This is a genomic window from Proteus faecis (assembly GCF_030286765.1).
GTDB lineage: Bacteria > Pseudomonadota > Gammaproteobacteria > Enterobacterales > Enterobacteriaceae > Proteus > Proteus faecis.
On record NZ_JASVWV010000010.1, the window covers coordinates 1 to 57,671 of the forward strand.

General features: G+C 40.5%; 46 protein-coding genes (1 of these 46 running past the window's edge). 8 read left to right on the plus strand and 38 right to left on the minus strand.

The annotated features are described in order from the left end of the window. Positions 1-257: 257 nt before the first annotated feature. The 13 genes from QSH13_RS12925 to QSH13_RS12985 all read right to left on the minus strand — a co-directional run bounded on the left by QSH13_RS12925 (position 258) and on the right by QSH13_RS12985 (position 18,732). A complete protein-coding gene (locus QSH13_RS12925; RefSeq protein ID WP_001764954.1) occupies positions 258-1,553 on the minus strand; it encodes an STY4528 family pathogenicity island replication protein in 1,296 nt (431 codons plus the stop codon). 127 nt (positions 1,554-1,680) lie between these two features. Further along, a complete protein-coding gene (locus tag QSH13_RS12930; protein ID WP_001764953.1) occupies positions 1,681-1,965 on the minus strand; it encodes a ParE family toxin-like protein in 285 nt (94 codons plus the stop codon). Then, a complete protein-coding gene (locus QSH13_RS12935) occupies positions 1,955-2,545 on the minus strand; it encodes a DUF2857 domain-containing protein (protein WP_001764952.1) in 591 nt (196 codons plus the stop codon). The genes QSH13_RS12930 and QSH13_RS12935 overlap by 11 nt, the downstream gene beginning before the upstream one ends. Then, the gene (locus tag QSH13_RS12940; protein WP_286039245.1) at positions 2,545-2,826 is read right to left on the minus strand and encodes a hypothetical protein; all 282 of its coding nucleotides are present in this window, start codon (positions 2,824-2,826) and stop codon (positions 2,545-2,547) included. Before QSH13_RS12940 ends, QSH13_RS12935 begins: the two co-directional genes overlap by 1 nt. Before the next feature lie 244 nt (positions 2,827-3,070). Continuing rightward, positions 3,071-4,720, minus strand: a complete 1,650-nt coding sequence (locus QSH13_RS12945) for a ParB family protein (protein WP_001764950.1) — start codon at positions 4,718-4,720, stop codon at positions 3,071-3,073. A gap of 14 nt (positions 4,721-4,734) precedes the next feature. Further along, a complete protein-coding gene (dnaB-PI, locus tag QSH13_RS12950; RefSeq protein ID WP_001764949.1) occupies positions 4,735-6,087 on the minus strand; it encodes an SPI-7-type island replicative DNA helicase in 1,353 nt (450 codons plus the stop codon). After that, complete coding sequence (locus QSH13_RS12955; RefSeq protein WP_001764948.1) at positions 6,080-6,421, minus strand: hypothetical protein; 342 nt, start codon at positions 6,419-6,421, stop codon at positions 6,080-6,082. The genes dnaB-PI and QSH13_RS12955 overlap by 8 nt, the downstream gene beginning before the upstream one ends. After that, entirely contained in the window at positions 6,418-7,290 is an 873-nt protein-coding gene (locus tag QSH13_RS12960) for a ParA family protein (protein ID WP_001764947.1), read from the minus strand. The genes QSH13_RS12955 and QSH13_RS12960 overlap by 4 nt, the downstream gene beginning before the upstream one ends. A gap of 304 nt (positions 7,291-7,594) precedes the next feature. Next, a complete protein-coding gene (locus QSH13_RS12965) occupies positions 7,595-8,854 on the minus strand; it encodes an HlyD family type I secretion periplasmic adaptor subunit (protein WP_109397860.1) in 1,260 nt (419 codons plus the stop codon). Between the two features lie 16 nt (positions 8,855-8,870). Beyond that, positions 8,871-11,036, minus strand: coding sequence for a type I secretion system permease/ATPase (locus tag QSH13_RS12970; protein WP_286039247.1), 2,166 nt, complete (start codon positions 11,034-11,036; stop codon positions 8,871-8,873). A gap of 24 nt (positions 11,037-11,060) precedes the next feature. After that, positions 11,061-12,314: a TolC family protein gene (locus tag QSH13_RS12975; protein ID WP_196544459.1), complete on the minus strand. Its 1,254-nt coding sequence runs from the start codon at positions 12,312-12,314 to the stop codon at positions 11,061-11,063. A 102-nt stretch (positions 12,315-12,416) separates the two neighbouring features. Beyond that, the gene (locus QSH13_RS12980) at positions 12,417-18,329 is read right to left on the minus strand and encodes a beta strand repeat-containing protein (RefSeq protein ID WP_286047523.1); all 5,913 of its coding nucleotides are present in this window, start codon (positions 18,327-18,329) and stop codon (positions 12,417-12,419) included. Between the two features lie 121 nt (positions 18,330-18,450). Further along, positions 18,451-18,732 (minus strand): helix-turn-helix domain-containing protein, encoded by a 282-nt coding sequence (locus QSH13_RS12985; protein WP_109398241.1) that lies wholly within the window; start codon positions 18,730-18,732, stop codon positions 18,451-18,453. A gap of 441 nt (positions 18,733-19,173) precedes the next feature. Between QSH13_RS12985 and QSH13_RS12990 the strand changes: the two genes are divergently transcribed. After that, positions 19,174-19,965, plus strand: coding sequence for a helix-turn-helix transcriptional regulator (locus QSH13_RS12990; RefSeq protein ID WP_109398242.1), 792 nt, complete (start codon positions 19,174-19,176; stop codon positions 19,963-19,965). Here the strand turns inward: QSH13_RS12990 and QSH13_RS12995 are convergent. Continuing rightward, positions 19,944-20,798 (minus strand): helix-turn-helix domain-containing protein, encoded by an 855-nt coding sequence (locus tag QSH13_RS12995; protein ID WP_109398243.1) that lies wholly within the window; start codon positions 20,796-20,798, stop codon positions 19,944-19,946. The two genes, QSH13_RS12990 and QSH13_RS12995, sit on opposite strands and share 22 nt — an antisense overlap. A gap of 937 nt (positions 20,799-21,735) precedes the next feature. On the opposite strand from QSH13_RS12995, the gene QSH13_RS13000 reads away from it, so the two are divergent. Further along, the gene (locus tag QSH13_RS13000) at positions 21,736-22,701 is read left to right on the plus strand and encodes a helix-turn-helix domain-containing protein (protein WP_109398244.1); all 966 of its coding nucleotides are present in this window, start codon (positions 21,736-21,738) and stop codon (positions 22,699-22,701) included. A gap of 73 nt (positions 22,702-22,774) precedes the next feature. On the opposite strand, the gene QSH13_RS13005 is transcribed toward QSH13_RS13000, so the two are convergent. The 16 genes from QSH13_RS13005 to QSH13_RS13080 all read right to left on the minus strand — a co-directional run bounded on the left by QSH13_RS13005 (position 22,775) and on the right by QSH13_RS13080 (position 40,232). Continuing rightward, positions 22,775-23,059, minus strand: a complete 285-nt coding sequence (locus QSH13_RS13005) for a ferredoxin family protein (RefSeq protein WP_060556296.1) — start codon at positions 23,057-23,059, stop codon at positions 22,775-22,777. Then, the gene (locus tag QSH13_RS13010) at positions 23,056-24,342 is read right to left on the minus strand and encodes an FAD-dependent oxidoreductase (RefSeq protein WP_286039249.1); all 1,287 of its coding nucleotides are present in this window, start codon (positions 24,340-24,342) and stop codon (positions 23,056-23,058) included. The genes QSH13_RS13005 and QSH13_RS13010 overlap by 4 nt, the downstream gene beginning before the upstream one ends. Before the next feature lie 63 nt (positions 24,343-24,405). Then, positions 24,406-25,347, minus strand: a complete 942-nt coding sequence (locus QSH13_RS13015; protein ID WP_109398247.1) for an FAD-binding protein — start codon at positions 25,345-25,347, stop codon at positions 24,406-24,408. Positions 25,348-25,358: 11 nt separating this feature from the next. Continuing rightward, positions 25,359-26,135, minus strand: coding sequence for a putative electron transfer flavoprotein FixA (gene fixA / locus QSH13_RS13020; RefSeq protein WP_109398248.1), 777 nt, complete (start codon positions 26,133-26,135; stop codon positions 25,359-25,361). A 53-nt stretch (positions 26,136-26,188) separates the two neighbouring features. Further along, on the minus strand, positions 26,189-27,328 hold the full coding sequence (locus QSH13_RS13025; protein WP_109398249.1) for an acyl-CoA dehydrogenase family protein: 1,140 nt from the start codon (positions 27,326-27,328) through the stop codon (positions 26,189-26,191). Between the two features lie 95 nt (positions 27,329-27,423). Further along, positions 27,424-28,743, minus strand: coding sequence for a GntP family permease (locus QSH13_RS13030; protein ID WP_109398250.1), 1,320 nt, complete (start codon positions 28,741-28,743; stop codon positions 27,424-27,426). Positions 28,744-28,823: 80 nt separating this feature from the next. Beyond that, positions 28,824-29,957, minus strand: a complete 1,134-nt coding sequence (locus QSH13_RS13035; RefSeq protein ID WP_109398251.1) for a 2-hydroxyacyl-CoA dehydratase subunit D — start codon at positions 29,955-29,957, stop codon at positions 28,824-28,826. Then, a complete protein-coding gene (locus QSH13_RS13040; RefSeq protein WP_023582973.1) occupies positions 29,957-31,198 on the minus strand; it encodes a 2-hydroxyacyl-CoA dehydratase subunit D in 1,242 nt (413 codons plus the stop codon). Before QSH13_RS13040 ends, QSH13_RS13035 begins: the two co-directional genes overlap by 1 nt. Beyond that, a complete protein-coding gene (locus QSH13_RS13045; RefSeq protein ID WP_286039250.1) occupies positions 31,195-32,022 on the minus strand; it encodes an acyl-CoA dehydratase activase in 828 nt (275 codons plus the stop codon). Before QSH13_RS13045 ends, QSH13_RS13040 begins: the two co-directional genes overlap by 4 nt. A gap of 36 nt (positions 32,023-32,058) precedes the next feature. Continuing rightward, complete coding sequence (locus tag QSH13_RS13050) at positions 32,059-33,294, minus strand: CaiB/BaiF CoA transferase family protein (RefSeq protein WP_109398253.1); 1,236 nt, start codon at positions 33,292-33,294, stop codon at positions 32,059-32,061. A gap of 66 nt (positions 33,295-33,360) precedes the next feature. After that, entirely contained in the window at positions 33,361-34,998 is a 1,638-nt protein-coding gene (locus QSH13_RS13055) for an AMP-binding protein (protein WP_109407017.1), read from the minus strand. A 470-nt stretch (positions 34,999-35,468) separates the two neighbouring features. Beyond that, positions 35,469-36,791 (minus strand): MFS transporter, encoded by a 1,323-nt coding sequence (locus QSH13_RS13060; RefSeq protein ID WP_109398255.1) that lies wholly within the window; start codon positions 36,789-36,791, stop codon positions 35,469-35,471. Positions 36,792-36,874: 83 nt separating this feature from the next. Further along, positions 36,875-37,162, minus strand: coding sequence for a ferredoxin-like protein FixX (fixX, locus tag QSH13_RS13065; protein WP_023582978.1), 288 nt, complete (start codon positions 37,160-37,162; stop codon positions 36,875-36,877). Further along, the gene (gene fixC / locus QSH13_RS13070; RefSeq protein WP_286039251.1) at positions 37,159-38,451 is read right to left on the minus strand and encodes an FAD-dependent oxidoreductase FixC; all 1,293 of its coding nucleotides are present in this window, start codon (positions 38,449-38,451) and stop codon (positions 37,159-37,161) included. Before fixC ends, fixX begins: the two co-directional genes overlap by 4 nt. A gap of 57 nt (positions 38,452-38,508) precedes the next feature. Continuing rightward, positions 38,509-39,447, minus strand: coding sequence for an FAD-binding protein (locus QSH13_RS13075; RefSeq protein WP_286039252.1), 939 nt, complete (start codon positions 39,445-39,447; stop codon positions 38,509-38,511). An 11-nt stretch (positions 39,448-39,458) separates the two neighbouring features. Then, complete coding sequence (locus tag QSH13_RS13080) at positions 39,459-40,232, minus strand: electron transfer flavoprotein FixA (RefSeq protein WP_109398258.1); 774 nt, start codon at positions 40,230-40,232, stop codon at positions 39,459-39,461. Positions 40,233-40,832: 600 nt separating this feature from the next. On the opposite strand from QSH13_RS13080, the gene caiT reads away from it, so the two are divergent. From caiT to caiE, 6 genes are all read left to right on the plus strand, one after another. Continuing rightward, on the plus strand, positions 40,833-42,347 hold the full coding sequence (gene caiT, locus QSH13_RS13085; protein ID WP_109398259.1) for an L-carnitine/gamma-butyrobetaine antiporter: 1,515 nt from the start codon (positions 40,833-40,835) through the stop codon (positions 42,345-42,347). A 41-nt stretch (positions 42,348-42,388) separates the two neighbouring features. Next, positions 42,389-43,531: a crotonobetainyl-CoA dehydrogenase gene (caiA, locus tag QSH13_RS13090; RefSeq protein WP_286039253.1), complete on the plus strand. Its 1,143-nt coding sequence runs from the start codon at positions 42,389-42,391 to the stop codon at positions 43,529-43,531. A gap of 69 nt (positions 43,532-43,600) precedes the next feature. Further along, positions 43,601-44,821 (plus strand): L-carnitine CoA-transferase, encoded by a 1,221-nt coding sequence (caiB, locus tag QSH13_RS13095; protein ID WP_109398260.1) that lies wholly within the window; start codon positions 43,601-43,603, stop codon positions 44,819-44,821. 74 nt (positions 44,822-44,895) lie between these two features. After that, positions 44,896-46,452 (plus strand): crotonobetaine/carnitine-CoA ligase, encoded by a 1,557-nt coding sequence (caiC, locus tag QSH13_RS13100; protein WP_286039254.1) that lies wholly within the window; start codon positions 44,896-44,898, stop codon positions 46,450-46,452. 76 nt (positions 46,453-46,528) lie between these two features. Then, the gene (gene caiD, locus QSH13_RS13105; RefSeq protein ID WP_100158918.1) at positions 46,529-47,314 is read left to right on the plus strand and encodes a crotonobetainyl-CoA hydratase; all 786 of its coding nucleotides are present in this window, start codon (positions 46,529-46,531) and stop codon (positions 47,312-47,314) included. A gap of 39 nt (positions 47,315-47,353) precedes the next feature. Beyond that, positions 47,354-47,947 (plus strand): carnitine operon protein CaiE, encoded by a 594-nt coding sequence (caiE, locus tag QSH13_RS13110; RefSeq protein WP_109398262.1) that lies wholly within the window; start codon positions 47,354-47,356, stop codon positions 47,945-47,947. Positions 47,948-48,020: 73 nt separating this feature from the next. On the opposite strand, the gene caiF is transcribed toward caiE, so the two are convergent. The 8 genes from caiF to QSH13_RS13150 form a co-directional block, all read right to left on the minus strand. Further along, complete coding sequence (gene caiF, locus QSH13_RS13115) at positions 48,021-48,413, minus strand: carnitine metabolism transcriptional regulator CaiF (RefSeq protein WP_109398263.1); 393 nt, start codon at positions 48,411-48,413, stop codon at positions 48,021-48,023. A 569-nt stretch (positions 48,414-48,982) separates the two neighbouring features. Next, positions 48,983-49,645: a fructose-6-phosphate aldolase gene (gene fsa, locus QSH13_RS13120; RefSeq protein WP_109398264.1), complete on the minus strand. Its 663-nt coding sequence runs from the start codon at positions 49,643-49,645 to the stop codon at positions 48,983-48,985. A gap of 280 nt (positions 49,646-49,925) precedes the next feature. Next, a complete protein-coding gene (locus QSH13_RS13125) occupies positions 49,926-50,549 on the minus strand; it encodes a lytic polysaccharide monooxygenase (protein WP_196544835.1) in 624 nt (207 codons plus the stop codon). 385 nt (positions 50,550-50,934) lie between these two features. Further along, the gene (locus QSH13_RS13130; protein ID WP_286039255.1) at positions 50,935-53,766 is read right to left on the minus strand and encodes an RHS repeat domain-containing protein; all 2,832 of its coding nucleotides are present in this window, start codon (positions 53,764-53,766) and stop codon (positions 50,935-50,937) included. A 184-nt stretch (positions 53,767-53,950) separates the two neighbouring features. Beyond that, on the minus strand, positions 53,951-56,857 hold the full coding sequence (locus QSH13_RS13135) for an RHS repeat-associated core domain-containing protein (protein WP_286039256.1): 2,907 nt from the start codon (positions 56,855-56,857) through the stop codon (positions 53,951-53,953). A gap of 4 nt (positions 56,858-56,861) precedes the next feature. After that, positions 56,862-57,194: an Rz1-like lysis system protein LysC gene (gene lysC / locus QSH13_RS13140; protein ID WP_249718257.1), complete on the minus strand. Its 333-nt coding sequence runs from the start codon at positions 57,192-57,194 to the stop codon at positions 56,862-56,864. Beyond that, the gene (locus QSH13_RS13145) at positions 57,085-57,441 is read right to left on the minus strand and encodes a hypothetical protein (RefSeq protein ID WP_196544833.1); all 357 of its coding nucleotides are present in this window, start codon (positions 57,439-57,441) and stop codon (positions 57,085-57,087) included. Before QSH13_RS13145 ends, lysC begins: the two co-directional genes overlap by 110 nt. Continuing rightward, positions 57,438-57,671, minus strand: the 3' portion of a protein-coding gene (locus QSH13_RS13150; protein WP_196544832.1) for a M15 family metallopeptidase. It continues 156 nt past the right edge of the window; only the last 234 of its 390 coding nucleotides appear in the window; the start codon falls outside the window, past its right edge; it ends in the stop codon at positions 57,438-57,440. Before QSH13_RS13150 ends, QSH13_RS13145 begins: the two co-directional genes overlap by 4 nt.

Consider the following 57,671-nt stretch of genomic DNA (forward strand, 5'->3'; position numbering starts at 1 on the left):
CTGTTTCCAGTGGAAACACTGATTAAGTTTTGAGCACTGTTTCCAGTGGAAACACTGATTAAGTTTTGAGCACTGTTTCCAGTGGAAACACCGGTTAAGTTTTGAGCACTGTTTCCAGTGGAAACACCGGTTAAGTTTTGAGCACTGTTTCCAGTGGAAACACTGATTAAGTTTTGAGCACTGTTTCCAGTGGAAACACTGATTAAGTTTTGAGCACTGTTTCCAGTGGAAACACGGGTGATTTATTGAATACGCCTTCATTGCTCATTGGATATCCCTATGAGAGTACGACGAAAACGCTGAAGGTACTGACGTGCAATATCAGGGGCAACCATCGCCCCCGGAGACGCCTTACTTCTCTCCGTTCTCTCCGGTTTGGTTTGCGTGTGTTGTGATACATCCGGAGTACCTGACATTTTCTGTAAAGACGCACTTTTCATCTCCGTTTCTGCCGGGGAAACGGGGTGATATCGCCCTTCACGGGCGGCCTTTAATAGCTGCAAGGCATACCCCACCGGATTACGCACACTCCCTGTCCTCACCCCCTGTGTCAGTTGCTGCACAATCGATATTGCGGCTTCTTCCGGCAACGCCTGTAACTGTTTTTCCAGCATCTGCCGGTCATTCTCATCAATCCGCTGACTCAGCCCCTGCGCCTGAGCATCCGCTAAATATTGCTCTTCCTGATCTACGTACGTATTTTTTATACTCTGTGTAAAAGAATTACGTACGTAACAGTTCGATTTTCGAACCCCTGAATCAGACTGGGTTTGTGTACTCAGTTCGATTTTCGTACCCGGTTTTTTTTCATCATTTTTTTCCCTGAGTTCGATTTTCGAACCCGGTGTTTTACACTGAGTTCGATTTTTTTTATGTTTCCCCGGATAAAGTTGTGCCGTCTGCCCATTGAGTATCCGGCGTTGCCTGTCTGCCAGCGCTTCCGGTGTCTGAAGACTTCCAAGTCGCTGCTCAATGAGTTGCATTCTGGTATGCTGATGTCGCATTGACGGCTCAGTTTTCAGGGCGGCCAGCGCAGCGCGGGCCACGCACCGCACACTCTTATTTTTGTGATAACAGCTTTTTTCCAGCACATCCATCCAGCGCGGATCTAATGTCTCTGCATCAAACGCATTCACCGGCTCATCATGTAACATATAGATATTTCCCCGGATACGCCCCCGTTTATCCCTGACCCGGTGGCATAAACTGAGCCAGCCCGTCAGCCTCAGCATTAACAGTGCCCTGCTGACCGTTTCCCGCGAGGCTTTATCGCTGTGGGGCGTGGCTAACTGGAGTTGTAAGTCATCATAAGTCGGAAATACGGCACCCTCATTTTGCTGAGCATGAAGGCGGATCATCATCCAGGCCAGTTTATCAACCGGTGAAAGTCGGGATTCCAGCAATAATTGCCGGGGGATGGCATCATGAACATTGCCGGCGTAAATCAATCCACTGCGCAGTGCCTTGCCGGGCTGGCTGTGTTGCCGGTGATGCAGTTGTTGCCGCATTTTTTCTAATGAAAACTGAATAATACTGTCCGGAGGAAATTGCATCTTATGCCCCACACAAAAATAATCTCATGCCTGAATACACTGATAGCTGTCTCCTCCGGCGCAAATACCACACCGTAAAGAGACAGTCTTAATATACTGAGGATCATGATGTTGAATATTCCGCACCTTACCGGCTAATCATCTTGTTATAACGTTCATGGCTCATCAGCTTCCAGCTTTGCCCGTTGTCCGTACTGAGCAGACGCCAGGAGCTACCAATATTAATTTTCAATACCGGGTAAACACCGCCCTTTTTTCCGCTGCATTTCACTTTTTTACTCAGTCGTTCTCCCGAAAAATAACGCAGCAATAACCCGTTTGCCTTCCGCTGAATATGCTCCGGAACAGGCGTGACACATTCCGGAAATATCCGGGCCGGTTGATGGTGACTGATAATCCGGTTATCCGACATAACCGTTTCTCCTGTCTGTGGCATTCAGTACACCGTCCCGGTGCCATGCCTGAACCGTATTCCACACCGTGGTCAGTGAGACATCCATTTTTTCAGCACAGGACACCATGATCTGAAGACAATCCGGATCATCCGGCTCCGGCATGCCCTCCTCTTTCCAGCGATACCATAATTCCGTTTGCTGCTCATCTGACAGTCGCTGTGAACGACCGGTATTTCCCCGGATCCCGGACAATCGCCGGCGGGCTGACACCTCCAGTGACGTCATACCAAAATACTGATTCAGCAAATCAATGGAAGCTCCCAGTTTCAGACAGCGTTCAATCATCTGATTCTGACGATGGACGTCTTTCGCCCGGGTCAGCAATAAACGCAAATTCTCCCGGTGGATCTGACAGGTAATAATGGAGACCGGACTGTGTGAGAGATAGTGCAAATCCTCAATGGTTAAACTGTTCAGCAACCGGATTTCATTGTCCGTCAGTCCCAGTGCCTCACAACGCCGCAGATTCCCGCTTTTGATTTCCATCACCAGCTCGGTCAGCAAATGATTTCCTGCCTGTGCTAATTGCGTCGCCATTACAACCCCCCTGTATTATTGAAAGCCTGCCAAAGTGTGACTATCCACTGTAACGCGTAATTCCGGTGCCATAACTCACGGGTTTTATTTGAAAACACAACGTCTGTTCCCGCTTTTCGTCTCATGGTGCGCATATATTTTCGCCACGCCCGGCGCCGGCTCTGATAATACCGGGACCATATAAATCCCAGTAATTCCGCAGACAATTCAGCCTGCCGGCCTTTACCGGTAAAACACACCTCAATATAAGGTTCTCCGGCATCCCCGTTTTTCCGTAACACATAACAGCACCGGCAGATTTCCGCACTGAACAACACGAACCGTCGCCAGTCCGCATCCTGATTTTCCGGGGGACGGACAGAAAATCGGGTAACCTTTCCATGGTTATATTTCCGGCATTCGCGCCTGAATAACCAGCAGATATCCGTCAGGCGCTGTATCACTTCCTGCTCATAACCGGTCTTTGCCCGCCCCCGGTTCAGGGGCAGATAACACGCCAGTGCTGCCGGTGATAAAGGCGTGCTTTTATTCCCATTCCTCTTCATCATTCACATCCGGATCAATCTCTCTTTGTCTGGCATACAGACAACGCAACAAGTACATCAGTTTCATCCATGTCATAAACTGGGTATCATTCAATACCGGTGGCATCCCGGATTGATTTCCGCCGGTCAGCAGGATTCTGAGAGCGTCCGGAATACCATCATGAGACCCGTTTGGTTCTGAGAAAACAGTCATCACACGTCCCAGCGCCGAATTCGCTGACAAGATGGCAAATCCCGGAGAATGTACCCCGGAGGCAGCCACAAAGGCGGAAGATAAATCCAGTTCATTCCCTAATTCAAACAAAGTACGATAAATCTGCGTCTGAAGATGTTCAATATCATCCAGATGTGAGGCCACCGGCCAGAGATCCTGACACGTCAGTGTAGCCGCAGAATAACCAGCGACCGGTACCTCTGCCGGTGTGGTACACTCTGCGTTATCCGGGACAGACATGACACCGGCGACGTCAGGATCAATACCGGCTTCGTCGGTATCCCCGCTCAGTACCGGTGCCCCACCGTATAAATCTGTCTGGATCTCCACAACCGGACGGGATTTTTTCTTTTCAACAACAGGGGATACCGAAGTCTCCTGACCTGAATCAGAAGACAGAGGCTCCGTTAACACATCCTCTGCCGAAAAATCGGAGGTAATACCGGTATGTCCGTTTTCTGAATGGGCCGTTGTTGTTTCATCCTCACTGTCCACCGGTACAGACCATTCCGGTTTTGTACTGCGCCGGCCTTTATTGACCTTCAATTCAAATACCCAGCGTTCATAATCCACACCATCAACAGAACACTCCCGCAGCAGCCGGCCAATCAGTTCATCCAGAAACACGTCATAATCAAAAACATCATGGTTATCTATTTCTGTGCATGTTCTTTCAAAACACCCCAGAAAGTCATGGACCGGGTCCGGACCGTCATGCTGAAAAAGTAACGAATCCGCCACCCGTTTTAATGTCGAGCGCACGGACAGTAATTGCTCAATTTGAGGTCTTCCCAGCCCGTCTTCCAGTAACCGGGGCATATAAGGTAATAACGCAGAAACGGTGTCTTCCATCTTGCTGATGTGCGATATGCTGACGGGTAATCCGTCCGCCGTCATGCGCTGGGCGAATGCCCGGAGTGATAATTTTTTCTCCAGCGATTCCTCATACAGAGAACGCGCCACACAAATCCCTTTTGCTTTTTCCAGAAACGTTAACTCCCCTCTGACTTCATTCTCCGCCAGATGGCCAATCAAACACTGCAAACGCCCCGGCCAGGGTTTAAATAACACATGGATACGGAAAAAACGCTCATCCTGTGTCTCCTGCCATAACTCAGAGAGGATCTGATAGCGCGTATTTCCGCCGTCACTGAAGATATAAATCTCACTTCCCGGTGCTTTGGTGACTTTTGGGACACTGTCCAGTCCACGTGCCCGAATGGAACTCTTGATTTCCTCATAACGCGGATTTCTGCCCTGACGAGGGTTATCCGGATTTGGCTGAAGTTGCTCAAGTGTTAATATCATCGGCATTTCAGACACCGGATTGACGTGAGCATTGCCGGATAACGGGGAGCTGACAGGATTTCCTCTGAGAAGCGCCTGACTGAGTTTATGCTGTAAATCTGTTTTCATGCTTCGTCTCTCCCTTAAAAATAATATCCCTGAGAAAAATCACTGAACCGGGTATACTCCCCGTTAAACTGCACTTTCACTGTGCCCAGTGGCCCCTGCCGTTGCTTACCGATGATAATTTCTGCCACACCTTTATCCGGTGAGTGTTCGTGATACACCTCATCGCGGTATAAAAATAAAACCAAATCCGCATCCTGCTCCAGTGAGCCGGAATCCCGTAAATCCCCGTTTGTCGGGCGCTTATCCACACGTTGCTCCAGTTGCCGGTTTAACTGGGAAAGGGCCACCACCGGACATCCCAGCTCTTTGGCCAGTGCTTTCAGACTGCGGGAGATTTCACTGATTTCCTGTGTCCGGTTTTCCTGTTCAGGACTGCGCATCAGCTGAAGGTAATCCACAATAATCAGCCCCGGCGTACCCACTTTACGGCGGTAACGCCGTGCACGGGCACGTAACAGGGAAGGCGTCATATTACTGGTATCATCAATCACCAGACGCTCACCCCATTCGGCAATCTGTGACATGGCGCCCCCAAGACATTCCCAGTCATTTTCTTCAAGAGATGCACTGCGGATAGCTGTCAGTGGAACATTTCCCAAATCACTGAGTAAGCGCTGCATGATTTGTTCCGCCGGCATTTCCAGACTGAAAAAAAAGACCGGTTTTTCTGCCAGACGCAGGGCATTCTGTGCAACAGTCAGCACCAGCGCCGTTTTTCCCATCGACGGCCGTGCGCCCAGTAACACCAAATCACCCGCCTGCAAACCACAGGTTTTTTCATCCAGTTCACGGAACCCCGTTGGCGTACCGGTTATCCCTTTTGCACTTAATGCCTCTTCCAGATGCTGAACAACATTATTTAAGATATCGAGCAACGACGGGGAATGCGCGGACAGCCCTTTTTCTGACAGCTGAAACAGCCGCTGTTCAGCCTGTTCACATAACGCCGGAATATTCGCCTGAGCCGCCACACTCTGGGTGGATAACATATTCCCCAGCATCATCAGACCCCGTGCGCGGCTTCGCTCCACCACAATTTCCGCATAGCGGACAATATTGGCCGCACTGGGGGTGTTTTTGGATAATTCAGCCAGATATGCAAAGCCCCCCACCTGCTCAAGCACGCCATCTTTTTCCAGTACATCACTGAGCGTGATTAAATCAATCGGGCTGTTTATCTGACACAGGGCGGCCATTTTCCGCCAGATTTCCTGATGCGCTCTGGAACAAAAATCCTCCGTCTGTAATAACGGTGCCACTTCATCCCAGCGATCATTATCCAGCATCAGCCCGCCCAGCACGCTCTGCTCCGCCTCCGGCGAGTACAGGGTTTCAGGTAATACCGCAGAAGAAGACTTTTTATGCATTGAAAAGCCCTCCGTTAATCCGAAATACCCTGTTCCCACCGTGTAAATAAATTATTTTTTTTGGAATATGAATTGTTGGTGTCGGACGAACAGTCGTCAGAGATAAACTCCCTGTGACTGCCCGACTATTTTCGGACCGGTAAGTTTGGCGACCCCGGTCTGAACGTACAGGCAGCCTGTTTTTATCCATAACACATTTAAAGGAACATTTATGAATACAAAAAATCAACTGCCGTCCGACATTGATTACATTGGCCTTTTTGACAACAATACCGATACGGGTGAAGCCCGTTTTGAGCGGTGCGTGCCCCCTTTCCGACACAGGACTATTCATGGACGAACCTCCCGTTTCAGCACATCATCAAAACGGGTTTTCCATTCCGGAAACAGCTCTGAAACAAGATGATGCATAATGACTGCGGCTGCCGGTGTTTTACGTTGAGTCCGGTATTCCAGACGATGCACCGGTTGTCCCTGTGCATGGCCATTTTTAAATATTTCCAGTTTGGGAACAGCGGTTTTCAGTAACGAAAGAGAAATCGACTCCGCAAAGGGGTACGCTTTTTGGTCAATAATCTGAGTTAATTCAGTCAGTGTTGCACGATCTAACACCGTATCTTCTACACAATTAGCAAGAATATGTATTGCCGGCAGGGGGATTCCGTAAGCCGTCAGAGGCACCAGTCCGCCGATTAATCCCAGTGTTCCCCGTAAAAATTCACGTGTATCCGGCAAAATAGGTTTGATTATCCCGACAGCGTAATCTGTGGCAGCTAACAGAATGGTTTCCAGCATCACCGACGCCGCGCCTTTTGAATCAATAATAATCACATCGTAAGAAGCGAATAACGGATGTTGCAGAATATTACGTAGACGCATTCTGCCATCAGGCGCATGTAATATAGCCGCCGGGAGGCGATCATGCGGATCGTTAGAAATGATAATGTCCAGATTAGGGATAACAGAGCGTGATATGATAGTATCTGGCAGGGAGAGATCGGTCAGTTGCATTAACAACTCAAACAAGCCGTTTGGCGCTTCGTATTCGAGTTTAAACAGACTGCTGGCAGTCGGCTGGGAATGATCACCGTCGATCAACAGGGTTTTCAACCCGGCATCAGCACAAAAACCCGCGATATTACCGGCTTTGGTTGACTTTCCAGCTCCGCCTTTTGTTGATATAATTGGAACAATTCTGGTCATTTTTCTCACTCAGCATATTCTGGGTGAGAAGTCAAAAAAAATAATTACATTAGTGAATTACATCAAGCTTTTTAACTAGGGGATTGAAAATCCCCGTGTCCTTGGTTCGATTCCGAGTTCGGGCACCATCTTTAGAAAAACCAGCCTTAAGGCTGGTTTTTTGCTTTCTACACTTCATCATTTTCAATATCCCTTTAAATGAGAAAATCCTTTTATTGAATGATGACTTTTCTTGTTCTCAGAAAACATTATTTCTCATGCAGCCTTATTATACGAACAAGACTGCATGAGATTAAAAATAGAATTATCTTTCTTGTAATGCTTGTTTCATCCTGGTTATTGGCTTAATCAAATATTGGAATACTGTTTTTTCACCCGTCTTAATATCCACACTCGCAATCATCCCAGGAATAACAGGTAATTCCTTTCCATTTTTATCAGTAAGATGACTACTCTGTGTGGTGACTAGCACACGATAAAACGCTTCATCTTGGTTTAGTTTTAAATCACTGGGTCTCTTTTGATCATGTAATGTATCAGGGCTAACTAAAGTAACAACACCTTCCAACCCACCATAAATAGCGTAATCATATGCAGTCAGTTTAACTAATGCTGGCATTCCTGTGCGAACATAAGCAACATCTCTTGGGCTGATATATGCCTCAACTAATAGTTGGTCTTCTAATGGAACAATTTCCATAATATCCTGCCCCGCAGAAATTACCCCACCAACAGTATTGATACGTATATTCTTAACAATCCCTCTTAATGGAGCTCGTATTAATGCACGTTCAACCGGATCAGCACGCCCCGCCATATTTTCCCTTGCCTGAGCTAATTCTGCTTCTGTTTTAACTAACTCAGCACTTGCTTCCGTTAAATATTTATTTTTCTTTTCATTTATCTGAGATTGAATATCGGCTGACTGTCGCTCCATTCGCAATAATTCCACGGCTGACATCGCACCTTGTGCAACAATAGGCCTTGTTATTGCAATCTCTCTGTCTAATAAGGCTTTACTTTTTTGTAAATTATCTATCCCTGACTCCAGTGCCTCTTTACGTATATTGTATACGGTTGTTTCACGCGCCACTAAATCAGTAGCTAATCCCTCAGGAAATTTAAGTTCAGTAGAATAAGCCTCCGCTTTAAGTCTTGCCCGAATAGCTTCCAGATTATCAACCTTCGCTTCACTTTCCCTTAAAATAGCCGATGAACGGGTATCATCTAGAGTCAACAATACTTGTCCTTTCTCAACAATATCCCCTTCTTTTACCTCCATGCTTTTTAATATACCGGCATCTAATGTCTGGATGATCTGCTCTCGACTGCTGGGAATAATACTACCTTGGCCTCGAGTCACTTCTTCAAGGCTACTGTTCCACGCCCAAATAACAAAAATAATCAAAAAAATCAGTAACATTGTGATCATCATAAAGCTCTTATGATGCTTTTCGTGCTGAAGTGCCGCATGTAAGTCATTGAGCAATGCTAAGTCTTTATTAGAAAAAGCCTCTTTAGGATGACTTGGCGATGTCACTTGTTTTTTATTTAATTCATTCATTTCAACATTCTCAATCTTACTTATCTGTTTTGGCTTTTGAGTGAACAGTTATTTGTTTTTCTTTTTCATTTTTAGCTAACTGTTGTAAGACCGCATCTCTGGGGCCATCCATCACCACTTTACCGTTATCAACAACAATTATTCGGTTGACGATACTCAGAACCTGAGGTCGATGAGTAACAACCAATAATGTTCTTGCACGACACCATGCTGAAATGGCATTTAATGCCTGAATTTCTGAATATTGATCAAGTCCCGTTGTTGGTTCATCCAGTAAAACCACTTTAGGATTTCGCAACGTCATTCTAGCCAAAGCAACAATTTGTTTTTGCCCACCAGAAAGACCCAAACCATTCTCACCCAAGGACATATCTAATCCTCTTGGATGCTTTTTAATGACTTTGTCTAAGCCAAATCGCTTCAATGCCACAATCAAATCTTGATCACTAGAAAAACCATCCATACGGGCTAAATCAAGATTTTCTCTTAAACTACCTAAAAATAATCTTGGCTCCTGTTCTAACAACAAAACCTGATTACGCAAATAATGAGGATCTATTTGGCGAATATCGACATCATCTAATGTGATACCTCCTTGTTCTGCAGGATAGAGTCCGGCTGCTAATTTTAAAGTCGTTGATTTACCACTACCAATACGTCCGAGTATTCCAACTTTTTCACCCGGCTTTATTTCAAATGATAAATTTTTCACTACACTGCTAGTATCTTGACTATAAGCAAATGAAACATTTTGGAATTTTATATTTCCATTCATTTGTTTTAGCGTAATATATTTCCTATCAGGTTCACGTTCTGAAGGTCGCTCAACAATACCATTTACACCTTTTAAGGCGACCCAGGCCTGTTGAAAGCGCACAGCTAAACCCGCAATCTGCCCTAATGGTGATAACGCTCTACCAGACAAAATAACCGTTGCAATTAACGCCCCCATCGTAATTTTATTGGCGGGATCATCGCTATGAATCAAATAAGTACCGATAATAACTAAAAATATCGTATTTAACTGTTGCATCATAACCGCAAAGTAAATAACAAAATTACTGATATTTTTAACTTTCATTGATGAAGAAGCGGTTTTGGCTGTGTAATAATCCCAACGCTTTTGAGCCCAATTCATTGCATTATTCGTTTTTAACGTTTCTATGCCTTCAATCGCTTCTACTGCTAATCCCTGTCTTTGTGACGATTCCTTCATTGATTCATTAATATATTTTGATAAAGGGATCTGAGCTAAAAGACCAATAATAATAACCAGTGGAATTATCGTAAGTGGCACCAAAGCCAAGCTTCCCCCAACCAGTGCAATGACAGAGACAAATAAAATTAAAAAAGGCATATCAACTAATGTTAATAAACTTGCACTCGTCATAAAATCACGGACAGATTCAAAATCTCGTAAATTATTAACATAGGAGCCAGATGATATAGGCCTTTCCTGTAATTTAAGATTTGTCACTTTTCTAAATAAAGCCGAGCTGATAATTAGGTCAGCCTTTTTACCCGCAATATCCGTTAATCGTCCTCGGATCATCTTTGCTGTAAATTCAAATAAGATCGCGATAATTACACCAATACTTAAAACCCAGAGAGTTTGATATGACTTATTTGGTATTACTCTGTCATAAACATTCATGACATATAATGAACTAACAAGTGCTAGAAAATTAATTACAAAAGTGGCAAGAATAATTTGATAATAATATTTTTTAAAGCGCCATATAACTTTAAAAAACCATGCTTTAGGCATTGTATATTCAGGCAACTCTGAACGTACATCTGTTGCAATACGAGGCTTAATAAACCAACAATAACCTAAATACTTTTCATTTAATTCCGCTTGAGTTAACCATACAGATAAACCATCGATTTGCTGAATTTTATATTTACGTTGTCCGCTTTCATCAAATGAAATTTCTGTTAAAACAGCACTATCTTCATTTTTTAATAATAATAAGACTGGCATAGCCAGAGAGGGAATATCATCCAACAAGCGTTGTGATAATGTATTTTCAAATCCTTCACTCTTCAGATATTCAACCAGTGATGAAAAATCAATTCCCATCTTTGCGGTACGGATTGTATGCGCAGTCAGTGTAGCCACGGATAAATGTGTGCCTAATAACTGAGTTGTAAGAGAAAGACCTTCTATGATCAATTTCATAACTACAATATTTACCTTAATTTATTAATGTGCGAGTGAATTAAGTGCCCAGTGAGAAAGTGTTCCTTGCGCATATAAATAATCAAGCATTCCATACCTAAGATCACTCAATGTGGTGGCATAAGATAATTCAACATCAGATAGCTCTTTTTCTGCATTCAAAACATCTAACAAAGAACGGCGAGCAACATTAAATTGCAATTGATAAAAATCGACGACTTTTGTCGATGATAAAATTTGTGCATCTAATATCTTTAATTTTTGAGTACTTTTTTGAATATTAATTACAGATAAGCGTCTTGCTTCTTCAATATCTCGAATAACCCTATCCATTCGCTGTTGAGCAGCATTTAACTGGCTTACTTTTTCATCAATAGAATATAATGATGAAAAATTAATAATATCCCATGTCACATCAATGCCTATCTGACGATCATCTTTAGTTATATTTCCAGTTAAATTAATTTTCGGTAATTGTTTTTTATTTTCAACTTTAACGCCCAATTTTTTAGCATCAATATCAGCCTGACTCACAAGATAGGCAGGATTTTGATTATTACTTTCCGCAGTAAAATCTCTGTACATATCGCTGACTGTCATGTCAGAAAAAGGATTAACAAGATCACTCTCTCCAACCGGAAATCCAGTATATTTTGATAACGTACTTAACGTTGTCATTAATTCTTTTTCATAATAATTAATATCTTGTTCTACTAATATTTTTCTTGCTTCTGCCTGAACATATTCAGAAACACGCCCTTCATCATTACGAGCTATTACATTTAATTCAGACATAATCTTATTATGTCTATCTAAACTCTTTTTCTTTACCGCAATAGATTCTTTAGCTAATAACGCTTTTAAATAGAGGTCTGATATGGTGTAAGCGACGTTTTCTTTGGTTTCATTATATTTAAATTGATAATAAAGCTGTTCTTTTTCATTACGTTCAACATCATTTTCTATTCCACCAAAAGAATAGAGATTTAGTTCCCCTCTTAGCCCTGGAGTAAAACTATTATTATCATAATCACTTTCATCACGATGATATTGCCCTAATAGTTTATTTCCAGTTACGCTTATTACGGGAAAATGTTGAGCTCTAGCTTGATTAACTCTTGCAACAGATATATCTATATCGGCTTTAGCTTCTAATAACTCTGGCGCATTATTTAATGAGTTATTTAATATGTATTTTAAAGAATTTGCATGTGAATTAAATAATACGCCTCCAAAAATAACAAACGTTATTATTTTGAGTTTATTTATAGAAAACACAGATATTACCTCTAATAAAAAATACAATCTAAATATAGAAATTTATGATTGGCTAATAAGGCTGCTCGAATGAGCAGCCTTAGATTTAATTACAACAGATAATTAAATAACCCCTCCATTATCGATAATATTATTATCGATATAGACATTAGCACCACCTGCACTACTATAAAGTGTGTAAGTATGCTCAGTGCCATCTAACGCCGTTGCTTTAACAGTTGTGGCCGTTGCAGTAAATGTTCCTAAACTTCCTGCATCATCAGCCCCTAAATCAACTTTATCATTGGCATCACCGGAAATATAAAGCGTTGAATTGTCATTTATACCCAATACATCCGATACTGTTAATTTAATGGTTTGAGCTGAATTGTCTGCTTTCAGATTACTGCCAACAGTCATATCCACTTTCTCGAAGCCAGTAATACCTTCATTCTTCCCTGTCGCCAGATTGACAGAAATATTACCTGCCAGAACCAGAGTATCACTACCTTCTCCACCGTTAATGGAACCTTGATTACCAATAGGTTTGGTATCATAGTCTTTTGTCAGAACAACGATATCATCACCAGCACCCGCATCAATGGTTATATTACCATTTGAAATAGTGCCAATTTTGATTGTGTCATTCCCCTCACCACCATCAATGGTTGTCGCAGCTGAACCTAAAGTTGCACTAGTGGAATCAAATACGTCATCACCAGCCCCTAGTGAAATAGTGGCGTTATATGCTCCCTCAGTAACGGTAACAGTATCATTACCATCCCCCATAGAAACAGTAGCACCACCATAAATCCATCCAGCAGTTAAAGTATCTGCATTATCACCGACAGAAACATTACCAGTCAGATTTTTAGTGATAGTGATATTATCACTACCATATCCACCTAAAATTTCACCGGATACAGAGCCATAAATAGTGACGGTATTAACATCCGTAACTGCGTCAATATTAGTGTCATTACCCAGACTTAAATCGCTACCATCCTGATAAATAGCAAGATACTCTTTTGGCAGATTTGACTGACCTTGAATACCGCTACCCAAATCTAATAAACCGGATAATTCGGTATTATTTTGAGAATTAGCATCCCCTTGAGTAAACGTATCACTGCCTGAGCCAAGATAGATTTGACCAGCATTTGTTACCCCAGTGCGTTTAATGGTAACCGTGTCGTTCCCTGATTCCATAAAGAGGTAACTACCAGCATACATAACACGCAACGCCGTATTCATACCATCCATAGTAAAGGTATCGTTACCTTCACCAGCATAGACTCGGGTATTGGCTAACATATTACCGCGAACCACCATCAGGTCATCGCCAGCCCCTAAATCAACAGTTGTAATACTTTGATTACCATCTGTTTTTGTACCATCAGGCCCATTATCCTGTGAGTTAGCCACATTGCTGTATGATGAAGTTTCGCTACCATCCTGATAATAACCGACATAAATTGTATCGTTATAATCAGTTGTTAACATAGGGTCAGAATCACCGCTAGTCGAACCGATGGTATATCCAAAATCACCTGTGCCCGCTTTAGATGATGATAATGAATATTTCAGCGTAAAATCACCATCCAGATTACGTAATGAAATTGGGTTACCATCATAAATAACACCAGTTGCTGAAGCACCTGCATTATTTACTGTCTCGGTTACAGCTGTAGCGTTATTAGATGTTCCCGTAATGGTTGCAAGTACTTTCTCCATACCTTCTGCATTGAAGGCATTTTGGTTAGCTTCCATTGTTGGATCAACGATAAATGAAACACTCTTAGAGCCAGCAGGGATCACAACCGTTACTGTTGATGCACCATCATACGTTACTTTGCCAGTGTCACCATGCAGGGCAATTTTTCCGTCGTGCTGAGAACCAGCAAGCGCTGAATAATCCGGTGCACTCGCATAACCCGCACCATTTGTTAAGGTTATGGTTACAGTCACATCTTGTGCTGCAGCATAATCCAGAGCAACGGTATACACTAACCCGGTAGTATCATCGTTGTCTTCAATGGTTGCTGGAACGTCAATTGCATCACCAGAAACAGAAGCATTTCCGCTAATCTTGTCGCCGTTAGCATTTGTTGATGTTGTATCAACACTGATACTCACTGTTGGCAATACATCTGTTTTAGACGTTGCTGTTGCAGGATCACTTTCATTACCACTTGGATCTTTAGCAATTGCGGTCACTTCACTGTTATCTTTTACATTATCAGATGGAATAGTAGTGTTATTACCTTGACTGTCTGGGATCAAATTAGGATCGCTAGATGTCCAGCCATTATCCCCTTTCTCCATTGTTACAGTCTGTTTATCACCGTTTTCATCTTCAAAGGTAATTTCAACAGTATCACCTTTATTGGCATCTCCAGGCAGTTCAACGGAAACAGAGCCGTTATCTTCCGCATTTAATACTGGTGCCGATGGTGCAACCGTATCGACAGTAAAGTCGGTTGCTTGACCTTGACCACTGGTGTTACCTGCAGGATCAGTGATTTCTGCTTTAACAGAATAATTACCATCCGGAGTTGCTTTATCCGCTGGGATAGTGACATCCGCTTTACCGGCTGTTACTTCATCCGCTGTCAATGTGTGTTCAACGGTGTCAGTAGTGCCATCAGGTTTGGTAATAGTCAGTGTCAGAGTGTCACCCGCAGCACTACCACCCGGTACGGTCACTTCAGTTTGTACGCCGTCTTTTAACTCATCAGCATTCACACCGTTTGCCGCTTCTGGAATAGTCACCACCGGTGTTGTGTCTACAGTGCCGTCACCGTCAGTGTCTCCCGGAATTTGCGTATCAACAGTAAAGTCAGTTGGTTGGCCTTTTCCACTGGTGTTGCCCGCAGGATCGGTGATTTCTGCAGTAACTGAATAGTTACCGTCCGCTGTCACTTTATCCGCTGGAATAGTGACATTCGCTTTACCGGCGGTTACTTCATCCGCTGTCAGTGTGTGTTCAACGGTGTCAGTAGTGCCATCAGGTTTGGTAATAGTCAGTGTCAAAGTGTCACCTGCAGCACTGCCACCCGGTACGGTCACTTCAGTTTGTACGCCGTCTTTTAACTCATCAGCATTCACACCGTTTGCCGCTTCTGGAATAGTCACCACCGGTGTTGTATCTACAGTGCCGTCACCGTCGGTATCCCCCGGAATTTGTCCATCAACGGCAAACTCCACTTTATTCCCTGGTTTGGCTGGGTTATTACCTTGAGTTAAGCTGACATCAACACTGTTTTGGCCGTTTTGTACTGCATCTTTCGGAATATCCATTGATACTTTACCCGCTGTTACTTCATCTTTCGTAACAGTGTGTGTAACTGTTTCAGTGGATTTATCCGGACGAGTGATAGTTAATGTAATTTCTGCGCCTTCCACGGTGCCTGCTGGTAAGGTGACTTCGGCCTGTAAACCGTCTTTCAGCTCATCCGCATTTGCATAGCCATCGGCCACTTCTGGGATAGTCAACACAGGGGCATCGGTAACACCATCTGTTTTTGAAGTTACAGTCGAAGGATCACTTTCATTACCACTTGGATCTTTAGCTACACCAGTCACTTCACTGTTGTCTTTTACATTATCCGCAGGGAGCGTTGCTTTATCACCATTGCTGTCTGGAATTAAAGCCGGTGTATCTGATGTCCAACCGTTGTCACCTTTTTCTAAGGTCACCGTATGTTTGCCACCGTTTTCATCTTCAAAGGTAACTTCAACGGTGTCGCCTTTATTTGCATCCGTTGGCAATTCAATAGAAACTGAACCGTCATCTTCCGCTTTTAATACCGGTGCAGAAGGTGCAACCGTATCAACAGCAAAGTCAGTTGGTTGGCCTTTTCCACTGGTGTTGCCCGCAGGATCAGTAATTTCCGCAGTAACTGAATAGTTACCGTCTGCTGTCACTTTATCCGCTGGAATAGTGACATCCGCTTTACCCGCTGCCACTTCATCCGCTGTCAGTGTGTGTTCAACGGTGTCAGTAGTACCATCAGGTTTGGTAATAGTCAGTGTCAAAGTGTCACCTGCAGCACTGCCACCCGGTACAGTCACTTCAGTTTGTACGCCGTCTTTTAACTCATCAGCATTCACACCATCTGCCGCTTCTGGAATAGTCACTACCGGTGTTGTATCTACCACACCGTCACCGTCAGTATCCCCTGGGATTTGCGTATCAACAGTAAAGTCAGTTGGTTGACCTTTTCCACTGGTGTTGCCCGCAGGATCAGTAATTTCCGCAGTAACTGAATAGTTACCGTCTGCTGTCACTTTATCCGCTGGAATAGTCACATCCGCTTTACCCGCTGCCACTTCATCCGCTGTCAGTGTGTGTTCAACAGTATCAGTGCTGCCATCGGGTTTGGTGATTGTTAGAGTGAGTTTATCCCCTTCAGCGCTACCACCCGGTACGGTCACTTCAGTTTGTATGCCGTCTTTTAACTCTTCAGCATTCACACCATCTGCCGCTTCTGGAATAGTCACTACCGGTGTTGTATCTACCACACCGTCACCGTCAGTATCCCCTGGGATTTGCGTATCAACAGTAAAGTCAGTTGGTTGACCTTTTCCACTGGTGTTGCCCGCAGGATCAGTAATTTCCGCAGTAACTGAATAGTTACCGTCTGCTGTCACTTTATCCGCTGGAATAGTCACATCCGCTTTACCTGCAGCCACTTCATCCGCTGTCAGTGTGTGTTCAACAGTATCAGTGCTACCATCAGGTTTGGTGATTGTTAGAGTGAGTTTATCCCCTTCAGCGCTACCACCCGGTACAGTCACTTCGGTTTGCACGCCGTCTTTTAACTCATCAGCATTCACACCATCTGCCGCTTCTGGAATAGTCACTACCGGTGTTGTATCTACCACACCGTCACCGTCGGTATCCCCCGGAATTTGTTCATCAACAGCAAATTCCACTTTATTCCCTTGTTTTGGAGGATTACTTCCTTGAGTTATACTAACATCAACGCTGTTTTGGCCGTTTTGTACTGCGTCTTTCGGAATATCTATTGAAACTTTACCTGCCACGACTTCATCTTTCGTAACGGTATGTGTAATAGTTTCAGTGGTGTTATCTGGACGAGTGATGGTTAGCGTAATTTCTGCGCCTTCCACGGTACCTTCTGGCAAGGTGACTTCTGCTTGTAAACCGTCTTTCAGTTCATCCGCATTTGCATAGCCATCCTCTACTTCTGGAATACTTAAAACTGGTACATCTGTTACAGGATCTGGTTTTGCTGTTACAGTAACGTCATCACTTTTATTACCGCTCGGATCTTTTGCACTTGCGGTAACGTCGCTATTATCTTTTATCTTGTCATTAGGAATAGTGACATGATCGTTATCTGTATCAGGAATTAAGTCCGGATTGCTCGATGTCCAGCCATTATCATCTTTCTCTAATGTGACAGTATTTGAGTTACCATCTTCATCTTCAAAAGTAACATCTACAGAATCACCTTTGTTTGCATCTTTTGGTAAATCGATAGAAACAGAACCATCATCTTCAGCAGTTAATCCCGGTTTACTTGGTGCAGTGACATCTGCATCATTACCTTTATTGTCACCACCATGATTTTTATTAGCTAAAAAGATCGCTAATGCACTACCGATAGAACCCGCAACCCATAAAAATAGGCCAATTCCATCATCATTATCAGAAAGAGTACCTGTTTCACCAGCAACTAAATGCTCTAAAACAGGACCATCTTGAGTAATAGTGGCTTCCCCCATTACCCCATTTTGATCTAAGACATTTAAAGTTGCATAACACTGTTGCTCTCCTGGTTTGCATTCTTCCCAGAAATCTTTAATTACAACTTCAAGATCTTGTTCTTTACTAGATAAAATAAGATCATCCGATTTACGAAGTGCTTTAATATCTAGTGGTGAAAGATTTGTTTCAGAATCAAATAATTGATAAACCTCATTTGGCTTTGCCGTTATTACATGCTTTGCATGCGGATTTAACTGCACTTGTATATCTGAATTTTTTTCAGAAAAGATAAATTTCATAATAATTACCTAGCATTAGAATAGAACCTCTAAACAGAAGATACTTGCTGTTTATTTAAAAATTTCTTTATTAAGAATTAGTTACAAAACGATATTCTTTCCTTTTTCATTCTCCTTACATTTACATTTTTTTATCTTTATGAATATATTCACAATTACAATCAATAATTATTCTCTTTTTACTGTCTAATATTTTTATAAAATGAAGGATGGAAATATTTAAAATAAAGCAAACTTCTACTAGTGTAGAAACACTCCATTTAACATCACCTCGTTCTAGGCGAGAATAATGTTGTTGACTTATATTCATTTTCTTTGACATATTAATCCCTGTCAGTTTTTTAGCCTTCCTTATAGCTTTAACCTCGTTTCCTATTACATAATTAATATTCCAGCCATACATCTTAATTACCTAATTCAGGGATAAAGATAGAAATACTACAAATACAATTTCACTTAAGTTCAGTGTATCACCTAGCCTCACGCCCCAAATCAAACAAACAAATAAATAAATACCACAAAATAACAAACAAGATATCTATCAACAAAATAGCTCACAGAAAAAAAGATAAATTGCCACAACTTTTAATTAAATCGCCAAAAATGTTAAAACAGATCCTTATAATCAAAGTTATACTCACATTCATGTAAGTAACCTTGAAAAAATTAGTCTTTAACCACGCTGCTTTACACAAAAAATAACACTAAAAGATAAATAAATATCACTATTTGCTACCCTGCGATAAATGTAATTTCATTTATAAAAATAAAACCATAGACTGATCATTAATATTTATCATTACTATTTAACTAATTTAATTTGGATTAAAGTGAGTCTATTTACATGAAAGATTACTATTTTCATTTAAAAAACTTAACCCTATCTAATTACATTATGCTACTAACAAAAGACAGCGAAATACGAATAGAAACAAATAATTTTAAAAAATCAATAAATAAAAACAGTATTGCTCTAATATCAAAAGATATAAAGTTCGATGTATATTTTTCTAATATAAATAAACCAACCTTACTTTATTTATCTTGTGATGTTCTTAGAGATGCGTTAAAAATAAACCTTGCCTCTAACCATCTTAGATTAAAAGAGAATGCGCAGAACATTGAAAATAATATTTTAATAAAAAAGGCTCAACCAGAAGATATTCTATTATTTAATAAATTAAAAAGTAAATTTAACAATGAAATTGTCACGTCTGATAAAATAGAACATGAATATATATTAAAAATAGCATGCTTATTGAGTGGATTAGAAATAAATATGATGGGTTTTATCTATGAGATGTATAACTCATCATATACAAATAAAATCATCAATATCATTAGTGAAGATTTAAGTTATGAGTGGACAATAAAAGATATTAGTAAAAGGCTATATATTGGAACATCATCTTTAAGAAAAAAACTCGAGGCTGAAAAAACAAGCTTTACTAAAATATTAACAAAAACAAGAATGGAACATGCTATAAGTTTATTAACAACAACAAATTTAAATATCAATACTATATCAAATAAATTAGGGTATAAAACAACTTCATATTTTATAAAAAAATTTAAAGAATATTACAATACAACACCTAAAAAATTACTAAAAAATCATACTACAGGAACGAAATAATCTAATGAACAAATATTACTTTTATCTTTCATATCGTTGATATTAAAAACTTCAATATCATAGCTATCTCTTTTTTTAGCCTTTAACTTTGGTAGCTCTCTAAAATAAATAACATTAGATAATATGAGATATTCATCCCATGTACCATAAAATGAAAATTTATAATACCTATCACCATTTGTAGAAACAAAGGTTTCATGTTTATTAGTAAATTCAAAAAAATTATATACAGCTAAAATGTTCTTAGTGGAGGTGGTTCTTTCACATCTATAATATACGTTTAAATAAATTTCAGAACTATTTTTTATTAAGTTTTTTAATTTATCTATTTTATTTTTATTCTTAAAACCTAATCCCGTTCGAGCAACTTTTGCCTTAAGCTCAAAAGGAATATCAACATAAAAAACACTTTCCTCATTTTCAGAAGGTAACAGACAAACAAAGCTCTCACTATTCATTAAGTTAGGGAAAGTTAAATATTTGTGTTGCGGTATATAATCAGTAAAATCCCAGTATGCACAGCTCCGGTAAGCACTTGGTGTTATTTTAAAGTATCTTTTAAAAGCTCTTGAAAAATTCTGTTGAGAATTAAATTGATAAGTGATTGATATCTCTAACACAGAGAGATTTGTTAATCGTAATAAAGTTGCAGACAACGATAACCGTCTCGCGAGGATATACTTAGCAATCGTATTGCCAGTACAACTATAAAATAAATCTTGAAAATGCCTTTTACTGTATCCTGATTTTTTTATAACATCATCTTGAGATAAAGGGCTATTTAAGTTTTCTTCTATCCAATCTAGGATAGTCTGCAAAATATTTTCTTTCAAAATTTAGCCTTATACTAGCTATAAGATAGTAATATTCATTACATTAGCACAATAATTATTTTTATCATGCAAAATAAATAAAACAAATTACTTATTGAAGTATCCTTCACATATATTCCGTCATTGTGATAAAAAAGTCATTAAAATTTCAAGATTTTCCTAAAAAATCCGTTCTAGTGATACCTAACAGGAGCAGATAGCCAAGAGCTGATTGATAAACACAACTTAGGGGTAACAACGTGATGCTGTATGTGGATAATACTCTACGCTAAAGGTAGAAAATAGGAGCCCACTATTTTAGTGGGCTGTGTTTATCTAGACTATTTTATAAATTAAGTAATTTAATAAACTAATATAGTTAATAAAAATTAAAATTTAAAAAACTCGTCACTATTAACATTTAATTATGATAAAAAAACAAATCTGTATATAATATATCACTGCATTAATATCAAAAACCAATAATTATATAATTAAACCTAATTACTCATTATATTTTAACCATAAAATATAAAATATTTTAACAATCAATTATATTCAGTACATAAAATCCATATTAACTCATACTCTGAAAAGAATGAAATAAATGAGATATTAATAAGAATCACTCTTAATCTATTTATGCGATCTCTCTCTAAAGATAGGAAATTAACTTAGGATTAATAGTGTAGAAATGATAGCATAAAAAATGCTATAAATTAACTTTATAATTTACATGACTTTAGTTTAAATTAATTAAAAAATTTTAAATACATTGTATTCAATTTATTAACAAGCAAGATAATACATATCTTCATTAATAATTATTTAAACGTACTACTCTAATGTTTAGATTAAAGTTATCGAAAAAATTATTCTATTTCTGTCTGGGTTAAGTCATTTTTATACTCGACAAGTAGCTACACAACAAAATACTTTCAATAAAAGTGGGCGTACTATGAAAAGCATGTTTACGACTCGGGAGCTCCCTGACGTAGATCGGTTTTCCGTATTCAGGGATACAATAAAAGACCGCTTTTTATCGTCTTATGAATGCAATGAAGTCGAATTACCTCCTCATTCTCGATTTTATGCCAATATTGTCGAGCAGAAGGTGAAGAATATTCGCTTTATTCAGTTAGAGTCTAATGGTCACTGGGCAAGTAGCACCCCTTTAAGTAATAAACTTAGTCTTGAGGAGCATTTCCAAATAGAGCTACAACGCTCTGGTACAAGCCATCTTACTCAAGATGGAAGGACGGCATTTCTACGACAAGGTGACTTTTGTATTTTTGATATGGCAAGACCCGTATCATGGTCTTTTGATAACGATTACTCATTATTTAAAATTTTGATCCCAAGAGAAAAACTGGCTCCACGTTTAGGAAATACCCAAAATCTTACCGCAAGAGCAATACGAGGAAATAGTATCACTGGCTCATTAGTGTATAGCTTTGTGATGCGTTATATTCCCTTCTTAGATTCAATGCCACAACAACATGCACAACAACTTGCCGATATTTTATTAAATTTAATTACGTCAGCTTTCAGTGAATACAGTATTGCAACGCCACCTCAAAGCTTAGGAAGATCAACACTGTTTTATTTTGCTCAGCACTATCTCGAGCAACATCTTTCTGATCCTGATCTCAGTGTGAATGAATGCGCAAATGCCTGTGGGATCTCCGTGCGCTATTTACAGATGTTATTTAAAGAACAAAATACATCTGTAGTTCGTTGGATCTACCAAAAACGTCTTGAGAATTATAAAGCAGCTTTAGTTAATCCTCTCTTGGCAGAAAAAAACATTACACAATTAGCTTATGAATGTGGATTTAGCGATATTTCCAATTTAAGTCGAAAATTTAAATCCGAATTTTTTATGACACCATCAGAATATCGAAAAATACATTCTTTAAGATAAATGAATTAATTATCGCCCCCCTCTAATGAAAATTTTGGAGGTTATTCTAGAGGGGGAGGATAGCGTTATCACATCAGCCGTAACGAAATTCAATGCCTAATGTGCCACACGGATATTCCCATTTTTTTAAAATCGTCTCGCCACATAACACACGGCAAGTACCGCATTCTAAACACCCAGCATAATCAAAAAGGTATTGTCCTTTCTCATCTTTTTTATATAACCCGGCGGGGCAAGCTTTCATTAAGATTTCAAATTGTGCAGGATCAATATCATCCTTTAAGACGATATGCGGGTTTTCTTCGTCCACATTAAATTTATTGACGCCTAATTTAACGTCTACGTTAACTTGACTCATAAAGAACGTACTCCCTTAAATCCATCTTTAATTAAGTTCATGACACCGACTTTCTTAACTTGAGACAGTATTTTCTTACGAACAGGTTTTTCAGGGCCATTAATCACGAATAAGTCGTGCATCACGTTAGCTGCCATTTGCGGATAATCGGTGAAGAATCTGGTGTTATCAAGGAAAGATGGTAAATCTTTGTATAGCTTCATATCTTTCATAACAAAGCTGTCATTTAATAAAGATTGATAGCAACTTAATTCTTTTTGACTATAGCTGTTTTGCTCTTTCGCCATTAATACCGCTTTTGCAGCCGCCTCACCTGACGCAATCGCTAAATCCATCCCTCTTACGGTATAGCCAACATTAAGGCAAAATCCAGCCGCATCTCCCGCAACCAATACGCCATCTTTGACTAATTCAGACACCATATTCATGCCACCTTCTGGCACCATATGCGCTGAATACTCTAATAATTTACCCTCTTTGATAAGTGGCGCAACAACAGGATGCTGTTTAAAATCTTCTAATAATTGAGGAACCGTTTTTTCGAATTTATCGACATTATGTAGCCCCAAAACAAGGCCTAAAGAAACGGTGTTTTTGTTGGTATATAAGAATCCACCACCTAAATATCCACCTGATGGAGCACCGGCAAAAAGCCAAGCTAAACCTTCATCATTAGTACAACCAAATCGGTCTTCCATTTGTTGTGGTGTGAATTCTAATAACTCTTTAACCCCTACAGCCACAGTGTGAGGATTAACTTTTTGTGTCATTCCTAACTGTTTTGCTAATAACGAGTTAACACCATCAGCAAGGATAACCACATGGGCTTCAATTTCATCATCACCCGCTTTTACACCGCACACCTTGCCCTCTTTCACCAGCACTTCATCCACACGAACACCGGTGATCACTTGTGCGCCAGCGTCTTCTGCTTTTTCCATTAACCATTGGTCAAATGAAGAACGTAATACAGTATAAGAACGCGTGGCTTCCTCTTCTTGCTGAGTATGTTGATAATCTAAAGTGACCCCATCAGTTTCCGTTAGCATGGAAATTTTTTCACGCGTCACAAGGCGTTCAACTGGCGCTTCTTGGGCAAAGTTGGGAATGATTTTTTCAAGACTATGCGCGTATAAACGTCCCCCAGTCATATTTTTACTGCCAGCGAAATTACCTCGCTCTACGACTAAAACATCACACCCTGCTTGTGCTAATACATAGGCAGCAGTACCACCAGCAAGTCCACCACCCACAATAATGGCGTCAAAAATATCGTCTGACATATATTCCTATCCTTTTATTATGTGTGGTCGCTTAGCAAATTATCACTAAGCGACCTACGGTGATTAGCCGCCGAGCTTCGCGGTTAATGCAGGTAACACTTTATAGAGATCGCCAACAATACCGTAATCCACCATATTGAAAATTGGGGCATTTTTATCTTTGTTGATACCAACAATGATTTTTGCTCTATCCACCCCCACCATATGTTGAATTTGTCCTGAAATACCGACAGCAACATACACATCCGCACCTAAAGTCACGCCTGAAACACCAATGTAGCGATCATGTTCCATCCAACCTTCGCCTTCAGCAATTGGACGAGAACAACCCACTTCACCTTGAAGCGCCTTCGCTAATGCTGACGCTAATGTAAGATCATCTGCCTTACCAAAACCGCGTCCAACGCCCACAACACAATGCGCTTTACCTAAATCAACGGTACTGCCTTGTTTAGGCTTACGAGCTAATACTTTTAATGTATGTGCGGGGGCGATAAAGGCACTTTGCACCACTTGTGCATTGGGTGCTTCTTTGATGGCTTCTACATCTAATGCACTGCCCACAGTGGCAATAGCATAAGGTGAGCGAATTTCTGCTTTCGCATGCGCTAAACCGCCATAGACTTGATGTGTAGCAATCACACTATTATTTTCAATCGCAAGACTTAATGCATCACTAACAACGCCCGCTTTTAACGTCACACCTAAACGAGCTGCAATCACTTTTGCACGTTTTGATGCAGCAAGTAGAACCAATGTATTCTCACCTGCCTCCTTAATAATTGCGGCAAAAGAGGCTGCATAATCTTCAGCAATCACACCGTCTTGAGGAGTAAAGCAATAAACACAATCAGCACCTAAACTGACACACTCGCGCGTGCTTTCATCATCACCAATAAACAGCACATTAACCTTTTCACCAAGACCACGAGCAAACGCAATCAGTTTTGCTAAATCATCCGCTTTTTCGGCATAAACAAAGGTAGTAGGTAGTAAACTAGCCATTTTTAATCTCCTTATTGATTAACCGCTTGGCGTAAATATTCAGCAAAAGTGGCAATGTTTTCATCTGAATCACCTTCTAAAATAATACCAAGACGTTCAGACTGTTCTGGCACACAAACTTGTGTTTGCACAACTGTCAGAGCAGAAATATCAACACCAATATCGCCTAATCCTAACTTTTCAACTGGCTTTTTGTTCGCCGCTAAAATGGCTTTCATTGAAGGGAGTTTTGGTGTGTTTATACTCGAAGTTACACACACAACAGCGGGTAATGTAAGTTCAAGTTCTTCAGTGATATTTTCTAAATCGCGTTCAACAATGATTTTGTTGCCTTCAACGGTGATTTTGTTTACGGCATTCACACAAGGTAAACCTAAATATTCACCAACAGCTAAACCTGTTTGTTGTGCATATAAATCACCAGAACCTTCACCAAAAACTAATAAATCAAAACCTACTTTTTGTGCGGCTTGCGCAATAATATTAGCGGTATCCGTCGAATAGAGCGCATGACATGCATCATCAGCGACCAGTGTTAATGCATCAGGGCCACGCGATAAAATATCTTTTTTGATTTTCGCGTTTTCAACCATGGCACCTGTTCCCACACTTAATGCCGTTACAGTGCTATCACCAAGGGTAGACGCAATTTCTACCGCGGTTTCAATTGCATTTAAGTCATACAAACTAATTTTTAACCCCGCATTATCGGTTGCGAGTGTACGATCAGGCCGTGTTGTGATGTCTTGTTCGTCATGAACAACCTTACAGCAGGCAATAAGTTTCATAATTCACATTCTCCGTTTTGCACAATGCAACAAATTAATAAGCTCAAATCTCATTACGCTAAAATATGTTTAGCAATAACCATGCGTTGCACTTCACTTGTGCCTTCAAAAATCTCAGTAAGTTTTGCTTCACGCATCAAACGTTCAACAGGATAGGATTTGGTGTAACCCATACCGCCATGTAATTGAACGGCTTTTTGAGTCACATAAGTGGCGGCTTCTGCTGCATAGAGTTTGGCTTGAGCAGATTCACGAGTATAAGGAAGCCCCGCCATTTTGGCGGCAGCTGCGCGATAAACCAACATACGTGCGCAATCAACACGAGTTGCCATATCCACTAATACCCATTGGATCCCTTGATTAGCAGCAATAGGTTTACCAAATTGAATACGTTCTTTGGTGTAAGCAATCGTGGCATCTAATGCACTTTGCGCGATCCCCAGTGCAAGCGCTGAACAACTTAAACGTCCACCATCTAAGGTTTCCATCGCGATATTAAAGCCTTTACCTTCTTCGCCTAACATCGCACTAGCTGGAACCACACAATCACTGAAACTTACAGAGCAGGTTTCTGAGCCGTTCATTCCCATCTTGTCTTCAGGTAATCCGATGCTGATACCTGGGTTATCACGCTCAACTAAGAATGCGGTGATCCCTTTTACACCTTTGCTTTTATCTGTCATCGCAAATACGATAAAGAAAGCACCTTGAGGCGCTGCGGTGATCCACAATTTAGAGCCATTAATCACATAGTTATCACCTTGGCGAACGGCAGTGGTTTCTTGAGCCGCAGCATCACAACCTGCACTAGGCTCTGACAAACAGAAGCACCCTAACTTTTCACCAGAAACCACTCCCGGTAAAATGCGGGCTTTAGTCTCTTCATCAGCATATTTTTGAATAATTGGCCCGGTTAAAGAACATTGTGATCCCATTATCATGGCGTGAGAGGCGCTCACTTTTGCCATCTCTTCTGTGGCTAATACATAGCTAATTGCATCGGCTTCTGTACCGCCATAAGCTTCATCAATATTGAAACCAAAGAGTCCTAATTCAGCCATAGGGGCGACGCTTTCACTTGGAAAACGGTGCTCTTTATCAATTGCACCCGCAATTGGTTTAATCTCGTTTTCAACAAACTCTCTGACCATATCGCGGATCAGGACTTGTTCTTCTGTTAGCTGAAAATCCATGTTTATTTTCCTCTGAGAATATTTATGGTTATCTCTATGGCGTGCGATTTCACGTTTGTCGCCTTATCGCACGCATTAATCGGTTAACGCTATTGCTACATCGTCGCTATAGATGCGGGTAAAAAGGTGTACAGCAGCAACATAAACATCATGGCTAATAAAGGGATAGCGAGGGTTAATGTCCCCACAGGGCCGTATCCCTCTTTATGACTGACACCGCAGACGCTAAAGACCGTAATAATCAATCCGTTAAATGGTGGTGTTGTACTCATAGATGCCATTGTGGCGACACGGTGTAATGAACCTTGATCAACGACGGTGGCAGGGAACATCGCAGCAATCATTGGCATGGCGATACTTAACGCACCCGAGCCTGAGCCACTGATAAATACCAGAGCACCAACGGAAATCGCCGTCACGACAAGGGGATTAAGACCGGATTGCGCAATCGCTTGGAATGATTCTTTGAACGCAGGTAGCGTCATGACTAACGCCCCAAATCCAACAATCACTGCCGTGTTAAAGAGGGAGGTCACCCCTTCCATCGTCCCAGCGGCTAAATTAGGAACAAGTTTTTTCCAATCGAGATAGCGTATGTACACAATCAAGGCTGCAATAATGGCGCAGAACAGTGCAATAGCCGGATCCCATTTCAGGATATTCAGCACGACAAGCAAGATCAGCATAGGGAGTAATGCAACGATCACATTTGGTAATTGACGATCTTTTTTACCCTCTTCTGCTTTCGCTGTTTTTTCGTCTTCAACCCAGCCTTCACCTTTTGCTTTTACACGCTTAAATAACCAAGTGAGATAAATAATCACTAAGGTGACTTGGAACAATGCGGTCAACATCCCCGGTACTAAACCGGCTGTTGCTGATGTACCTAAGAACTTCATTGGGATAAGGTTTTGGATCTGAGGCGATCCCGGCATTATCATCACAAACGTACCCGCACCTGCAAAGTAGACAGCCGGAATAAGTCTGCGAGGAAGATTCGCTTTGCGGAATAAACTCACCATCATTGAATAAACGGTAAACAGTGCAACAAACACAGAAACACCGCCGTAGGCTAAAATGGCACAAGCCGCAACTAATGAAGGAATAACGGCTCTTTCACCAAATTTACCAATAATAAAAGAGGCAACACTATCAGCAGCGCCACTGATAGCGGTTAATTTGCCAAAAATCGCACCAAGTACGAAAATGAAGAAGAAGCTACCAAAATAACCACCTAATCCGCCGGTATACACTTGTAATAGTGCGTCAACAGGATTAAGCATATCTGGTGATACAAGCCATGCAGTCACAGCAAGAAATAGGCTGGTGGTAAAGACAGAAATGAAGATATGTATACCTTTCATACACATGATCATTAATATCGCTAGCCCAATGATTAAACAAATAATACCCATGATTGCCCCACTTATATGTGTTAGGGTTCAATTGACCTGCGTCAATCACGCAGGTCTTTTGTGACTATTAATTAATGTTGTTAAGCAGAAAGCACATCAGCAAAAGTTTGCAGCGCCGTTCTTGCCTGTTCATATGTTTTAGTTTGCTGATCGATTTCGATAATGATGGAAGGAATGCCTTCTCTATCGAGGAATTTCTTCACAATAGGGGCATCAAACTCTTCAGGATCACAGAACTTCGTTAGTAAATAGACGACACCATCAGCACCCGTTTTTTTCACCATATCGGCAATTAAACGACCACGTTTTTTCTCTGGATCATACAAAAGTGAGCATCCTTCAAGCTGAGCAATTTGCTCAGCCATCGCTTCATAAGGTGCTTTGTTTTCAGGGATATCTTGGCGAAACTGACGAGATTCGTGCGCCACTTCATCAGCCACAATGGCCATCTTGTTATCCGCTAAGATTTGTAAAATAGAAGGGCTATCGGCAATAATGCCTGTCACGACAATTTTGTGCCCTTTCCACGGTTCAGGAGATAAGGCTTTGCATTGTCTAACGATGGTTTCAACCACTTTCGTATGTTCAACAACATCCATAAAATAACCACTTTTGATCACGGTATTACGACGTTGTGGTGTGATTAAGTTAGGATGAAGCGCCGCCATCTCTGAAAACTCGCGTAACGCAGCGCGACGCTGATTAAACAGATGAATGGCATTTTTTAGTGCCTCATCTGTCACAGGTTGACCTGAAATTTCCCCTAATTGCAGTGCAATTTTTTTGTATTGTTCGGTTAAGAAAGCAATACCTGCTGGGGTTTTACGATTTTGTGGATGCACCAATTGGATAAAGGGCACGTGTGGCACACCGGCTTTCCAGTTTTGTCCTAAGCATTTTAAGGTGTCACAAAGAGAAGGAATTAAGGCAGCAGACAATTTATTTAATGCCCCATCTAATCCCATCTCAAGTGAAGAAAGTGCCAATGCGCAATAAAATGGAGGAAAATATTTCTTCGCTTCTGAGATCTCACGTCCTTCCGCGCCCCAAATACCAAAAGGCACCATACCTGCCGCATAGACAATTTCATTTGGGGTATATTCAGGAAAACAGCCAACAACCTTTTTACCACTACGAATAAAATCATCTAATTGAGCAACAGGGTTATCCACCACGGCTTGCAATTCATCAAACAATTCCGTTAATGTTTTCATTAGATGTCTCCCTTTTTCATTTCTGCTTTGTTAGCAGCCATAATTTCAGTCAATGCTTCAACACGGGTGACATACTGCGCTTCAGAGAAAACTCGAGGATCTGCTTGGTCGCCATCAAAAGTCACGGTTGGGATCTTAAGTTCATGACGAATACGGCGCTCAATTTCAGGCATAATGCCACTCCAGAGCTTGCAACTACGGTTAACGTGAATAATCGCACCATCAACTTTATTCTGACGGCTCACATCAATACGCATATCAGCTGCACGCTCAACAGAAACACAATTAGGGACGTAAGAGTAAGCACGCATCATCTCGTCACTGTTTTGATAAATCACCCCAAACGCGGTGGCGTAAACAGTGGCAGTCACGTTAATACCTTGTTCTTTTAACGGGGTAGATGTAGCACGCAAGTAAGGCCAGCAGGCAATACCTTCAAAGAGAACGCGGTATTTTTCTTCACCGCGATAAGTTGATTTTTTCTCTTTGATATTCTGTTCCATCTCTTCACACAGTTGCTCAAAAGCCAGTGCAGCTTCTAATTTGCCGCGCGCACAAACAGCAACAGCCATGTGATTAAACAGATCAAAACCATTCATTGGAGAGGGCTCATATTGGCAATATTCTGCCGCTTTTAACCATGCACGCCCTGTACGTTGTGAAATTTCACAGACTTGTTTAAATTTCTCTTCGGAGAACACTTTGCCAGTGACTTTTTCAAGTTGTTTAATCGCATCATCAAATTGAGCTTGAACGTATTTCACCGTGACATCATCGGTGTCATAGTCATTTTTATAAGGAATATCGATCAGGATCATCGGGATATTCAGCTCATAAGCGATATTTTCATACCATTTGATCATGCAGTTACAGATGTTGTTACAGCACAGTAAGAAATCTGGCTGTGGCATATCCATCTCTTCACACTGTTTAATATCCATGTAAGAGAGACTGATACGAGCATAAGCACAGATATCGTTGGAATATCCCATGCTTTCTGCATGCTCACACATTTTTAAACCCGCACCTTTCGCTGCAATCGCAGCTGCTTGGTTTTCAGGGTAAACTACACATAAACCTAATGTTTCAGCGATTTCTTGAGGGAAGTTAGAGGCACACCACCCTATTTTTTCACCGCTATTTTTTGCATCCCACGCACGCTGATATGCATCAGCGGCAATTTTTTGCAGTCGTTTTTTCGCAGGAATATAATCCGGCGCATTCATATCTACATTGCTCATTTTGATGTTCCTATTGTTAACGCATCGTCTTCCAGTTGATGGCGGTACGCTTCAAAGGCATAAATGGCGGCACCTATCGCCCCGTTGTATTGTGATAATGGTGAGGTGACGATAGAGGCGTTCAGCTCTTCGCTAACATAACGAACAACTTCAAAATTACTGGCAACACCGCCTGTCATAACAACAGGGGCTTCAACGCCGACTCGTTTTGCAAGACCGGCAATACGACTAGCCACAGAGCGGTGAATGCCATTAATCACGTCGGGTATTGTTTCGTTATTCGCGAGATGGGAGATCACTTCCGATTCAGAGAACACGGTACAGGTTGAGCTAATCGTGACTTTTTTCGTGGACTTAGCGCCCTCTTGAGCGAGATCGGAAATCTTGGTTTCTAATACTCGCGACATCACATCTAAAAAGCGTCCTGTACCCGCAGCGCACTTGTCATTCATCACAAAGTTTAATAAGCGACCGGCACCATCCATATGAAGTGCTTTAACGTCTTGGCCGCCGATATCAATCACCGTTTTCACGCCCGGAAAAAGAAAGTGCGCGCCTTTTGCATGGCAGCTCAGTTCACTCACTTCTTTGTTGGCTTCTTTCAGAGAATTACGGCCATATCCTGTTGCGCAGATCCAGCTGATCTGACTGAGATCGCCACCAAATTGACGCAATACTTCAGCGATCGCTTTTTCAGGCCCAGACGTTCCTGCACCCACTAATGCCAGCGATTTAGCGACAATTGCGTCACCATTTTTCATGATGATGCATTTTGATGCAGACGATCCGATATCAACGCCCATTGTGAAAATGTCTTGTTGCATGCCTTTGCTCTCCTGAAAATTAAAAAAATAAGTGGGTTATTCTTTCCACGTCATCACATCTTTATTGGCTTCAAGGTTGGCAATTTCTTCTGCGCTATACCCTAATTCAGCTAATACAGACGGAGTGTCTTCACCCAACAAAGGACCACGGCGGTATTCAGGTAAACCACTTTCTAAGAAATCAATCGGTGGACGAACTAAGGCTTTTTCACTGCCATTTTTGTATTTCATGTTGTAAAAGGTGTTGATTGCCCAAGCTTGTTTATCTTCCAACACCTCTTCCCAAGTTTGCGCAATACTGAATGGAATATCGTTTTGGGTGAAAATATCAGCCCACTCTGACGCCGTTTTTTGCTCAACTTGTTGCCAAATCAGGTCATATAATTCAGGGGAACGATTATTTTTCGCTACTTCCTGTAGACGTGTATAACGAGCGTCTTCCGCTAAATCTGGACGACCAATACACGAAATAAAGGTTGGATAATAAGCATCGTAAACAGGCATACAGACTTGAATAAAACGATCATCTTTCGTTTTATAAGCCAAAATAAATGGACTGGTTGTTGTACGACGATCGATTGGATAAGCTTGACCATAATCTGGGTATTGTGCCGCTTGGATCATAATCGCTTGGGTGTAAATAGAGGTATGCAGCAAGTTTGTTGAAACGTACTCGCCTTGGCCGATATTTTTAGCGCGAATATAAGCGGCTAAAACACCTGAAACCAAACCTAATGCACACTGGTGATCACCAAGACCGGGGATCACATTCATCGGTACTGTGCCCTTTTGGTACAGTGAACCTAAAATACCGCCACGAGCAAAAAATGCGGTGTAGTCAAAACCGGGTAAATCTTTGTCTGGCCCTTCATCGCCATAACCCGTCACGCTGGCATACACTAATTTGGGAAAACGTTTTTTCAGTGTTTCATAATCAAGACCGGCACGTTCTCTCGCGCCAGGACGCCAGTTAGTTAAGAAAATGTCTGCTTTTTCTAACAGTTCAAACAGGATTTTTTTCCCTGCTTCTGTTTTCGTATTTAACACAATCCCACGTTTATTAGCGTTTTCTAAATCAAAACTGGTGTTTTCATGTTGATCTAATGGGCGACCTTCTGTTGGTGCTGTATAACGTAAGTTATCGCCACTTGGAGATTCGATTTTGATTACATTCGCGCCCATATCAGCTAAAATACGTCCCGCTGCAGGTACTGCGATAAAGGTCGCCAACTCAACTACAGTGACGCCTTCCAGTGCTTTATGACTTGTCATTTCTTCTCCTAATTATTTTTAGACTTCATACTGCTGTTGTCAGAATGTGGATAAATCCGTTGTCACTTAACTCGCTACTTTGTTTTTTTCATCCTTGATTGAAACGCGATAACCCAGTTGCGATTTCAGCGCTTGCACATCAATTTTTCCGCAAGGGGTATGAGGAAATTCTGTAAAGAAATGGAGCTCTTTGGGGATTTTGTAGCGAGCAAGTCGCTCTTGTAGAAATTCACGTAATTCACTTTCACCAATGCTGTAGCCTTTTTGCACACAAATGGTGGCAATCACCTCTTCACCTAAATCAGCAGATGGGATCCCAAAGGCTTTTGTCGCATCAACACCCGCATATTCAGCAATGGCTTCTTCTATTTCACACAGGCTGATATTTTCGCCACCGCGCACCACAATTTCTTTCATACGATAGGCGTAGTGATAGTTGCCTTGTTCATCGACATAACCGATATCACCCGTATGTAACCACCCCTCTTCATCTAATGCCTCTTTGGTTTTTTCAGGTGTATTGTCGTACCCCATCATGACGTGAAAACCACGCGTGCAAATTTCCCCTAATGTGCCAACGGGACAAGTTTTTCCACTCTTAGGATTGATAATTTTCATTTCAACAAAAGGCAGGGGTTGCCCTATGGAGCCACGTTTTATCGCTAAAGGATCGTTAGGTAATGTTTGTGTACAACAAGGTGAGGATTCTGTTTGGCCATAAGAGACAGTGATCCCTTTCATACCGAGGGTATTTTCAATGTCATCGATTAATGCGGGAGGAAAACTCGCGCCGGCAATAATGCCTTTATTAAGGCTAGATACATCATAGTGAGAAAATTGTTCATGTTTCATTAAGCGACTAAAAATTGTCGGCACACCATGCATAACCGTGCAACGATAGTTTTGGACGGCTTTTAAAACATCTTCAGCACAGTAATTATCTAACAGAACTAATTGGCATCCCGTTGTTAAGGCAAAAAAGAGGCAAGAAGATAGCCCAAAGCAGTGGAACAGAGGAACAGCAAGACAAATCACATCATCATGTGTAACGCCTAAACGCTGTGCTGACAGCATTGCATTATTAATGACATTATATTGGCTTAACATGACCCCTTTAGGCATTGCAGTACTACCTGAGGTCATTTGAATAGTCAGTAAATCTTTTACGCTAACTTGAGCAACCGCATGTTGATATTCTTTATCTGATATTTGTTGGCTAATTACTTTTAATTGAGATAAAGAGAGACTTTTTTCTGCATGTTCATTTCCCATGCTAATAAATAATTGAGGTAATACATCTTTATTTTCTGATGCTTTTTTAGAAAGACAATTAATCACCTCAACAAAATGATTACTTTTAAAACCATCAGAAAAACAGAGTGCTTTAATTCCTGTTAATCGACATAAATCTAATAACTCTCTTTTTTTAAAATGAAAGTTAATACAAACAACGGGCACACCAATTTGAGCCGCGGCAAGGAAACAGATTATCCATTCTTTACTATTAGCAGACCAAATACCTAAACGATCACCTTTTTTTAAACCAATCGCTAAAAATCCACGAGCAACGCTTTCCACTTCTTGTTGTAATTGTTGCCAAGAAAGTGTCTTTTTACTTTGATTTTCAATTAAGGCTGTTTGTGAAGCATATTGCTTCACTACATTGTTTAGACATTCTTTAACTGTCGTTTCTAATAAGGTCATAAATACCTACTCAACCGCTTCTTTGCTAGTGTTTACTTCTGTAATGACCTTATTCTGGGTAGGGGAAATTATTCATTCTTGGTAAATAACGAACTGTTTTTCGTCATTTGAATAGTCTGAGAGAGATTTGTGATTGAGCTCTAGATTTGGTGAGTTAAATATAATTTGTAATTGGAGAGTAATTAATAACAATGAGATAAATTTGAAACTAAGGCGTTATAAAGGTGTTATTATTAATAAAGAAAAAAGAGAGCGATTTTATTTAAATAGAAAAACAAAACCACTCTCTTTTTAATATAAATATACTCAGATAATTTTAAGATATAAACAAATCTTATCAATAATAATTAATGTCATAATTAAATAAAAATAATTTAAAGACAAATACAATAATGATTAAGTTTGATAACATCTAAATAAAAAATAATTTAAATCACTTAACTTATTTTATTAATCATGGATTAAAGCGATTATTTACCTCGTCGCATTGGCATGGTTGAGGTTTGATTAAGCGTTAACCCTTTGGTTTCTGGTGCAAACAACACGGATACCATCATACCAAATAAAGAGATTGCAGCCCCCACTAGCATCGTGGTGTTAATACCATAAGTAGCAATAAAAGCAGGAAGAGCACACGTTGAGATAACTGTACCAATACGGCTTATTGACATAATAATGCCCACTGCCGACGCACGAATATCTGTCGGAAACAATTCATTAGGATAGAGCCATTGTAAAATTCCAGGGCCACCAGAAAAGAACGCGTAAGTCGCAAACGCTAAGATAACAAATAAGATAGGTAGATCAGGAAAGACACCTAGCACCAATAATGCCAATGTCATCATGCCAAAACTACCAATCAATAATGGACGTCGACCTGTTTGGTTTAGCCAGAACATAGCGGGAATACACCCAAACATAAAGAACAAGCTGATCACGACATTACCCAATGCCGCACTTCTTCCTGCATCCCATCCTAATAAACCGACAATTTGTGGTCCAAAGGTATAAATGGCAAACATTGGGATAACTTGGCAAGTCCAAATCACCGCAACAAATAGAACAAAAGAGAAGTGACGTTTATTAAATAACTCGATAAAACGTGTTGTTTTGGCATCTTCCGCTTCAAATACCACTGGTTCACCAAAGAGTTTTATCATCATCTCATTACACTCTTTAATACGCCCTTTGCGTATTAACCAAAGCGGAGATTCAGGTAAATCAAAACGACCAATTAAAATAATAACACAAGGAATAAAGGCACTGCCCAACATCCAACGCCAACCATCTTCAATATCATATAGAAGATAACCAACTAAGTTGGCACAAGTTGCTCCGATATACCACATCGCAGCAATAAAACCGACAGCAAAAGCACGCTGTTTTTTATTGGAAAACTCAGTGATCATTGAGGTCGCAATAGGATAATCGGCACCAATCACAATCCCAATAAGAAATCGCATAATCAACAAGCCCACTGGCGTTGAAACAAACATCGTTGCGATAGAAATAATGGCAATAGCCACAATATCCACAAGGAACATTTTACGGCGTCCGACTTTGTCACAAATATAACCAAAGAGGGATGTACCAATAAAAAGCCCTGCTAATGTTGCAGCCCCAAGCAGACCAATCCATCGAGCATCAAGTTGTAGTAATGGTGTGAGTTGCTCTAACGCCACACCAATAATCACTAATACATAACCATCAAGAAAAGGGCCACCACTCCCCCATAACATCACCCGACGATGTACAGAGGTAAAACGAATATCATCAAAGTTTCTGGGTTGCATGACTGCGTCCTGGTATTTTTCTAAATAAAACAAAAAGAAAAGCTCCCAGGCCGGAGCAGCACTGGGAGAAAAGTAGCGATACATCATCCGTAACGATATTCCACGCCAAACGTGCCACGTGGGTATTCCCATTTTTCAAGCGCACTGTCTAAACCGAGAATTCGACAAGTTCCACATTCCAAACAACCTGCATAGTCAAAACTGATGGTGCCATCTTCTTGTTTTTTATAAAGACCGGCTGGACATGCTTTGACTAAAGTTTCTAACACCTGCATATCAGGCTGCTCTTTAACGACGATATGTGGATTTTCCTCATCGACATTAAATTTATTGATGCCTAATTTGACATCGACATTGACCGGAGAACTCATATTGCTTTTACTCCTTTGATCCCATCTTTAATCAGATTCATCCAACCTACTTTTTTGGTATGACGTATCATGGTTTTACGCATTGGTACTGGCGCTTCACCCGTTACGGTAAAGAGATCTTTTGCAATACCAACCACCATTTCAGGGTAAGCAGTGAACATACGAGGGTTATCAAGTAAATCAGGCATACGCTGATAAGCTTTCATATCGCGTAACGGGCCATCTTCTAAATGTTTGAGATATTCATTTAGCGTTTGGTGGCTAAAATCGTTTTTCTCCATTGCCGATAGCACGGTTTTGGCTGCTGCCTCACCGGATGCCATCGCTAAATCCATACCTCGGATAGTAAAGCCGAGGTTCATGCACATTCCTGCAGCATCACCGGCAATCAATACACCATCGCGTACTAATTCGTTTTGCATTCTTAATCCAGCTTCAGGAACGACATGCGCCCCATATTCCACCATTTTTCCGCCTTCAATTAGCGGAGCAACAACAGGGTGCTGTTTAAAATCTTCCAGCATTTGTGGTACTGATTTTTTCGCATCTTTAATATGGTGAAGCCCACACACAAGACCTAAAGAAAGTGTGGTTTTATTGGTATATAAAAAACCGCCCCCCATTAATCCATCCGTTGGCGAACCGGCAAATAACCAAGCGGTACCTTCGTTATCTTTTAGGTTAAAACGATCTTTAATGACACTTTCAGGCAATTCGATGATCTCTTTTACGCCCACAGCCACATTTTCAGCCGCAACACGTTTTGTCATACCTAACTGTTCAGCCAAAATAGAGTTCACGCCATCGGCGAGGATCACCGCTTTTGCCTCTAGTACATCGCCATCGGCTTCAACACCGACAATCTTGCCATCACGCTCGACGAGCTTATCAACACGAATACCTGTAATACATTGCGCACCCGCATTTTCGGCTTGCTCCATTAACCATTGGTCAAATTCACCCCGTAATACAGACCAAGAGGCGGTTTTTGGGTTCTTCTCTTCAGTATTTTGGTAATCAATCGTCATTGCACCTGTTTCGGTCATAAATGACAATTTTTCATGAGTAATAACACGTTCAACAGGCGCTTCTTGCGCAAACTCAGGAATGATGCGCTCAAGAGTGTGTGCATACAGACGACCACCGGTTACATTTTTCCCGCCAGCGTAGTTACCTCTTTCTATTAGCAATACTTGTGCGCCTTCCCTTGCCAAAACAAGTGCAGCCACAGATCCAGCTAATCCTGCGCCAACAATAATGGCATCGAAAATATCTTCGGAATCGGACATAACATCTCCAGAATTTGCGATAAACAGCAGAGAAGTCTCCTTCCCTGCTTAAATAAATCAGTTAGATAATTGACGAGTTAATGCAGGTAAAATCTTCATTAAATCACCGACAATACCGTAGTCAGCAAATTGGAAGATTGGTGCATTTTTGTCTTTATTAATAGCAACGATCGTTTGTGCGCCATTCGCGCCAACCATATGTTGAATTTGCCCTGAAATACCGGCAGCCAAATAGAGTTCTGGTTTCAGCATCAGGTTAGAGATACCGACATAACGCTCGTGTTCCATCCACTTCTCATTTTCAGCAACAGGACGAGAACAGGCGATTTCAGCACCAATGGCTTTCGCTAACGCTTCTGCAATAGCAATATTTTCTTTACTGCCGATGCCACGCCCCACGCTGACAACAAAACGTGCCTTGTCTAAATCAACGGCATTGATTGCACGTGGTTGTACTGAATGACGAACAATAGTTTGAGCTGGGGCAACCCATGAGACTTTTTGTGCATTCCCCGTAGCGCCAGTTTCTGGTGCAACATCAAAAGCCCCCACGCTTGCAGTGACAACACAGTAAGGGGTTTTTAGGGTTTCATCACCAAAAGCAAGGCCACCGTAAACCATGTGTTTGGTGACTAATGCATCACCCTCTACATTTAAAGATTGTGCGTCGTTAGAAACAACCGCGTCTAAACGATGACCTAAACGTGCTGCAACTAGTTTTCCGCGACGTGTATTAGGCAGTAGCACTAAACCTGCATCACCTTTTTGTTTGATGGTTTCAACCATGCTTTGTGCATAGTCTTCAATAATGCGATCGTCAGGTTTACCTTCTAATTGAAAAACTTCAGTTGCACCTAATTTAAAAGCAACCACACTTTGTTCATCATTCAATGTAAATACATTGATAGATTGTCCTAATGAAGAAGCACCACCCATTAATTCTGGTAAACGGGAAAGTGCATCACTAAATACCCAAACAGTTGAAAACTGGCTCATAACTCCCCCTATTACTTAAGAATTTTGCGTAAATGTTCTGCCAACTCAGCAATCTGATCATCGCCATCACCTTCAATGATGATGCGTTGACGAACTTTCTGTTTCGGCGCTGCCACTGTTTGCTCTGAACGCACAGTAATTGCATCTAGACCAAGATCGGCAACACTCCATTGCTGAACAGGTTTCTTGGCAGCGCCAAGAATGGCTTTCATCGAAGGAATTTGAGGTGTATTAATATCGGTAGAAACCGCAATAACAGCAGGTAATGGAATGATCAGTGTTTCGATTTCATTTTCTAATTCACGCTCAACCGTTATTGAATCAGTAGAAAGAGAAACAATTTTGTTAACACCATTGATCGCAGGTATATTTAAGACCTCACCCAGCAGCAAGCTAACTTGTTGTGAACTGAGATCCGCAGAGCCGTCACCACAAAGAATTAAGTCATAACCTTTTTTAGCCGCAGCTGCAGCCAATGCAACCGCCGTTTGGTAAGGCAAAGAGGCTTCAAATTGGTCATCAACTACTACCACTAACTCGTCAGCACCACGAGAAAGAACGTCTTTACGTGCCTTCGCATTTGTCAGTGCTTTGCCACCAACACTCATTGCCGTGATGTGAATACCATCAAGTTGAGCCTTAAGCTGATTAGCGGTTTCAATCGCATTTAAATCATATTGGCTAATTTTGGTGTTAGCTCGGGAAAAATCTAGCGAATTGTCTGCGCTATTTACCGTAATATCCTGCTCATCGGGAACACTCTTGTAACATGTAATAATATTCATTACATCTCCTGAAATTAATAAATAATGTCATTTACTCTGGCAATGTAATATAGAATTAACATAATTAAGCGATTAAAAAATTAAACCTAGGTCACCAATATTGAACATAGATAAATAAAGAATGGATAGCTTTCAATATTGCTAAACACATCACCAATATTGAAATTAGTTTTAATTGAAGTGAACAACTTTCAATATTGCTACATCGATCAACAATATTGAAAATAATAAATACAATGCTATTTAACGTTCAATATTGCCACCAAGATCAACAATATTGAAAGACGGAATATAACAACCCTATTACATACAGCAATATAGATATAATTTTCAGCTAGTTACAATGAAAACAAAACGTTATAAAACGTAACATAAAATAGACAAAAAGAATAGTGTGAAGTGAATAACAGAATGGATTTCTTATAATATCCATTATTCATCATCATTAATCAGTTTGTGAATTAGCCAATAACTTTATTTTTCTATTATGATGAAACACCAATAGACGGAATACTCATAAATAAACTTAAATGCTTTATTAGATATTAGGAATTAACACTACTTAAACTTCTGCGTTAAATATATTTGGAAAATTTACCTATGAGCAAAGATAATAAAAAGGCAGGAATAGAACCGAAGGTTTTTTTTCCTCCATTAATCATTGTTGGTATTTTATGCTGGTTAACGGTACGTGATCTTGACGCTTCAAATGAAGTGATTAATGCCGTATTCAGCTATGTTACCAATGTCTGGGGTTGGGCTTTCGAATGGTATATGGTCATTATGTTCGGAGGTTGGTTTTGGTTAGTCTTCGGTCGTTATGCCAATAAACGCCTAGGAGAAGACAAACCTGAATTTAGTACCGCAAGCTGGATCTTTATGATGTTTGCGTCTTGTACTTCTGCTGCCGTCCTCTTCTGGGGTTCGATTGAAATATACTACTACATTTCAAGCCCGCCTTTTGGAATGGAAGGTTATTCGACTCAAGCTAAAGAAATTGGCCTTGCTTACAGCTTGTTTCACTGGGGTCCTCTACCTTGGGCTACGTATAGTTTTCTTTCTGTTGCATTCGCTTACTTCTTCTTTGTTCGCAAAATGGAAGTTATCCGTCCAAGTAGTACCTTAACCCCATTAATTGGTGAAAAACACGTTAATGGCTTATTCGGTACTATTGTTGATAACTTCTATTTAGTCGCCTTAATTTTAGCTATGGGGACAAGTCTCGGGTTAGCTACCCCGCTTGTGACTGAGTGTATTCAATACTTATTTGGTATTCCTCATACCCTGCAATTAGACGCCATTATTATCTCTTGCTGGATCTTATTAAACGCAATTTGTGTGGCATTCGGTCTGCAAAAAGGGGTGAAAATCGCCAGTGATATTCGTACTTATCTGAGTTTCTTAATGTTGGGTTGGGTGTTTATCGTTGGTGGCGCGAGCTTTATTGTCAATTATTTTACCGATTCTGTCGGTACATTGCTGATGTATATGCCTCGTATGCTGTTCTATACAGATCCAATTGGTAAAGGTGGATTCCCTCAAGGCTGGACGGTCTTCTATTGGGCTTGGTGGGTTATTTACGCCATCCAGATGAGTATTTTCTTAGCGCGGATCTCTAAAGGCCGTACTGTTCGTGAATTGTGTTTAGGGATGGTTTCAGGTTTAACCGCAGGGACTTGGTTAATTTGGACAATCCTTGGTGGTAACACCTTACAACTGATTGACCAAAATATTCTCAACATTCCACAACTAATTGAACAATATGGTGTTCCACGCGCCATTATCGAAACATGGGCGGCATTACCGTTGAGCACAGCGACAATGTGGGGCTTCTTTATCCTCTGCTTTATTGCCACTGTCACTTTAATTAACGCCTGTTCTTACACACTGGCTATGTCCACTTGTCGCTCTATGAAAGAAGGCTCTGAGCCCCCTTTATTAGTGCGTATCGGCTGGTCTGTGCTGGTCGGTATTATCGGCATCATCCTGTTAGCACTTGGCGGTTTAAAACCGATTCAAACCGCCATTATCGCCGGGGGATGCCCGCTATTTTTCGTCAATATCATGGTCACCTTGTCCTTTATTAAAGATGCCAAAGTACATTGGAAAGAGTGATCCGCTATACGCAAAGAATGACATATTAAGAGGTTATTAACATGGATTTTAGATTGAATGATGAGCAGGAACTGTTTGTTGACGGTGTCCGCGAATTAATGGCCAGTGAAAACTGGGAAGCGTATTTCGCTGAATGCGATCGCGAAAGTAAATACCCAGAACGTTTTGTCAAAGCCTTAGCGGATATGGAAATTGACAATCTGCTTATCCCTGAAGAGCACGGTGGTTTAAATGCCGGTTTTGTTACTGTTGCTGCAATCTGGATGGAATTAGGTCGCTTAGGTGCGCCAACTTACGTGCTTTATCAATTACCAGGTGGATTTAACACTGTCTTGCGTGAAGGGACTCAAGAGCAAATTGACAAAATTATGGCGTTCCGCGGCACAGGTAAGCAAATGTGGAACTCTGCTATCACAGAACCGGGTGCAGGCTCTGACGTCGGTAGCCTACAAACAACTTATACCCGTAAAGATGGCAAAGTTTACCTCAATGGTAGCAAATGCTTTATCACCAGTAGCGCTTATACCCCTTACGTTGTGGTGATGAGCCGTGACTCAGCATCTCCAGATAAACCTATCTTTACTGAATGGTTTGTCGATATGAGCAAACCCGGCATCAAAGTCAACAAGTTAGAAAAACTGGGTTTACGTATGGATAGCTGCTGTGAAATCACTTTCGACAACGTTGAACTTGAAGAAAAAGACATGTTTGGTCGTGAAGGAAACGGCTTTAATCGTGTTAAAGAAGAGTTCGATCACGAACGTTTCTTAGTGGCTCTCACTAACTACGGTACAGCAATGTGTGCATTTGAAGATGCGGCTCGTTATGCCAATCAACGTGTGCAATTTGGCGAAGCTATCGGCCGTTTCCAACTTATTCAAGAAAAATTCGCTCATATGGCGATCAAACTCAATTCAATGCGCAACATGTTATATGAAACTGCATGGAAGAGTGACAACAACTTAATCACTTCCGGTGATGCGGCTATGTGTAAATACTTCTGTGCAAATGCGGCGTTTGAAGTCGTTGATAGTGCAATGCAAGTGCTTGGTGGTGTCGGTATTGCTGGCGAGCACCGTATTTCTCGTTTTTGGCGTGACCTTCGTGTTGATCGTGTATCTGGTGGTTCTGATGAAATGCAGATCCTGACATTAGGACGCTCAGTACTTAAGCAGTATCGATAATTTATCACGAGAAACGCTCTTATCATTCGGTGGGAGCGTTTTCACTTAGACCACTTACGAGGTAACGCTATGACAGAACATTTATCAATGCCACAATTCGGCCCACTTTCAGGGGTTCGTGTTGTGTTTTCAGGAATTGAAATTGCAGGGCCATTTGCAGGACAAATGTTTGCAGAATGGGGTGCTGAAGTGATTTGGATTGAAAACGTTGCATGGGCTGACACCATTCGCGTTCAACCTCACTACCCTCAACTTTCTCGCCGTAATTTACATGCTCTTTCACTCAATATTTTTAAAGATGAAGGTCGTGATGCATTCCTAAAATTAATGGAAACAACCGACATCTTTATCGAAGCCAGTAAAGGCCCTGCCTTTGCACGTCGTGGTATTACCGATGAAGTGTTATGGGAACATAACCCTAAATTGGTTATCGCGCATTTATCAGGCTTTGGTCAATATGGCGATCCGCAATACACCAACTTACCGGCTTATAACACCATTGCTCAGGCTTTCAGTGGTTACCTTATTCAAAATGGTGACAAAGATCAGCCTATGCCGGCTTTCCCTTATACCGCTGACTATTTTTCAGGGATGACAGCAACCACTTCTGCGTTAGCTGCACTGTATAAAGTTCAGCAAACAGGTAAAGGCGAAAGTATTGATATCGCCATGTATGAAGTGATGTTGCGTATGGGGCAATACTTCATGATGGATTATTTCAATGGTGGTGAAATCTGCCCTCGTATGACCAAAGGGAAAGATCCGTACTACGCAGGATGTGGGCTTTACCGTTGCCAAGATGGTTTTATCGTAATGGAAGTGGTGGGTATTACCCAAATTGAAGAGATCTTCAAAGATATCGGTCTTGCACATCTTTTAGGTACACCAGAAGTGCCAGAAGGCACTCAACTTATTCACCGTATCAATTGCCCTCATGGTCAATTATTTGAAGACAAGTTAGATGAATGGTTAGCAAAACAGCCTATCACTGATGTGCTAAAACGCCTGTCTGAACTCAATATTGCCAGCGCTAAAGTGCTGACTATTCCAGAGCTTGAAGACAATCCGCAATATATCGCGCGTGAGTCTATTACCGAGTGGCAAACCATGGATGGCGAAACCTGCAAAGGGCCAAATGTGATGCCTAAATTCAAAAACAACCCAGGGAAAATCTGGCGCGGAATGCCATCTCATGGCATGGACACTAATGCAATTTTGAAAAATATCGGTTATAGCGACGCACAAATCAAGGGGCTAGTCGATAAAGGACTGGCTAAAATCGTAAAGTAACACTGTAAAATTCGGACGTTGTATAGACATAAAATACGTCTGAATTTACAGCAAAAGAATAGGGTAACAGTTTAATGGATGTGATTGGCAAACAAAACTTACGTCAAATGTGGGATGATTTGGCAGAGGTTTATGGTACAAAAACAGCGCTAATTTTTGAATCCGCACAAGGAGAAGTGAGACAATTTAGCTACTGTGAATTAAATGAAGAGATAAATAGAACCGCAAATCTTTTTCATGCTGGTGGCATAAAAAAAGGCGATCACGTTGCCTTACATCTTGATAACTGTCCTGAGTTTTTCTTTTGCTGGTTTGGCTTGGCAAAAATTGGCGCGATAATGGTGCCCATTAATGCGCGATTTATGTATGAAGAGAGCGCATGGATAATCAATCACTGCCAAGCTCATTACGTGGTAACTCGTGATAATTTCTATCCGATTTACCAACCTATGTTACAGGATGAACAAAACCCTTTAACGCAACTGTTTTTAATAACAGAAAACAGTCTCCCTACTGAAAAAGGTGTTACCGACTTCTTAACAGAGAAAGCCAAGCATCCTGTTACGCTTAATCATTACACACCATTAAGTGTGGATGACACTGCTGAAATTCTTTTTACCTCAGGAACGACCTCCCAACCTAAAGGTGTCGTTATCACTCACTATAACCTACGTTTTGCGGGTTATTACTCATCATGGCAAAACGCATTACGTGAAGATGATATTTATCTTACCGTTATGCCCGCATTTCATATTGATTGCCAATGCACAGCATCACTCCCTGCTTTTTCTGTGGGAGCCACCTTTGTTTTACTTGAAAAATACAGCGCAAGAGCCTTTTGGAAACAGATCCTTAAGTATCAAGCAACAGTAACAGAGTGCATTCCAATGATGATGAGAACCTTAATGGCACAACCTGTTTCATCAGAAGAAAAACAGCACAAATTACGTGAGGTGATGTTTTATCTCAATCTTGCCGATGATGAAAAAGATGCCTTCCTTGAACGCTTTAACGTGCGATTGCTCACCTCTTATGGCATGACAGAAACCATTGTTGGTTTAATTGGTGACAGACCCGGCGATAAACGTCGCTGGCCCTCCATTGGTAGACCCGGTTTTTGCTATCAAGCACAAATTAGGGACAAACAAAACAACGAAGTCCCTGATGAGGTTGTAGGCGAAATTTGCGTAAAAGGCGAACCCGGAAAAACTATTTTTAAAGAGTATTACAACCGACCTGATGCAACAGCAAAAGCATTAGAGCCAGATGGTTGGTTACATACTGGCGATTATGGTTACCGAGACGATGAAGGCTTTTTTTATTTCGTTGATCGCAGTTGCAATATGATCAAACGCGGTGGCGAAAATGTCTCTTGTGTTGAGATTGAAAACATCATTTCTTCACATCCTAAAATTCAAGATGTGGCTGTGATTGGTGTGCCTGACAATATTCGTGATGAAGCGATTAAAGCGTTCGTGGTATTGGTTGAAAATGAGAGCTTGAGTAAAGAAGCGTTTTTCCATTTTTGTGAGCAAAATATGGCAAAGTTCAAAGTCCCCTCTGAAGTTGAATTTAGAGACGACTTACCTCGTAACTGCTCAGGAAAAGTGATTAAAAAGCATTTGAAATAAAGCATAGGTTGGTTTAACCACAAATTAATAACCTCAATCATAACTGCTTATTTTTGATGACGAAAAGGAATACAACATGAGCCAGTCATTACATCTAACAACCCGTGGTTCAGTGCTTGAGATTGTATTGGATAGACCCAAAGCCAATGCTATTGATGCAAAAACAAGCCATGAAATGGGCGAAGTTTTCTTACGTTTTCGTGATGATCCCAACTTACGTGTCGCGATTATCACTGGTGCTGGTGAACGTTTTTTCTCTGCGGGATGGGATTTAAAAGCTGCCGCAGAAGGTGAAGCCCCTGATGCAGACTTTGGTGCGGGTGGTTTTGCGGGTTTAACTGAACTTTTTGATCTAGATAAACCTGTCATTGCTGCCGTTAACGGCTATGCTTTTGGGGGCGGTTTTGAATTAGCACTCGCCGCCGACATGATGGTTTGTTCAGACAATGCTTCTTTTGCTTTACCTGAAGCGCAGTTAGGAATTGTACCTGACAGTGGTGGTGTTTTGCGTTTACCTAAACGTTTACCACCAGCTATCGTCAACGAAATGCTAATGACAGGTCGTCGCATGAATGCCGACGAAGCACTACGTTGGGGCATTGCAAACCGCGTTGTCAGCGCCGCTGAATTAATGGACAGTGCACGTGAACTTGCAGACCAAATTGCCAACAGTGCCCCACTCGCTGTGGCTGCATTAAAAGAGATTTATCGTGCTACCAGTGAACTTTCCATTGAAGAGGGTTACAAGCTTATGCGCAGTGGTGTACTAAAACATTACCCAAGTGTTTTACATTCAGAAGACGCTACTGAAGGGCCATTAGCTTTTGCTGAAAAACGCGCACCTGAGTGGAAAGGCCGGTAATTATCGTTCATCTTGATAATACAACAAAGAGGAAAACTGATGAGTATCTACGCGTTTGAAGGTCTTGTTCCTGTGGTTCATCCAACAGCTTATATTCATCCATCTGCTGTATTAATTGGTGATGTGATTATTGGTGCTGGCGTTTATATCGGCCCTCTGGCTTCACTAAGGGGCGACTATGGACGCTTGATTGTTGAAGCAGGCGCAAACCTTCAAGACGGTTGTATCATGCACGGTTATACCGATATGGATACGATCGTAAGAGAAAATGGCCATATTGGGCACGGTGCGATCCTTCACAGTTGTATTATCGGGCGTGACAGTTTAGTTGGTATGAACAGCGTAATTATGGATGGAGCAGTCATTGGTGAGGAAAGCATCGTTGCCGCTATGAGCTTTGTAAAAGCCGGCTTTCAAGGACAACCTCGACAAATGTTAATAGGAAGTCCTGCAAAACATGTGCGTGATATTACCGATCAAGATATGGAATGGAAACGGATGAATACTCGTGAATATCAAGATTTAGCGGTACGTTGTCGCCAAAGCTTAGTAGAAACAACACCATTAACGGCTCCTGAACCTCATCGCCCGCGTTTACGAGGCACAACAGGCGTTAAGCCAAAAGGCCAGTAACAAACAGCGACAGGCGTTACGAGCGCCTGTCGTCATTATTCAATTTGTTTTGTATGCAACGAAGTTACTTATATTAGCGACGTTGAGATTTTGACAACATCCATTGCCATTTTTGCTCATGGTTCAATCCACGAGGGATCATCGCCGCTAATTTTTCAGGAGAACGTTGACTACTTTTTTCTTGAATATGGCCTTTTAAACGCGAATAGACTTGAGGATCAATATGACTGACTTTGATCATTCGTTGGCACTGACAGCCTCTACCTTCTAATTGGTTAGGTACACTTTTCGTTTCACACTCAATCTCTTTTACATCAGAAAGAATATAGGAAACAATATTAATTGCATTGCATTGAGGAATATCGAATTCTTTTGCAATTTCCTTTGCACTTACCCAACGTTCTTGCTCTTGAACCCAGTCTGCAATTGACAAATAGAGTGGCTTATTCATGTATTCTTCACACATATTTACTCCAGTATCACAAATAAAGTTTTATTTATCGCTAAATAAAGATAATAACTGAATATGTTAATTATCATTGCACCGCGGAGTATCGGTTTTCCCTGTTAATTAGGTATTTTAACTACCTCATCAATATAATATTAATTTATTTCTTAACAACCAAACCCTTTAATTAACATGCTAGTCACAATTTATTATTTTGTTATTAAATTCAACTTAATAACAACTAAACCGAGTAAAAACAAAAAATTAATTAAATTAAAAAAATAACAACTTTATAAAAAATAAAATATAAAAAATTGATATATAAGCTATTTATAACAAAAAAATAAAAAACAATAGATTATATTAATAATCCATTTCTAGACTAACATTATAATAATAGATTTGAATTTGAATTGCCAGAAAGGTGACTTATTATTAGATATAAATCAATATTCATTTATTTTAAGCTATATTATCCTTATTATTAATACATTAGTAAAAGTGAAGATTAATATCTCTGTATACCTAAATAGGTAAATTAAGTGCTATATAACGTTATAGCACTTAATCTTATGTTCTTCATTTGATTATAAAAAACGACGCTCAAATGTAGTTTGCCAATCATCAGCGAATCTATTTACAGCATCGTCCACCACCGGTGAGCGAATAATAGAGTAAGCAAGTTCTATCGGTAATGTCACCGAAGATGCCCCCGCTAATAAACAATCAACCACTTGGCGTGGTGTTTTAAAACTCGCGGCTAAGATTTTTGTTGGTAAATTATGCATGGTGATCAGCGTTTGTAACTCTTTTACCACTCTTACACCATCAGAGCCCTGCCTATCCATTCGATGCACATAAGGCGCAATATAATCGGCACCTGCTAATGCGGCCATTAACCCTTGAGACACGCTGTAAATTGCCGTGCCTAATACCAGCATATTTTTTTGTTTTAATTGTTTAATAGCAATAAGCCCAGCTTCTGTAACTGGGATTTTAATCACGGTATTATCGGCAATATTGCCAATGCGCAAAGCTTCTTCAATCATGGTATCGACATCACTGGCAATAACCTGTGCAAATACCCGACCTTTTCCTCCCATTGCCGTTTTTAATTCAGGCAATAGCGTTTCAATATCTTGTGCGGATTTAGCAATAATGGAAGGATTGGTGGTGACACCTGCAATAGGAAGAACTTGAGAGAGTTTTCTGACTTCTTCGATATCAGCGGTATCTAAATAGATTTCCATAATCGCACCTCAATGATGTTGGTTTTAAGCTAAATAATTATAGGTATAACGTAGAAAGTAGCATTGTACGCGAGGGATTTCTAGTCGATTCAATGAAAATAGCGCCCATGTAAAGGCGCTATTAATTAAATTGCTAAAAATAAATAGCAATTATCTCTATTTAATAAAATAGAAATAATCTAATTTTATATTTTTAATTCAAGACTTAAATCTGATAATATTTAAATTAAATATAATCAATATCATTATTAAAATTAAATAATCATTTTAATTAAATAGATTATTTTTTAAAATCAGCATCAATAACTTGATAAAAAGCATTCTTTGTATCGGCAATATCCCAGACACCTAAAATAACCTGATAACCTGAACGCTCTGGTATATTACAATTTATCTCTACGGTTTCTTTTGGTATTTCACCATTATCATTTTGTTGGCAGAATGGTGTTAAATCAAAATCATCACGAGTCAGCGGTTTATTGACATCCCAGTTTTGTTTAGTAATAAAAAATCGCCATGATGCTGTACTATGTGGCGCTGTTAATTTCCACTTAAAGGTATAAGGTCCGCTTTTCATTGCCACTTTATGCCAGCGATCAGCACTCTGCTCATTTAAAGCAGAAAATGTTTCATTTCCACCACTGGCAATTTTACCATCTTCAGGTCCACCTTCAGGGAAACCTTTAAGCCCTTCAACTGATTGAGGCTCATATTCTACAGGGCCACAATTTTTATTAAATTTTATATTATTACTCTTAGAAATAGTCATTTTACATAATACTGCACGGCTTGGTGGAACATCAATATAGCCATGCTTCAATGTGACATCAGCTGACACTGTTGAAACAAAACCCGCTGATAATAATAACGTTGCAGTAAATACCATAAGTTTATTTTTCTTCATAATAAAGCCTCAATAATTATTAAAAAATTTTAAAATATAATGATTGCATCAATCACATTAGATATTAGTCAAAAAAAGATAATTAAATATCCATTTATTAAGAACTGTGAGCAATATCGCGATTTAATTTAATATTAAAATGGGACTAAAACAGTCATTTAATATTTATTAAATGATGATTAATTATTGAAATAATAAATTAAATTATTTTTTAACACTCTATTTCGCACATTATTAAAAGCATTCAAATTATCAAGATAAGATAAAAACAACCCAAATGAGACAGAAATGCTGTCTCTCTGGGTTGTGTATTTTGGGTCTACTCTAAATAGACATTATTATCTAATCACTCATATTCCATGAGTTGAGTAAAAATGATGGTGCCTTAATCAACTTTATATACCGATAAGGATTTGTTTTTATCAAAAATTGCTTTGGCTCTTTTATAAGTTACTTTTTTTAGCTGAGGATATTCATACGTGTACATATCACGGGCAAGCTCTTTCCATTCACTTTCACTTTCAAATATACCAGCCATATAATATACATACTGTATTGCCTCCTCTTGATCCTCCGGAGGGCGTGACGTAGGATTTTTTGTGAACTCTGCTCGAGTAACTTCTGGGTCTGCAGCCTTATTCATCCTCATAAGTAACTCTACTGCTTTTCCTGTCGGAAGACGCTTCTGTTGTTTATCGATAACATGCTCAGTCCATTTATGTAAGTCTGAAGTTACATTTTGGAGGCAAAAATTTTCAGAATCTACATCTCTGGTAACGTAAGGAGTCATAAAATCATATAAATTTCCTCGTTCTTTGTTCTGATTAACTAAACCTTTACCTTTAGGTGGTTGCTTGAAACCTTTTGATTTCTTCATGATCTCGTGTCCACCGGACAGAGCGCCCTCAGGCTGTAAGTCAATATACAAAGAAGCTAATTTAGTCATTGTTTCGTTAAACTGGTCTCCTTGTAACGTGCGCATTCCACCTCTCCCTGTTTCAACAATATCCACCAGACGTTCAATAATGTTACCAATGAGGTCGTTTTTAGAATTAGAAATATTCAACTGGGATTGTTTGCCTGATCCAGATGCGCCAATAGCACTACTAGCGGTGGATATATCGTTTGAGGAATTATGCTCTCTTCTGTTGGCTATACTTGCACTTAATTTTTTGAACATCAAACCATTGTCATCAATATAAGATGTCGGATTCCCTTTCACCATGCGATATAAATTCAGCCCATCAATCGTACCGGCGGGGTCTGCACTTAACCAACGACCAATCCACGGTTGATAATAACGATAACCATAGTAATACATCCCCGTAGAATCTTTTTCTTTACCGGAATAACGAATGGTTTTGTAATCTGCTTCTACCACATTTTCGCTAGACCAAATGGCGGTACCGCCATAAGGGTAATACTCTTCATAACTGACTAATTGCCCTTTACCGTCCGTTTCTAATCCGCTGTTGCCAATACCGTCATCATAGCTATAACGCAGTGAATTATTTTCAATCCCTTTCGGTGAGCCAATTTCCCAACACAGCGCCCTGACTTTTGCACTAGTACCTGTTTGAATATGAACCACATCATATTTTTCCGTAGCAGGATTGTTATTCACTTCCCATAGTTCAATATTCGGTAAATAGTGCGTAGTGACTCTTTCTAAATCACCGTTAGCAGTTTTGCGCCCGCGTATTTTCGTCATACGTTGGCTCGCACTGTTATATTGATAGGTTTCTCCCTCAGATAATTGCCCATTTTCCATTATCTCTTTGGTGGCTTTCAGATGATTACGGCTATCCCAAATGATCGCATCGCCATTAAGAAGTTGGGTTAAATTACCACTCTCATCAAAATAGCTATCCACGTTTTTTGGATCTGAACATTGTGACTTTAATAAAGCGCGATTGGTTTTATTTGAAACGGTAATATCTTGAGTAAAACTTTGTTGCGCAATAGCGGAGTGATGGCGAATTTGCGTTAAATTACCGCCTCTATCATAGGTATAGAAACGGGTGTAATTAGTATAGCTTTGCGTATCTTTGACTAACGTTGTCACAGGCTGAGATTGCATTGAAGCAGGCGTTTGTTGATTGGCGGATTCACGCCCTGTTGCACTAACCAATTGATACAGTGAATCATAAATATAGCGATTTTCAGGCACCACTTTCTGATTGCGCCAATAACGCGTCGCTTCTGCATCATTTTTCAAACAAATAATGTTGCCCACCGCATCGTACTCATAACGCAGATCTTGCATGACCTTCGCCCCTAACGCATGACCTTGAGGGCGCTCTGTTTTGACATGCAGTAAACGTTGCGTTTCAGGCTCATATTCATAAGTGGTAACTAAACCATTACCCTGCTCTTCACGCAGTTTTTGCCCTGCCGCACTATAAGAGAGTGACCGCAAAATCTCTTGTTCTGATTGTCCTTTTAAGGTCAACCAAGTTTGTTTTACAAAGCCTGCAATATCATAAGCAAGACGGCGTTGATGGCCTGTACTGTCGGTTTCTGTTAATACCGTACCTGTGGCATCATAACGATATTCCGTCGTGTATTTTTCGGTGTGTTCAATACTGGCTTCACGACTTGGAGCCCAATCAATATGATTATCTGTCACAAACTGTTGCGTTTCTGATATCACTGCGCCGTGTAACGAATAATGGCTATATGTTTTTTTACCTGCAGTATCAAAATGTTCAATACATTTTCCCACTTGGTTGGTATTGATTAACTCACTCGCGTTTCCTTGTCCCCATTTAAGTTTTTGCACCACGGCAGTTCTGCTTTCACCGAGTTTTCCTTCTTTTACTTGCTCTAAATACCGCTCAATGCTTTGCTTGGAATATTCGTACGTTGTCACTGTGCCTTGTGCATTAATCTGTTGTGAAACGGTACCCTCAATATCATTAAGACTAAAGCTTGTACCATTATCAACCCCTTGAGATAAAGTAATGGCGCCACCTAAGCTTATGGTTTGTTGAATATTAGGTTGAATAGAGGTGTCTGATTGTTGTGTTTTATACAATCTTGCATCAATACTGCGCTCTAAATAACCGCGAGCATGATAATGGTGACGAGTAATACGCTCATCGGTTTGGTTAACAGTATCAGGATGACGACAATAGCTAATTTCGCGAATAGCCGATCCGCGATTATCAAGAACCACCACGCTGGGGGTTCGGGTATATAATAGTTGATTTGACATATTTTTAATTCCTTGTGGTTTTCTCTTTATCGTTAATAATTATTTTATTAGTCATTAACGGTGAATAAATACCTTTGTTTATTAAGATATATTATTAATTTATTTATAGGCTAAATACCTTGTGATTAAATTAACCACACTTAGTCCTTAGCCCCTAATCATTATTAATTGAGTTACAATAAGATTATTCTAGTCTCTGCAGTTTAGGATTATAATTCATATTGGACCTACAAATGTCGCCACGACAAAATGAGCAGACAATATTGTCATAGTGAATATTATTTTTCTTTAACTCCTTGAATAGCGCTCCTATTGACGTTATTGAAGGTATAGTGAACCCATCAAAAAGAGTCCGGTTATTTACTGCGACAATATCCGTTTTTACTGTTTGTTTTTGATTGGTTTGTATAATCGCTCGATTGACAGCCAATGCATTACCTATTCTATCGGGTGTATCGTCCGCATATTTGGTTAACATATAATTTGTAATATTAATTACACTATTCTTATCGTTTTCTGCTGCTTCCCAATGCATTTTATTATACGGTTCAATTTCTTTCCAAATTGTATCGTTATACGCACCTGTTACTGTCCTTATTCCCAACAATTCCATTTGCTCAACCGCGAATTGATTATGAAAATCTAGACGATGATTGGAAATGGAAAATAACGTATACTTCTTATTTATTGCGAGGTTCTTAATAGTCGGGTCCTTTAAGTTAGTCCTGTGTGGATTTAAGAATTTTAATGTCACCCCATCGGGTATTGGAACGGCGCCGCGGTTTAAGGTAAAACCGCCATCGGCAGTAACAATAAGTTGTTTTGATGGAGAATCCGGGGTTGAATAGAGCGTAAAATACGGACCTAACTTACTGGCGGTATAGTGAGTCTCTCTTTTAAAATCTCGTGAATTTTTTTGATTCCAAGCCCCAGCCTTTTTAATAGTCTGCTCCCCCCAATCATTTGTTTTTACTTTATGAAATGACGTCGGTAATCGATTGATAAAATGCTCACTTGTTGTTGCAGACGTTGATGCGGTTGACCCCGTGGGCGCTCGCCCATCAGGATCATGCAATGTCACTGGGTTATTGCGCACCATGCGATATAAATTTAGCCCATCAATCGTACCGGCGGGGTCGGCACTTAACCAACGACCAATCCACGGCTGATAATAGCGATAACCGTAATAATAAAGTCCCGTAGCGTCTTTTTCTTTCCCTGAATAACGAATGGTTTTGTAATCCGCCTCTACCGCATTTTCGCTGGACCAAATGGCTGTACCCCCATAGGGGTAATATTCCTCATAACTGACTAACTTCCCTTTACCGTCGGTTTCTAATCCACTGTTGCCAATACCGTCATCATAGCTATAACGCAGTGAATTATTTTCAATCCCTTTCGGTGAGCCAATTTCCCAACACAGCGCCCTGACTTTTGCACTAGTACCTGTTTGAATTTGTACAACGACATATTTCTCTGTCACAGAACGTGTGCTCACTTCCCATTGTTCAATATTTGGTAAATAGTGCGTAGTGACTTTTTCTAAATCACTGTCAGCAACTTTGCGCCCGCGTATTTTCGTCATACGTTGGCTCGCACTGTTATATTGATAGGTTTCTCCCTCAGATAATTGCCCATTTTCCATTATCTCTTTGGTGGCTTTCAGATGATTACGGCTATCCCAAATGATCGCATCGCCATTAAGAAGTTGGGTTAAATTACCACTCTCATCAAAATAGCTATCCACGTTTTTTGGATCTGAACATTGTGACTTTAATAAAGCGCGATTGGTTTTATTTGAAACGGTAATATCTTGAGTAAAACTTTGTTGCGCAATAGCGGAGTGATGGCGAATTTGCGTTAAATTACCGCCTCTATCATAGGTATAGAAACGGGTGTAATTAGTATAGCTTTGCGTATCTTTGACTAACGTAGTAATTGGCTGAGATTGCATTGAAACGGGTGTTTGTTGATTGGCAGATTCACGACCCGTTGCACTGACCAATTGATACAGCGAGTCATACACATAACGATTTTCAGGCACAATTTTTTGATTACGCCAGTAACGTGTGGCTTCAGCATCATTTTTCAGACAGATAATATTGCCGACAGGATCGTACGCATAACGCAGATCTTGCATAATCTTCGCCCCTAATGCATGACCTTGAGGACGCTCTGTTTTAACCTGCAACAAACGTTGTGTTTCAGGCTCATATTCATAAGTGGTGACCAAGCCATTACCTTGCTCTTCACGCAGTTTTTGCCCCGCAGCTGAGTAGGTTAAAGCACGTAAAATCGCTTGCTCTGATTGTCCTTTTAACGTCAACCAAGTTTGTTTTACAAAGCCTGCAATATCATAGGCAATACGGCGTTTATTTCCCTTTGCATCGGTTTCTTCTAATACAGCCCCTGTCGCATCATAAGTATATTGAGTAGTAAATTTTTCAGCTTGTTGAATACTTTGCTCACTGCCGGTACTCCAATTAATGTTATTATCTACAATGAACTGTTGTGTTTCTGATATTACCGCACCTTGTAACGAATAATGGCTATATGTTTTTTTACCTGCAGTATCAAAGTACTCAATACATTTTCCCACTTGGTTGGTCTCTATTAACTCACTCGCGTTTCCTTGTCCCCATTTAAATTTTTGAATAACCTTCGTGTCTGAATTCCCTAATTTTCCTTCTTCTACTTTCTCTAAATATCGTTCAAACCCAGACTGACTATATTTATAGATTGTGACCGTTCCTTTGGCATTAATCTGCTGTGCAACCGTGCCTTCAATATCATTGAAATTAAAGCTATTCCCATTATCAACACCTTGTGAAAGTGATAATGCCTTCCCTAAACTCACCGTTTGTTGAATATTAGGCTGAATGCTGGCGTCTAACTGTTGTGAGTCATACAGTCTTGCATCAATACTGCGTTCTAAATAACCGCGAGCATGATAGTGATGACGCGTAATACGCTCATCGGTTTGGTTTACCATATCAGGATGACGGCAATAGCTAATTTCGCGAATAGCCGATCCGCGATTATCATGAACCACAACAGTCGGGGTTCGTGTATGTAATTGTTGATTTGACATATTTCTATAATTCCTTAGTTTGCTTTCTTTTATGATCCAACTCATAAGTACCAAGCTGACTTTTTGTTGCCAATATTTCTGCCACCGCTTTTTTATCGGTATTACATTTTTCCAATACCAACATTAAACGTGCCACATAATCAGGATAATCCCCCCATACTTGCACATTAAAAAATGGTGCTGAACAGGGCTGTAGTAAGTGTGTTGGTACAAATTTTTCAGGTGCTTTAACGACGGTTAAGGGTGTTTTGCTGCAACTGGATAACAGCGTCAGGCACAGACTCATTAGCACAAGGCGTTTGAGCCAGAAGTAGCCGTAACTCTTGGCGTATTGCATGATTTTCTTCCTCTAAATAGTGTTGCTCCTCTTGTTGATGTATAAGCGTTTCAGAGATTTTTTCCGCTTGTTCGTGCCATTGCATTAATTGTGATTGCAATGTGCGTTGTTGATATTCAAACTGACTATTTTGTTCTGATAACCGATCAATTTGGTTGTGCTGATAGCGGATCACCAGAAGCGTGGTCAGAATGACTAACAACACGCCTCCTTTTGATCCCCAGCGTAGAAGCCAGGTTATACTCATGAATATGCCTCTCTAGACAGCTCATAATGAGGGCCATCACGAAACGATATCCAATCACCGCCCCAATTCATTAAAACACCCAATTGATGTGCTGCTTGTTTCATCGCTTTTGATACGGATTCAAACGCAGACCAATCTTGCCAAGGGATAGCACCATTCACTAACGGTACTATATCTACAGCATGACCTGTTAAATGACGGCTATTGAGTGTTTTGCTTTTGCCTTCGTT

Bases quoted from the DNA above. Each gene is read 5' to 3' on its own strand.
- QSH13_RS12965 (WP_109397860.1), bottom strand. From the start codon at position 8,854: ATGAATGAATTAAATAAAAAACAAGTGACATCGCCAAGTCATCCTAAA.
- QSH13_RS13005 (WP_060556296.1), bottom strand. From the start codon at position 23,059: ATGAGTCAAGTTAACGTAGACGTTAAATTAGGCGTCAATAAATTTAAT.
- QSH13_RS13015 (WP_109398247.1), bottom strand. From the start codon at position 25,347: ATGGCTAGTTTACTACCTACTACCTTTGTTTATGCCGAAAAAGCGGAT.
- QSH13_RS13130 (WP_286039255.1), bottom strand. From the start codon at position 53,766: ATGTCAAATCAACTATTATATACCCGAACCCCCAGCGTGGTGGTTCTT.
- QSH13_RS12935 (WP_001764952.1), bottom strand. From the start codon at position 2,545: ATGGCGACGCAATTAGCACAGGCAGGAAATCATTTGCTGACCGAGCTG.
- QSH13_RS12985 (WP_109398241.1), bottom strand. From the start codon at position 18,732: ATGTATGGCTGGAATATTAATTATGTAATAGGAAACGAGGTTAAAGCT.
- QSH13_RS12980 (WP_286047523.1), bottom strand. From the start codon at position 18,329: ATGAAATTTATCTTTTCTGAAAAAAATTCAGATATACAAGTGCAGTTA.
- QSH13_RS13035 (WP_109398251.1), bottom strand. From the start codon at position 29,957: ATGAAAACATTAACGGAATTGTTTGATGAATTGCAAGCCGTGGTGGAT.
- caiT (WP_109398259.1), top strand. From the start codon at position 40,833: ATGAGCAAAGATAATAAAAAGGCAGGAATAGAACCGAAGGTTTTTTTT.
- QSH13_RS13135 (WP_286039256.1), bottom strand. From the start codon at position 56,857: ATGTCAAATCAACAATTACATACACGAACCCCGACTGTTGTGGTTCAT.
- caiC (WP_286039254.1), top strand. From the start codon at position 44,896: ATGGATGTGATTGGCAAACAAAACTTACGTCAAATGTGGGATGATTTG.
- QSH13_RS13045 (WP_286039250.1), bottom strand. From the start codon at position 32,022: ATGCAACAAGACATTTTCACAATGGGCGTTGATATCGGATCGTCTGCA.
- QSH13_RS13025 (WP_109398249.1), bottom strand. From the start codon at position 27,328: ATGGATTTTCAGCTAACAGAAGAACAAGTCCTGATCCGCGATATGGTC.
- caiE (WP_109398262.1), top strand. From the start codon at position 47,354: ATGAGTATCTACGCGTTTGAAGGTCTTGTTCCTGTGGTTCATCCAACA.
- QSH13_RS12945 (WP_001764950.1), bottom strand. From the start codon at position 4,720: ATGAAAACAGATTTACAGCATAAACTCAGTCAGGCGCTTCTCAGAGGA.
- QSH13_RS13050 (WP_109398253.1), bottom strand. From the start codon at position 33,294: ATGACAAGTCATAAAGCACTGGAAGGCGTCACTGTAGTTGAGTTGGCG.
- QSH13_RS12925 (WP_001764954.1), bottom strand. From the start codon at position 1,553: ATGCAATTTCCTCCGGACAGTATTATTCAGTTTTCATTAGAAAAAATG.
- fsa (WP_109398264.1), bottom strand. From the start codon at position 49,645: ATGGAAATCTATTTAGATACCGCTGATATCGAAGAAGTCAGAAAACTC.
- QSH13_RS13125 (WP_196544835.1), bottom strand. From the start codon at position 50,549: ATGAAGAAAAATAAACTTATGGTATTTACTGCAACGTTATTATTATCA.
- QSH13_RS13000 (WP_109398244.1), top strand. From the start codon at position 21,736: ATGAAAAGCATGTTTACGACTCGGGAGCTCCCTGACGTAGATCGGTTT.
- QSH13_RS13030 (WP_109398250.1), bottom strand. From the start codon at position 28,743: ATGGGTATTATTTGTTTAATCATTGGGCTAGCGATATTAATGATCATG.
- QSH13_RS13075 (WP_286039252.1), bottom strand. From the start codon at position 39,447: ATGAGCCAGTTTTCAACTGTTTGGGTATTTAGTGATGCACTTTCCCGT.
- caiB (WP_109398260.1), top strand. From the start codon at position 43,601: ATGACAGAACATTTATCAATGCCACAATTCGGCCCACTTTCAGGGGTT.
- fixC (WP_286039251.1), bottom strand. From the start codon at position 38,451: ATGTCCGATTCCGAAGATATTTTCGATGCCATTATTGTTGGCGCAGGA.
- QSH13_RS12960 (WP_001764947.1), bottom strand. From the start codon at position 7,290: ATGACCAGAATTGTTCCAATTATATCAACAAAAGGCGGAGCTGGAAAG.
- QSH13_RS13080 (WP_109398258.1), bottom strand. From the start codon at position 40,232: ATGAATATTATTACATGTTACAAGAGTGTTCCCGATGAGCAGGATATT.
- lysC (WP_249718257.1), bottom strand. From the start codon at position 57,194: ATGCAATACGCCAAGAGTTACGGCTACTTCTGGCTCAAACGCCTTGTG.
- fixA (WP_109398248.1), bottom strand. From the start codon at position 26,135: ATGAAACTTATTGCCTGCTGTAAGGTTGTTCATGACGAACAAGACATC.
- caiD (WP_100158918.1), top strand. From the start codon at position 46,529: ATGAGCCAGTCATTACATCTAACAACCCGTGGTTCAGTGCTTGAGATT.
- caiA (WP_286039253.1), top strand. From the start codon at position 42,389: ATGGATTTTAGATTGAATGATGAGCAGGAACTGTTTGTTGACGGTGTC.
- caiF (WP_109398263.1), bottom strand. From the start codon at position 48,413: ATGTGTGAAGAATACATGAATAAGCCACTCTATTTGTCAATTGCAGAC.
- QSH13_RS12955 (WP_001764948.1), bottom strand. From the start codon at position 6,421: ATGAATAGTCCTGTGTCGGAAAGGGGGCACGCACCGCTCAAAACGGGC.
- QSH13_RS13040 (WP_023582973.1), bottom strand. From the start codon at position 31,198: ATGAGCAATGTAGATATGAATGCGCCGGATTATATTCCTGCGAAAAAA.
- QSH13_RS13060 (WP_109398255.1), bottom strand. From the start codon at position 36,791: ATGCAACCCAGAAACTTTGATGATATTCGTTTTACCTCTGTACATCGT.
- fixX (WP_023582978.1), bottom strand. From the start codon at position 37,162: ATGAGTTCTCCGGTCAATGTCGATGTCAAATTAGGCATCAATAAATTT.
- QSH13_RS12930 (WP_001764953.1), bottom strand. From the start codon at position 1,965: ATGTCGGATAACCGGATTATCAGTCACCATCAACCGGCCCGGATATTT.
- QSH13_RS13055 (WP_109407017.1), bottom strand. From the start codon at position 34,998: ATGACCTTATTAGAAACGACAGTTAAAGAATGTCTAAACAATGTAGTG.
- QSH13_RS13145 (WP_196544833.1), bottom strand. From the start codon at position 57,441: ATGAGTATAACCTGGCTTCTACGCTGGGGATCAAAAGGAGGCGTGTTG.
- QSH13_RS12990 (WP_109398242.1), top strand. From the start codon at position 19,174: ATGAAAGATTACTATTTTCATTTAAAAAACTTAACCCTATCTAATTAC.
- dnaB-PI (WP_001764949.1), bottom strand. From the start codon at position 6,087: ATGCATAAAAAGTCTTCTTCTGCGGTATTACCTGAAACCCTGTACTCG.
- QSH13_RS12970 (WP_286039247.1), bottom strand. From the start codon at position 11,036: ATGAAATTGATCATAGAAGGTCTTTCTCTTACAACTCAGTTATTAGGC.
- QSH13_RS13010 (WP_286039249.1), bottom strand. From the start codon at position 24,342: ATGTCAGACGATATTTTTGACGCCATTATTGTGGGTGGTGGACTTGCT.